The organism is Aliifodinibius sp. S!AR15-10 (assembly GCF_031569985.1).
In the GTDB taxonomy this organism is placed as follows: domain Bacteria; phylum Bacteroidota; class Rhodothermia; order Balneolales; family Balneolaceae; genus JAMQKA01.
Window position 1 is genome coordinate 1 of record NZ_JAMQKA010000047.1, and the last position, 48,043, is coordinate 48,043.

34 protein-coding genes are annotated in these 48,043 nt (G+C 48.1%); 20 read left to right on the forward strand and 14 right to left on the reverse strand.

What is annotated here, in order from left to right:
• The first annotated feature begins 318 nt into the window (after window positions 1-318).
• Window positions 319-1,401 (forward strand): MBL fold metallo-hydrolase, encoded by a 1,083-nt coding sequence (locus NC796_RS21080; RefSeq protein WP_310687494.1) that lies wholly within the window; start codon window positions 319-321, stop codon window positions 1,399-1,401.
• A 353-nt stretch (window positions 1,402-1,754) separates the two neighbouring features.
• On the opposite strand, the gene NC796_RS21085 is transcribed toward NC796_RS21080, so the two are convergent.
• Together NC796_RS21085 and NC796_RS21090 are read right to left on the reverse strand one after the other, a co-directional pair.
• Complete coding sequence (locus tag NC796_RS21085; protein ID WP_310687496.1) at window positions 1,755-3,083, reverse strand: Nramp family divalent metal transporter; 1,329 nt, start codon at window positions 3,081-3,083, stop codon at window positions 1,755-1,757.
• An 86-nt stretch (window positions 3,084-3,169) separates the two neighbouring features.
• On the reverse strand, window positions 3,170-3,934 hold the full coding sequence (locus tag NC796_RS21090; RefSeq protein ID WP_310687498.1) for a sulfite exporter TauE/SafE family protein: 765 nt from the start codon (window positions 3,932-3,934) through the stop codon (window positions 3,170-3,172).
• Window positions 3,935-4,182: 248 nt separating this feature from the next.
• On the opposite strand from NC796_RS21090, the gene secF reads away from it, so the two are divergent.
• Window positions 4,183-5,151, forward strand: coding sequence for a protein translocase subunit SecF (secF, locus tag NC796_RS21095; RefSeq protein WP_310687500.1), 969 nt, complete (start codon window positions 4,183-4,185; stop codon window positions 5,149-5,151).
• A gap of 184 nt (window positions 5,152-5,335) precedes the next feature.
• Here secF and NC796_RS21100 read toward each other — a convergent pair whose 3' ends face one another.
• A complete protein-coding gene (locus NC796_RS21100; RefSeq protein ID WP_310687502.1) occupies window positions 5,336-6,520 on the reverse strand; it encodes an RtcB family protein in 1,185 nt (394 codons plus the stop codon).
• 141 nt (window positions 6,521-6,661) lie between these two features.
• On the opposite strand from NC796_RS21100, the gene NC796_RS21105 reads away from it, so the two are divergent.
• On the forward strand, window positions 6,662-7,795 hold the full coding sequence (locus NC796_RS21105; RefSeq protein WP_310687505.1) for a hypothetical protein: 1,134 nt from the start codon (window positions 6,662-6,664) through the stop codon (window positions 7,793-7,795).
• 366 nt (window positions 7,796-8,161) lie between these two features.
• On the opposite strand, the gene NC796_RS21110 is transcribed toward NC796_RS21105, so the two are convergent.
• Entirely contained in the window at window positions 8,162-9,112 is a 951-nt protein-coding gene (locus NC796_RS21110; protein WP_310687507.1) for a sulfite exporter TauE/SafE family protein, read from the reverse strand.
• A 1,564-nt stretch (window positions 9,113-10,676) separates the two neighbouring features.
• On the opposite strand from NC796_RS21110, the gene NC796_RS21115 reads away from it, so the two are divergent.
• A complete protein-coding gene (locus tag NC796_RS21115; RefSeq protein ID WP_310687509.1) occupies window positions 10,677-13,289 on the forward strand; it encodes a M14 family zinc carboxypeptidase in 2,613 nt (870 codons plus the stop codon).
• Window positions 13,290-13,438: 149 nt separating this feature from the next.
• Here the strand turns inward: NC796_RS21115 and NC796_RS21120 are convergent, their stop codons facing one another.
• The 6 genes from NC796_RS21120 to rpmH form a co-directional block, all read right to left on the reverse strand.
• Window positions 13,439-14,260, reverse strand: coding sequence for an ATP-binding cassette domain-containing protein (locus NC796_RS21120; protein ID WP_310687511.1), 822 nt, complete (start codon window positions 14,258-14,260; stop codon window positions 13,439-13,441).
• Window positions 14,261-14,325: 65 nt separating this feature from the next.
• Window positions 14,326-15,261, reverse strand: a complete 936-nt coding sequence (locus NC796_RS21125; protein ID WP_310687513.1) for a type I restriction enzyme HsdR N-terminal domain-containing protein — start codon at window positions 15,259-15,261, stop codon at window positions 14,326-14,328.
• Between the two features lie 325 nt (window positions 15,262-15,586).
• On the reverse strand, window positions 15,587-17,416 hold the full coding sequence (gene yidC / locus NC796_RS21130) for a membrane protein insertase YidC (RefSeq protein ID WP_310687515.1): 1,830 nt from the start codon (window positions 17,414-17,416) through the stop codon (window positions 15,587-15,589).
• A gap of 2 nt (window positions 17,417-17,418) precedes the next feature.
• The gene (gene yidD / locus NC796_RS21135; protein WP_310687516.1) at window positions 17,419-17,664 is read right to left on the reverse strand and encodes a membrane protein insertion efficiency factor YidD; all 246 of its coding nucleotides are present in this window, start codon (window positions 17,662-17,664) and stop codon (window positions 17,419-17,421) included.
• Window positions 17,661-18,044, reverse strand: a complete 384-nt coding sequence (rnpA, locus tag NC796_RS21140; protein WP_310687518.1) for a ribonuclease P protein component — start codon at window positions 18,042-18,044, stop codon at window positions 17,661-17,663. The genes yidD and rnpA overlap by 4 nt, the downstream gene beginning before the upstream one ends.
• Before the next feature lie 34 nt (window positions 18,045-18,078).
• Window positions 18,079-18,234: a 50S ribosomal protein L34 gene (gene rpmH / locus NC796_RS21145; protein WP_310687520.1), complete on the reverse strand. Its 156-nt coding sequence runs from the start codon at window positions 18,232-18,234 to the stop codon at window positions 18,079-18,081.
• Window positions 18,235-18,587: 353 nt separating this feature from the next.
• On the opposite strand from rpmH, the gene secA reads away from it, so the two are divergent.
• The 13 genes from secA (at window position 18,588) to NC796_RS21210 (ending at window position 36,982) form a co-directional block, all read left to right on the forward strand.
• Window positions 18,588-21,959 carry a preprotein translocase subunit SecA gene (gene secA, locus NC796_RS21150; protein WP_409070401.1) on the forward strand — a complete coding sequence of 1,124 codons (3,372 nt, stop codon included), beginning with the start codon at window positions 18,588-18,590 and terminating at the stop codon, window positions 21,957-21,959.
• Window positions 21,960-22,031: 72 nt separating this feature from the next.
• Window positions 22,032-22,793 carry an ROK family protein gene (locus NC796_RS21155; protein ID WP_310687523.1) on the forward strand — a complete coding sequence of 254 codons (762 nt, stop codon included), beginning with the start codon at window positions 22,032-22,034 and terminating at the stop codon, window positions 22,791-22,793.
• A 296-nt stretch (window positions 22,794-23,089) separates the two neighbouring features.
• Window positions 23,090-23,746, forward strand: a complete 657-nt coding sequence (locus tag NC796_RS21160; protein ID WP_310687524.1) for a response regulator transcription factor — start codon at window positions 23,090-23,092, stop codon at window positions 23,744-23,746.
• A gap of 467 nt (window positions 23,747-24,213) precedes the next feature.
• Window positions 24,214-27,225: a PVC-type heme-binding CxxCH protein gene (locus tag NC796_RS21165; RefSeq protein ID WP_310687526.1), complete on the forward strand. Its 3,012-nt coding sequence runs from the start codon at window positions 24,214-24,216 to the stop codon at window positions 27,223-27,225.
• A 23-nt stretch (window positions 27,226-27,248) separates the two neighbouring features.
• On the forward strand, window positions 27,249-28,106 hold the full coding sequence (locus NC796_RS21170; protein WP_310687527.1) for a sugar phosphate isomerase/epimerase family protein: 858 nt from the start codon (window positions 27,249-27,251) through the stop codon (window positions 28,104-28,106).
• Window positions 28,107-28,116: 10 nt separating this feature from the next.
• Entirely contained in the window at window positions 28,117-29,253 is a 1,137-nt protein-coding gene (locus tag NC796_RS21175; RefSeq protein WP_310687529.1) for a Gfo/Idh/MocA family oxidoreductase, read from the forward strand.
• A 203-nt stretch (window positions 29,254-29,456) separates the two neighbouring features.
• Window positions 29,457-31,004 (forward strand): MFS transporter, encoded by a 1,548-nt coding sequence (locus NC796_RS21180; RefSeq protein WP_310687530.1) that lies wholly within the window; start codon window positions 29,457-29,459, stop codon window positions 31,002-31,004.
• A 380-nt stretch (window positions 31,005-31,384) separates the two neighbouring features.
• Window positions 31,385-32,002, forward strand: coding sequence for a TetR/AcrR family transcriptional regulator (locus NC796_RS21185; protein WP_310687531.1), 618 nt, complete (start codon window positions 31,385-31,387; stop codon window positions 32,000-32,002).
• On the forward strand, window positions 31,999-33,267 hold the full coding sequence (locus NC796_RS21190) for a TolC family protein (protein WP_310687533.1): 1,269 nt from the start codon (window positions 31,999-32,001) through the stop codon (window positions 33,265-33,267). The genes NC796_RS21185 and NC796_RS21190 overlap by 4 nt, the downstream gene beginning before the upstream one ends.
• Before the next feature lie 90 nt (window positions 33,268-33,357).
• Window positions 33,358-34,269, forward strand: a complete 912-nt coding sequence (locus tag NC796_RS21195) for an alpha/beta hydrolase (RefSeq protein WP_310687535.1) — start codon at window positions 33,358-33,360, stop codon at window positions 34,267-34,269.
• A gap of 44 nt (window positions 34,270-34,313) precedes the next feature.
• Window positions 34,314-35,240, forward strand: coding sequence for an HlyD family efflux transporter periplasmic adaptor subunit (locus NC796_RS21200; protein ID WP_310687537.1), 927 nt, complete (start codon window positions 34,314-34,316; stop codon window positions 35,238-35,240).
• 78 nt (window positions 35,241-35,318) lie between these two features.
• On the forward strand, window positions 35,319-36,236 hold the full coding sequence (locus NC796_RS21205; RefSeq protein WP_310687539.1) for an ABC transporter ATP-binding protein: 918 nt from the start codon (window positions 35,319-35,321) through the stop codon (window positions 36,234-36,236).
• Window positions 36,233-36,982, forward strand: coding sequence for an ABC transporter ATP-binding protein (locus tag NC796_RS21210; protein WP_310687541.1), 750 nt, complete (start codon window positions 36,233-36,235; stop codon window positions 36,980-36,982). The genes NC796_RS21205 and NC796_RS21210 overlap by 4 nt, the downstream gene beginning before the upstream one ends.
• A gap of 59 nt (window positions 36,983-37,041) precedes the next feature.
• On the opposite strand, the gene NC796_RS21215 is transcribed toward NC796_RS21210, so the two are convergent.
• Window positions 37,042-37,389 (reverse strand): four helix bundle protein, encoded by a 348-nt coding sequence (locus NC796_RS21215; protein WP_310687543.1) that lies wholly within the window; start codon window positions 37,387-37,389, stop codon window positions 37,042-37,044.
• Window positions 37,390-37,531: 142 nt separating this feature from the next.
• Here NC796_RS21215 and NC796_RS21220 point away from each other — a divergent pair, with 142 nt between their 5' ends.
• Both NC796_RS21220 and NC796_RS21225 read left to right on the forward strand, forming a co-directional pair.
• The gene (locus NC796_RS21220; protein WP_310687545.1) at window positions 37,532-38,638 is read left to right on the forward strand and encodes an ABC transporter permease; all 1,107 of its coding nucleotides are present in this window, start codon (window positions 37,532-37,534) and stop codon (window positions 38,636-38,638) included.
• 124 nt (window positions 38,639-38,762) lie between these two features.
• A complete protein-coding gene (locus NC796_RS21225; RefSeq protein ID WP_310687546.1) occupies window positions 38,763-39,890 on the forward strand; it encodes an ABC transporter permease in 1,128 nt (375 codons plus the stop codon).
• A gap of 389 nt (window positions 39,891-40,279) precedes the next feature.
• On the opposite strand, the gene NC796_RS21230 is transcribed toward NC796_RS21225, so the two are convergent.
• The 3 genes from NC796_RS21230 to NC796_RS21240 form a co-directional block, all read right to left on the reverse strand.
• The gene (locus tag NC796_RS21230; RefSeq protein WP_310687547.1) at window positions 40,280-43,489 is read right to left on the reverse strand and encodes a BTAD domain-containing putative transcriptional regulator; all 3,210 of its coding nucleotides are present in this window, start codon (window positions 43,487-43,489) and stop codon (window positions 40,280-40,282) included.
• Window positions 43,490-43,683: 194 nt separating this feature from the next.
• The gene (locus tag NC796_RS21235; protein WP_310687549.1) at window positions 43,684-44,079 is read right to left on the reverse strand and encodes a hypothetical protein; all 396 of its coding nucleotides are present in this window, start codon (window positions 44,077-44,079) and stop codon (window positions 43,684-43,686) included.
• Window positions 44,080-44,145: 66 nt separating this feature from the next.
• On the reverse strand, window positions 44,146-46,680 hold the full coding sequence (locus NC796_RS21240) for a protein kinase domain-containing protein (RefSeq protein WP_310687550.1): 2,535 nt from the start codon (window positions 46,678-46,680) through the stop codon (window positions 44,146-44,148).
• Window positions 46,681-47,280: 600 nt separating this feature from the next.
• On the opposite strand from NC796_RS21240, the gene NC796_RS21245 reads away from it, so the two are divergent.
• Window positions 47,281-47,577, forward strand: a complete 297-nt coding sequence (locus tag NC796_RS21245) for a hypothetical protein (protein ID WP_310687551.1) — start codon at window positions 47,281-47,283, stop codon at window positions 47,575-47,577.
• Window positions 47,578-48,043: the final 466 nt, after the last annotated feature.

The following is a 48,043-nucleotide window of genomic DNA, read 5'->3' on the forward strand; positions in this document are numbered from 1 at the left end:
TTGGTTTATTAAGGTTAATTGTCACTCCTACGAATAATTACGTATTTAACTACGTAGTTCTTCGTATGCTTTGTATATACTACTCATGGCAGAAAAGTTCCGACTATTTTTGATCGAGAGGCCAAATCCATATTAAATTTTTTTTATATAGTTCGAGAAGCAGGAAATTGAGTGCTCTTGTATGGGCAGGGATAAATAATGAATAGAACGAGTTGATTATTTTAGGGCAGGGATGTTTTCAAAAAAAGCTGTTATATAATCACAACTCTTCTTAGTTTCCTTTCTATTTTTTTCAGACAGATAAATTGATAAGCTTACATGACAGTTCTATTCTGGTCCTTTGCGTTCTTCGTGGGCATAACACTGGCGACGTTTGTTGTTGATTATATCATTGCCGCACCCACCGCTTCAGGTCCCCAATCCGATCACTTTAACGGCAAGAAATTTTCCAATCCCAACGGCTCAAAAGCCCGAAGCATGCTCGATGTGCTGAAGTGGTCTCTGAGTGGAGACAAGGGAGAATGGCGAGATCTCACTCTGCAGGATGTTCCCTGCGGAGACGTTCCAGATGTCTCCGGTATTGATCGGGATGAAGCAGTGTTTACTTTTGTGAATCATTCCACATTTCTTATCCAAACAAACGGGATCAATATTCTGACCGACCCGATATGGAGCGATCGTGCGAGTCCGTTCCAGTGGATTGGTCCCAAGAGAATGCGTCCCCCGGGAATTAAATTCGAGGATCTGCCCGAAATTCACCTTGTGATGCTCAGTCACAACCACTACGACCACTTGGATGTCAACACGGTTATGGAGCTGAGCGAAAAACACGACCCACTGTTTATCGTACCCCTCGGCGTTGCCAACTATCTGGAGGAAAATGGCATTTACAACACCGTGGAACTCGATTGGTGGGAGCAACATGATTACAACCAAAACGTGTCAGTCAGCAGTGTTCCTTCACAGCATTTTTCGGGTCGTGGCCTGACCGATCGTGACAAGACCCTCTGGTGTGGCTATGTTCTGCAGCTGCCCAAAGGGAATATTTATTTTGCCGGCGACACCGGGTATGACGGCTTTTTTAAAGAGATCGGCCGCCGCTTTGCACCGATCCATACCGCTTTGATCCCGATCGGGGCCTACCGCCCGCGCTGGTTTATGCAGCCGATCCACGTCGATCCCGATGAGGCGGTGCATATCCACAATGACATCGGCGCCCGCCAGAGCATCGGCATGCACTTTGGAACCTTCCCGCTGGCCGATGACGGGATGGATGAGCCGATAAAAGACCTGGCCGAAGCACTCAAGAAGTACGGGGTCGCTGAAGAGGATTTTATAACAATGGAAGAGGGAACATCCCATCGCGTTTCGTTAAGTGCTCGAAAAGCTGTTGTTGGGTGAATTTAGAACTACCTAAAAGAGGGCTTTGAAATACTATGGTGTCATTGTGGGACCGCTCCCGAAGGTTCACTGAACCCCTTGCGGATGCTGGAGTAGATGGAGTAGCAAAAAGCAGAGATGAGTATGAGGGTGCACTTAGAACCAGGATTTACGGGACTCGAGGATGAACAGGATGTAATCTTTGTATAAGAAGTGAACTTGAGAAGGAATCCCGAAAATTCTTAATCCTGCCCATCCCAAGTGTGATATGTAAAATCAGCTGATTTTACTCACAAGATAATCGGCCATCACCGAAGCCTCTTGGCGACGACAGCTACTGTTTTGAGTTAGTCTTATCTTGAACTCAGGTTAATCTAAAAACGGATAATCCAATACAGGTAGAGAAGTGCAAATCCGGCCAAGAAGATCATACCGGCCCAGCTCAGCCATCGCAGCCACGGCTTTGGTTTGGTGCCGTCCGGCATCGTCTCTCCGGTTACCAATCGGTAATTAATATATGCCAGCACCGGCGCTGTCAGGAAGGAGAGCGTAGTGGCGAGGTCAATCATCACCGTAAACTGGTTGCCGAGGAAATAGAGTACGGCGATCGAGATCACCGGAATGCTGACCAGCAGGAGACGATAGGTGCTGAGCCCATTCCCCTCTGTTACCGTGTCGGGCATTAAAACCTGCAATATGCGGTTCATCACCCGGGGATAGGCATCGATCACGGTCAGGGTTGTGCTAAACATGGTGGTAAAAGCACAGATAATAATGACCAAATAGGCCCAGCTGCCAAGGCTTGTGGTATAGAGGCTGATGAGCTGATTTGCAAAAACAGCACCGCTCGAAGCGTACTCTTCACCACTTCCATACATTACCAGGGCCCCCAGAAGCAAAAATCCCAGGGCCAGAGTGGCGGCCCCTATATAGCCGATATTGAAGTCGAGCAATGATTCCTTGAGCTTGGGGCGATACTTCGTCTGCTTCACTCGTTCCAGGGACCAAAGCGAATGCCAGGCGGCAGCATCGATCGGGATCGGCATCCAGCCCATCAGGGCGATGAGAAAAGAGATGCCTGCAAAATCCCAGATATCCGGGTAGAAGTTGGCTCCGGTATGCTGTACCCCCTGGAACAGGGCCGCACCCAGAGCCACTACGGTTGATGCGGCAAGAATGACCATAATAAACTTTACCGATCCATCAAGGGCTGAGTATTGCCCCGACATCATGATTGCTACGCAAACAGCCATTAATATGGCACTCCAGGTGAGTGGGGAAAGCGCGATTCCAGTAAGCTCTGCAGCAAGGCTGGCGGTAACGACCGTAACTGCCGCTGTAATGATAAACATGGTTCCTATAGTAAATACCAAGAATATCCAGATAGCCCAGTTGCCGAGTCGCTTGTACCCCTCAATCATACTTTCACCGGTGGCGATAGCGTAGCGCGGGCCGTACTCCAGGAAGGGATACTTAAAAATATTAGCCAGTACGAGAGCCCAAATCATGGCAAACCCGTAGGTGGCTCCCGCACGTGTTGATTGTACCAGGTGAGATACCCCAATGGCAGCGGCCGCCATTAACAGTCCCGGACCAAGACTTTTCTTAATTGATTCCCACTTGTCTGTTTCCACATCCGACTCATTAGAATTAACAGGCTTCGTCTCCATAAATACTTTGGTTGTTTCCCAGCGTTTGCGCAACGATAATGATTATAATGGTGAAATAAAAAGACCCGTCGGAGAACCACATGCTTTGTGAGTGTTACTTCTTTAGAAAGATACCCATCCTAACTGATCGCTTTGTAAAGGGTGTAGCCACTTAGCAACATAATTGTAATACCGATCAAAACACTAAATGCCCGGGCCGGAATATGTCTGGCAAAATAGGCGGAAAACGGGGCGGCTAGTGCCCCTCCGAGGGCCAGTCCCAGGATAATGCGCCAGTTTATCATGCTGATGGAAAGTACAAACGTGAGTGACGAAGTAAGGGCAATGAAAAATTCAGCAAAATTGACCGTGCCCACTGCCAGCCTGGGGATACTGCCTTTGGCCACAAGCGTAGACGCCACAATCGTGCCCCATCCTCCCCCGCCGGACGAATCAAAAAAACCGCCAAAAAAACCCAGGGGTATGGTGTGATGATAAACCTTCTTTTCGGGACTTTTGCGAATAGCTTTATACAGAATATATCCCCCCATCACGAGCAGATACATCCCAACAGCTGTTTTCATAATCTGCATCGGTAACCAAACCAATACCAGGGCCCCGATCATGGCCCCAATCATACCGGGGAGGATCAGCTTTTTTACGAGTTCAATATCAACATTTCCGAAACCATAATGGCTGATACCGGAAACGAACGTTGTGGCCACCTCTGCAATATGGATGCTGGCACTGGCCTGAACAGGTGAAATGCCAATGCTAATTAGGAATGTGTTGGTACTGATTCCGTAGGCCATCCCCAATGTGCCGTCTATAAGCTGGGCTATAAAACCGATTAAAATAAATAGCAAGACTTCTTCAGTAAAAATGGATTCCAAAGGGATGGGCATATGATATAGAAATTGTGTTCAAGGGGGCCTCTCAAGAGGGATATGCTGTATGATGGAGAATCAAATTACATAAAAATATTTGTATTGTATTATTAAAAAACTCGTAATATTGAAGATATCACCAAGCAGAATGATCATCGTCCCCCCTACTGGTGTCCAGATTTAGAGAGGAAAAGAGTCCCAAAGCCCATGGTGATAACAGATTGCATTTGGCATCTGTTTTGACCCTGACCTAATTCTCTCAAGGTATGAGATTCTTTGCCAATGCCAATTTTGATTTCATAGGAAAGCGAGTCCTGGGATATACGTTGTCCGGGATTCTTTTGACAGCATCCCTGGCTGCTATCTTCGTCCGCGGCCTGCAATACGGCATCGACTTCCGCGGCGGTTCCGAGCTAGTAGTCGCCTTTGGGGAACCAGTATCGGTGATCGATGCGAGGACCGTACTTTCACAGGCGCTGGGATCTGAGCCCCAGGCACGCCTTTTCGGCTCCTCCGGCGAACTTCAGATACGAACCACGGATACAGAAGTCAACCTGTTGACCGAACAGGTGACCCGGGCGTTGACCGCAGCCTTCCCGGGCAACTCAGTTCAGGTTGTTAAGACAGATGTTATCGGCCCCGTTTTTGCCCAAGACATGCAGGAAGCAGCAAAGATGGCTACCCTGTTCTCTCTGCTGGTTATATCGATCTACATCTTCATCCGGTTTCGGACCTTCATCTTTGCTGTCTCTGTACTGGCTACTTTGATCCACGACATGATCATCATAATCGGGCTCTTTACACTGCTGAATGGCGTGCTGCCATTTAATATGGATATTGACCAGGTACTGATTGGTGCGTTTTTGACCATCATCGGCTACTCCCTAAACGACACGATTGTGGTTTTCGACCGGATACGTGAAAACAGGCTAATCCACAAAGAGATTTCCTGGGTGGAGATCGTGAACCGGAGCATTAATCAAACCATGAGCCGAACTGTAGTAACCTCACTGACAACCTTCATGGTGGTGGCTGTGCTCTTTCTTTTTGGCGGGGCCGTGCTGAAGGGCTTTTCTTTTGCACTGATGATCGGTATAGCCCTGGGCACCTACAGTACAATATTTATTTCCTGCCCGATGCTGGTGGACATGCGAAAACAAAAACAGGCAGAGATGCCAAGGAAAAAAGCAGAGATCAGGTCAAAAAGAGTCACGGTTCGAGGGATTGAAGGTTAAACGTTACAGGTTGAAGGTTCGGAGTTTACGCATTAAGGATTACGTATTACCAACTTACTACCTTCGATAATAAATTAACTTTACCTGAACTTAAATCTTCAAACTTAACACTTAAGACTGATTAAGTCGGGAGTGCAACCTCCCTCCCAGCACTCATCAATTCTTCATTCTAAATTTTTAATTCCTAATTCTTGGGACTAAACCGTTCCGGGCCCTCCATGACTACGCCCAGCGGTTCCAGTCGGTGTTGAATTTTGATGGTACCACTGTGTTCTTCCAGTACATCGTCCAGGCGCCGGTAGACCTGCGGAGCCTCATCCAGGCCGCCGCCGCGCAGTTCCACCCCTTTTTTTTCGAGCCAGTCATAGATCATCTGTGGTTTAACGGAAGCCTTGCTCAGATCCCGCCCCCGGTAGTCGCCCTTGGCCTGGGTACGAGACATTACCCGGCCGGCCCCGTGGATGGTGGAGTAGAGCGCTTTCTGGCTTTTCTCAGAATCGACACCTTCAATGATTACTGAGGTATCGCCCATGCTGCCCCCTACAAAACCGCGTTGGCCGGGGAAAGCGGGAGTGGCTCCCTTGCGAACGACGACCAGCTCATCCCCGTCGTGTTCTTCTTTCCAGGCAAAATTGTGGTTGTTGTGTACTTCGTCCAGGATCTCCGTACCGAAAGCGTCGGCCAATGTATAGCAGACCCATTCTCTGCCAAGATAAGCGTAGCGTCCGGCCAGGTTCATGGCGGCGAAATAGGCATCGCCGAGTGGGGTGTCCATGTCCAGAAGCACCTCTTTCTGTTCAAATTTGTCGTTCCACTCTTTTCCCTGTGATAGATTCATAAATCCCTGCGCGGTCTGGTATCCAAAGCCGCGGCTGCCAAAATGGACGCCGATCCAGATATATTCTTCCTCATCCCTGAACAGGTCTACGTAGTGATTGCCGGAGCCCACGGTGCCGAGTTGCTCACGGGCCTTCTTTTTGAGGTCTGATTTGATCTTTTCGTTCGGATAGGCCTCCCACTCAGCGGCATCGTAAAACTCGTGGTCTTTGGGAGCGTCGGGATTGGTGCCGCCCAGCCCGAACACGATGCGATCTTCAACGATATCAAGTGCCTCCGAAACATCGAAATCGTCGGCCTTTTGGTCCAGCTTTACGGCCATGTTTCCGCAACCAATGTCAAAGCCCACGCCCACTGGCGAAACCTTGTTATCATAAGCTGCCACACCGCCAATTGGCATGATATACCCAAGGTGACCGTCGGCCATGAGAGCCCCTCGTTCGGCACGCATCAGCACATTTTGATACTGGTCGAGCGTCTGCTCGTCGTGACTACCGAATATTGGATTGTTGGTTTCGTTTTTTTCAGACATAATCAGAATAGAACATGAGTTACAGAGTTTATATAATAAGTAAAATGGTCACCCAAATTGAAACGAATCAATTATAAAAAAAGGGTGTTTAACCAAGTACGTACGCTGGGTTAAGTTGAACTAAATTTTGGAGGTTCTGATATGATTACACGCGACATCATCCTGGATATTATTGCAAATGCCGGCGAACAAAGTATTTCGATATATCTGCCTACTCATAAAGCAGGTGAAGAAGTTCAACAGGATCCCATACGCCTGAAGAACATGCTAAGTGAAATTGAGAATAAACTATCTGCTTCCGGAATGAAGCAGCCTGAAATTGACCAGCTGCTCGAGGAACCACGGGAGCTGCTTAACCAGCCACTATTCTGGCAACATAGTGACCAAGGTCTCGCTCTATTTATAACGCAAGACTATTTTGAACATTTCCGAGTGCCGCTTGATTTTAAACAGCGTTACCTGATCGACAGCTATTTTCTTGTGACCCCCCTGCTGCCAATGATTTCACTTGAAGGAACATATTGCCTGTTAACCGTCAGTCAAAAGAATGTCCGCCTGCTCAGAGCAACACGTGATTCAGTGAATGAGATCGCATTGAAAGATTCGCCGACCAGCATAGAAGAATTCAAGAAATTTGATGTCGTGGAGCGTAACCTGCAGCACCATTCGGGACAGGGACAAGGCGCCGCTATTTTCCATGGACAGGGTTCAGGCAATGACTACGACCGGAAAATGGTGGACGAATACCTGAAAACGATTGAGACCGAGGTGACCAGCCTCTTGCGAAAACGTAATGATCCGCTGATCCTGGCGGGAGTGGATGAAGCTACCTCGATCTATAAAAAAGCCAATCACTACAACCGGTTGCTGGATTCGACTATAAAGGGCAATCCCGACCCGAAAAGTAATGAACAGATCCGTGATGAGGGGTTTGAGATCATCAAATCCTATTTCCTGAAGGATATGTATGCCGATATCGAGCGTTTTGGTGACCTGTCCGGCACGATGAAACGGTCCGAAGATCTCTCCTACATTGTGGAAGGGGCTTACTACGGAAAAGTTGATTCCCTGTTCATCCCGATCGGGGAGCACAGCTGGGGACGTTTTGACGAGCACAACGACGTAGTTCACCTAAGCCAGGAACAGAGAAACGGGGGGCACGACCTGATCAACCTGGCCGCCATCAAAACGATTACGCAGGGCGGCGATGTCTACGCCCTGAAACGGGAAGAGATGCCCAACAGCTCCTATATAGCGGCTATCTTCCGGTATTGATAAGATAGAGGAAGTCGTGATAAGGCCTATCTGTAGCGCGGGAATTAATTCCCGCGCCAGTGATGGGCGGGTGGATTTGATTCAGCTTATACAATTAAAGTTGTTGTTTAAACAATTCGATTTATTAATTCTAATCTGAGTTCGACGTAAGAATTATTCAAAATAATCGCAGTCATTGCCAGGAGGCTTTGGTAATGACCGATTATCTTGCATGTAAGATCAGTTAATCTCACATTTCACCCATTGGAATCAGGATGTACAGGATTAAAGGATTTTCGGGACTCCCTCTCGGGTAAACATCAAACTTATCGAAAGAAGGGCTATGAGCATGTGCGACGCACTTCCAAAGTGCGTCGCACATTGTTTTTAATACCATCCAAGCTTAAAACCCCACCGCCCGATATCATAAACAAAGGCCAATCCCCAGTAAAACACGAAGTAAGCGCCGCCGCCCAGCAGTGCCATTGCCGTAAGCATGCGCGGCTGGTTGGGTTTTTCCGTTGACCAGTGCATCATCCGTTCCCCGGCAAAGTATACGAGGCTGAAGAACAGGAGCAGTAACACCGTTATTTGCCCGAGTCCGTGAATAGCCATCACAATGGCGCCATAGGTGGGGCTTTCGGCCGTTGCGGCATACGCGAGAAATTGACGGAATACCGGGAACGGGCGGCCTACGGCAAACAGGCCTACCAGGAATCCCATGAGGGCTACTTTGGTTGTCGGGGAGCTGAAGAACTGGCGCGTTAACGGGGAGAATCGTTGCGTTAGTTTCTTGAAGAAGCCGAGCTCCAGGAATCCCCAGAAGATCATGGCCACGCCGATAATTGAAAACACGGCCTGGGCTTGCGCAATGCGGACAGGGCGCTCATTAATGGCAGAGACCCCCTCCGGTCCCAGGAAACCGACGAAGATGCCGTAAGCAGCACCCACCAGCACGACTGGCGTTACAAAAGCGATGATCGCAGAAATAGCCGACTGCCGCGTGGTTGCTTTATCTGTGGAGCAGGCAAGCCCCGGAATCATGGCAAAAGCCACGCAGTTACAGGCCGTAAAAGTGGCTGCCAGTCCGGCAATGGCGGCAAAGATAAATCCAAAACCGCTGCCGTTTTCATTGTACGTTCCGGCCAGAGACTCCGTATTTCCAATGGTATTTCCGGCCACGATATTTTTCCCAAACCCATCCACCAGGTGGTAGTTCCAGAACCCGGCGATGATGATTCCAAGTGCCATGATTCCAAAGCCCCATAGCAGTCGTTTTTTTGTGGAGTACTCCCTCAGAAAGGAATCCTCGACAGTTTCTGTGTGCTTGGTTGTCATAATTGAATCCCTGCGATGTTGTTATAGGTCGATCTTTCAAGGTAAGATACGGAAAAGGTTCTGTAAAATGAGAATACGAGAGGGTTGAAACATTGAGTTGTTGATGGTTAAGTCGAAAGTCAAAAAGTCAAAGGTCAGAAGGTTTAAGGTTGAAAGCTGTTGAAGTGTTGAGACGTTGAGTTGTTGAGGTGTTTAGATGTTGAATTGTTTCTATTGCTTGGTACCGTTCGCTCTGCGGCGGTACCCCAGATTGGCGCTCTGCGTCCGACACTTCCATGTCAACGAGTTTAGTCTGACAATTTGCAGTTTGGTTGGGGCACGATGCATCGTGCCCTTACCATTTATCACTTAGAACTTTATTGCTCCCCAAATGGGGTTTACCCTCCTGCACTTTCAGTGCAGAACGTTAGTGTTTCAAAAAATTAAAGCGAGCGAGTTCCCCTGTTTTTTGAGGCGAGTATGGCTGGTCGTATTGTACTAGCACGAAATTCCCCTTCGAAGGGGGGACATGAATTCGGCCATGGCCGAAGAAAAGGGGGATGTGCTGCTCTCCCCAGGGGCTGTAAACGTCTGGCTGTGGCAGTAGCCTTTTTTATAGTTGTCGGGAAATAAGTTGCCCATCAGTTCATGGTGAAACTTACCCACTTTATCTCTACCACAGCATTTTCCCTACTATATGGCTCCAATTCATATACTAATATGGTTTGGAAGCATATAGTAATATGGAGGTGATCCATATAGGTATATGGATCCAATTCTTATAGTAAGGAAAATTCAAATTTCATTACTATGGGAATCAAAGCTTCATAGTAATGTGAGTTGGATTCTCATAGTAAGGAGAAGATAAACCACATAGTAATGTTAATCACCTTTACATAGTAAGGAGAATTTGATTAACGTAGTTAACGTCAGTTCGACATAAAAACTGTCATTGCAAAGTGGAAAGCCCTTGGTAACAAAGATCTATCCCGCTGGTCGAAATGATGACGAGGTGAAGTGGCTTGGTGATTAATGCTCCCCAAGTTCAATATCATACCCTTAATCGTCATTTCGAATGGAGTTTGCATAACGAGAAATTTTCCATGTAAAGGGCCAAATTTCGTGAAAACAGCTTCGGTCCCATCAATACCTCCATAGTAGTAAGCTTTTTACAGATAGCGTTATTTTAAATATGATTGTCCTGGTTTCAAATGTAGTCCTCATTGAGGAAGATCTCTCACTCACGTTCAAAATGACGTTTGCATGGGGGAGCTTTGGATATAGTTTGTGGCCAGCTTTGTAAAGCTATACCCTAACACGTGAACAGTCATCTCGACCAGCGGGAGAGATCTTCCCGCGAAAAGGCAAGAGTTTGGAGAAGAGCTACTAATCTCCAAAATAAAGCTTTCACCATTTCAAATCATTACCGAATAAGGCTATAATGTTGCAGGTGCAGCCCACTTGGAAGTGGACCGCACCAGTGTAAGTCCGCTTTTTAAAATATTTTTCAAGCCCTGCCTTTACTATTAGGTTTTGATTCAGGTACTTCATAAAACAGTAATGAAAATCAAGCAAACGCACTATTATGGCAATAAAAAGGGGTCTTTTACTTTTTCTGTTTCTGTTGGTCACCACCGGGCTTTCTGCTCAAAATCCGGCCGATGCGGTGGCGGAGATGGATTACTACCTTCCGCAGGATGTAACCTATGATTCATCTATACCCACCCCTGAGGAAGTGCTGCATATGGTGCCGGGTGAGTGGCATGTGCGGCACGATCAGCTGGTAAAGTATATGTACGCCGTTGCGGAAGCTTCTGATCGCGTGGCTATCCGGGAGATCGGTCGTACCTATGAAAACAGGCCCTTGCTGGTTCTTACGGTCACATCCCCATCGAACCATTCCAATATTGAGCAGATCCGACAAAACCACCTGGCGCTGTCCAAGCCTGATCGTTCCGGCAATTTCAATGTCGAGGAGATGCCGGTGGTACTCTATATGGGGTACAGTATCCACGGGGATGAATCGAGCGGTTCGAACGCGGCCCTGCTGGTGGCCTACTACCTGGCGGCGGCACAGGGACCCGGTATCGAGCAGACTCTCCGAAACAGCGTCATTTTGCTTGATCCCAGCCTGAATCCCGACGGACTAAACCGCTTTGCTCACTGGGCGAACACGCATAAAAGCGAAACGCTGGTGGATGATCCCAACAACATGGAGCAGAATCAGCCCTGGCCTTCGGCGCGTACTAACCACTACTGGTTTGATCTGAACCGCGACTGGATGCTGGTGCAGCATCCCGAAAGCCAGGCCCGTATCGACATATTTCACCAGTGGAAGCCGAATATCCTGACCGACCATCACGAGATGGGTACCAACTCCACCTTTTTCTTCCAGCCCGGCGTACCCTCACGGACGCATCCCCTGACGTCGGATCGCAATCAGCAGCTGACGGAAGCGATCAGTGAATATCACGCAGAAATCCTTGACCAAAACCAGCGGCTCTACTACAGCCAGGAAAACTACGATGATTTTTACTACGGGAAGGGCTCCACCTATCCCGATATAAACGGCAGTATCGGCATCCTGTTTGAGCAGGCCAGCTCGCGGTCGCATGCCCAGGAGAGCATCCACGGCGTGCTGAAGTTTCCATTTACGATAAAGAATCAGTTTTTGAGCACCCTGTCTACATTGGAAGCCGCCCAGAGCTTACGACCCGAAATCCTGAATCACCAGCGTACCTTTTTCCGGGAGGCACGCCAGCAGGCCCAACGCTCCAACATCACGGCCTATGTTTTTGGAACGCACCACGATAGGGCCCGAAGCTACCGAATGGCCGAGATGATGCGGCGCCACGATATCGATGTCTATACACTCGGGCAAAGCGTAAATGCCAATGGGCGCATATTCCAGGCTGGCTCATCCTATATTATTCCCACAAATCAGTACCAGCACCAGTTTATCGACGCCCTGTTTGAGCGGCGTACTTCTTTCCCAGACAGTCTTTTTTATGATGTTTCGGCCTGGACCATGCCCTACGCTTTTAACCTGCCTTTTGCAGAGCTGGACAGTCGCCAGTTTAGTAGCAGTCAGATCGGTGATATAGTGGATATTGAGCAACCGCCGGCAGGTACCCTCGTGGGAGGGCGTACGGACTATGCCTATGTGTTTGAATGGGATGAATACTATGCCCCGCGTGCCCTGTACCGAATTCAGAAAGAGGGCGTCCGGGCAAAAGTAGCTTCAAAATCCTTTACCGCTGTAACGGCCAACGGCGTACACCAGTTTGACTACGGTAGCATCGTGATTCCAGTCGGTCCGCAAGATGTAGAGGCACAGGTGATTCACCAATGGGCACAGGCGGCTGCCAAAGAGGATGGACTTACCGTGTATGCGGTAAGCACGGGCCTTACTCCATCCGGTGTTGACCTGGGAAGTGGTTCTTTTGAGGATCTGGATCTTCCCTCGGTAGCTATCATTACCGGGGATGGAGTCAACGCCTACGAAGCGGGGGAAGCCTGGCACCTGCTCGATCAGCGGTACGAAATGCCGACCACACTGCTGACTAAGCAGCGCCTGGCATCTGCAGATATCAGTCGATATAGTGCCATTGTAATGGTTGACGGAAGTTATAGTGATATCTCAAACCAAACGACCCGGAAGTTGAAGGAATGGGTGCGAAGTGGAGGCACCCTTTTAACGATCAAAGATGCGGTGGAATGGGCCGAGCGGAGCAAATTGGCCAAAGTGGAATTTGTGGAGGAAGAGAACAATGATGAACAGGCACCCGATCCCAAACCTTATGCCAACATGAGCAGAAACCGGGGAGCTCAGTATATCGGCGGTTCCATTTTTAATGCTGAACTGGATCTCACTCACCCACTGGGATACGGGTATAATGATGCTGAAATCACCGTTTTCAGGAACAGTACGCTCTTTATGGAGAAGGCTGAAAATCCCTATGCCACACCGCTGCGGTATAAAGAAAATCCCCTGGCCAGCGGGTATATTTCAAATGAGAACAGCGAGAAGTTGAGCGGCACAGCGGGAATCATAGTCAGCAGCCTTGGCAGTGGTAATGTGATTGCGATGACCGACAACCCCAACTTCCGTGCTTTCTGGTATGGCACTAATAAGTTGTTTGTGAATGCCATCTTTTTCGGAGAAACGATCAGTGGAGCATCTACGAGCAGGTATTAGAAGGGTTCACTTATAAAGGTCAAAGGCCTCTCAGCAAGGCAAACAGCCGTTGATACTTTCTCTAAATTTGATCAACGGTTTCGTTCCTCGCGAGATCTCCGACAGCTGTCGGAGGTGTGGGATGACTGAGTGCTTTTATAAGCTTATCACTATAAATCCATCTCCACACGGTAGGTTTCTCCAAATTCAGTGATGGTTACCGGGTGATCAAAGACCGAACTTACCACTTCCGAAGTAAGCACTTCCTGTTTGGGACCGGAATAAGCTGCCCGCCCATCCCTTAATAAAATTACCTTTTGGATCTCCGGAATCACCTCCGAGACATGGTGCGTAACGATAATTACGGTGGTCCCCTCTTGGGCAATATCCTGGATAAGCTTCAGGCAGTTTTGCCGGGCCACGAAATCGAGCGCCGTCGTGGGTTCATCCAGTATAAGCATGTCGGGATTGGTAACCAGTGCCCGCGCTATGAGCACCCGCCGTTTCTCTCCAGCCGACATCTGGTTCAGGATACGGTCGGCCAGGTAAGTGGATTCGATCTTTTCAAGGGCCTGTGCAGCTTTTTCACGCATTTCGTCAGTGGTATCGTAGTGCTCAAACAGCTGCATGCTGGAGAAAAAACCGGACATTACCACCTCGCGTCCGGTCAGGTAGCCTTTCTTCAGGTTGTGGACAATTTCGTATTCCAGGTCGGCGGACACGATGCCGATCCGTTTTCGCAGTTCCGAGACCTTCCAGCGATGCTCACCGAACACCCGGATCACGGGCTTTCCGTCCTTTGGTGCCAGTGGGTGTAGTTGGTGCGTCAAAAGCTGAATCAGGGTTGACTTTCCCGAACCGTTGGGTCCCACGATGGCGGTATGCTCCAACTGGTTGATAGCCAGGGAAAAATGGTCCATCACTTTGTTGTCCCCGCGGTAGACGGTGGCGTTGTTTACTTCTAAGATGGGTTGCTGGTGGGAATTATTCATGTTATAAATGCTATCGGACGATATATAATGTAATGATTATTTGTACCTTAAAATCCCCCGAGAGATTAAACTGTTATATCATCAAAAAGCTCATCCAGTGACACTGGTAACTGTATAATCTGTTCTCTTGCCGGTACCTCTTGGAGGTTCAGTGAAACATAGTCCCGAATATCAAAATTTTGAGGATCACTTTCAGAATAGATCGTGGCATTTGGTGAGGTTTCTTCTGCCAGCAGATCGAGATTTACCTCTATGAGTCCCACGTTCAGCTTGTTACGGTTGAGGACTGCCACAAGCCGGGTGCCGCCAAACGGTGTCCCGTGGAGCCCTAAAGCCACCCGGTGGTTACTTTTGACGTTAAAAATACAGAAATAGTGCGCAAGTGGCAGGTCAGTGGGACTGTTGTTGAACTCAATGAACTGCCCTTGGCCACTTTCTGCTCTCCAGATAGCGTTGAGCATGGTAGTCAACCACTGCCGCAATCCCGAATCGGTTGTATTTTTACCGGCAAACCCCCGTTCCTCCCAATAATGAAATTCCCGCTCAGGATGCCGGGATGGTATTTTCAAGATTTCGGGTGGTTCTTCCAGGCGTTCCGGTTTGTTTTGTTCTGAAGTGCGATACCAGAAATCGTTGATTCCGTTACTCATCAGCAGGTATGGCGCGTTTACCGAGCGGTTGTATCGTGCCGTTTGTTCAGCCACTTTTTCAGAGATCGGGACGCTCTCTGCCTTGCATTCAATAAGGATCCTGGGCTCAAAATTCTGGTCATAGCAGATAATATCGGTGCGCCTTTGTGTCTGGTCTTTTGGTCGCAGTGCTTCTTCAGTTGATATCCTGTGCTTCGACCACCCGGCGTCAATGAGTGCCTCTATAATACGGAGACGAACCCGCTCTTCCGGTCTATTTTTGAGCGCTTTTTTGTGGATGGGATTCCAAAGCCGTTTTTCGTTTTCCCTCCATACTACCTGGGGAAAGTGATGTTGGGCTAAACCGGGCATACGGTTATGAATTTGATTCAATATTCAGCTCTTATTGTAGAGATTTTTTTTAAACGAGCAAACTATTTAGCGAATTAGGAATAAGATGGGGTTCACCTCCAAGGTGGGCTCCACATCTTGGATTGAATCCAAGATTTAAACTAACTGAGGGATTGCTTACTTCCGGCCTCGGTAAAGCTTCCTGGGATGGCTTATAAATCACAAGGTCGAGCAGATTAAGAATTGTTCGAGACAGTTGGCAAGTGTTGAGCGAAGCTGAGTTCTTTCAATAAATAAAAAGAAAACCCTCCAAGGGTTAAGCACCTTGAAGGGCTGTAAAGAAGAATTAGTTAGCCTCAACCTTTTCGCCGTTCTCCTTGTCAATCTGGCGGTTAATCATAAGCTGCTGGATGATGGAGACAACGTTGTAGATCAGGTAGTAGAGGCTGAGTCCCGCTGCAAAGTTGTTGAAGATAAACAGCAGCATCACGGGCAGCAGGTACTGGAACATCTTCATCTGGCCGGCGCCCATGCCTCCACCGCCACCGCCCATGCCACCACCCATTCCTCCGGTGATTTTACTTTGCGCTACCATGGCAGCAGACATCAGCAGCACGAAACCAGCAAGTTGATCGCCCAGAAACGGGATGCTGAACGGCAAACCCAGGATATAGTCGGGTGCAGAAAGGTCGGCTGCCCAGAGGAATTCCTCTTGCCGGATCATGATAGAGTTCTGGAAAAATCGCCACAGGGTAATCAAAATGGGGAACTGCAGGAGATTGGGCAGACAGCCGCCAAGCGGATTGACTCCTGCTTCTTTGTAGAGTTTAAGCGTTTCCTTCTGCTGTTTTTCCGGTTTATCCGAATATTTCTCCTGTATCTCTTTCATTTTCGGCTGCAGCTCTTTCATCGCCGCCATACTCTTATAGCTCTTCTTGGTCAGCGGATAGAGTACAACTTTTATCAAGATGGCAAACAGGATGATGCCCATCCCTATACTCATGTAGTCGCTTACGAATCCAAAGAATGGAATCACGATGAAGCGTACCAGTGGATCAGAGAACCACCGGATCCAGCTCCAGCCGACATCCACCATATCATAGGCTGCGGAATCAAACTTTTTCAGTGAATTATAGGCCAGCGGTCCTACATACATGCGATATTCGACCAGCCCGTTTTCAGGGATGTCACTTTTGATATAAGACTCGTAATGGTGGCGCGTATTGGGGTTATCCACAGCCCCGCTGACCTCCCCGATCAGCAGTGCCCCCTCGGTGGGCGTTTCGGGTTCAATGACCTGTGCGAAGAATTTCGTTCTCGTGGAGACCCAGTCGATATCGCCGTTGAAATTTCGTTCCTCGCGCCCGGCTTCGCTGATCAGCAGCTGTTCCATCTCGCCGCCCAGGTAGGCATAGGCAGAAGCCTGCGGCCCTTCAATCGTATGATCTTTTTCCGTAAAATTGATTCTTGGCTCCCATCCGAAGTCCACTGTACCGCCAATAATATTGCGATCCAGTCCAGAGAATTCGATGGAAAGATCCATTTCGTAAGAATCGCCCCTCAGGGTATAGGTGTAGAGGATCTGGCCACCGTTTTCCAGGTTTAGCGCGTACTGCAGTTCCCTGGTTTCCCCCTCCTCAAGTTGCAGTGTACTACCTTGCGTTACCTGCTCAAAGAGGATATCGCTCGTCTCGACATTATAATTCTCATTCGAAAGGAAGCCCAGTGTGTAGGCAGACTGCGTAGTGTCGGCAATCATCTGCACCGGCTGGTGGTTCCAGGTTTCGTATCTTTTGAGCGTAAATTTAGCGGGTCCCGCCCCCACGTTGGTGAACTCTACCGTGTAAAGCGGGGTTTCTACCGTCACTTTCGCAGTGTCTGATACCCCGGACTGCCCGAACATGCCCATTTCACTGGGCTCCTCCTCGTCTCCACGGAGGGTCTGTTGTCGGGGTTGCTGCTGTTGCTGTCCGGTATCGGGATCTGTTTCAGTAACTTGTTGTCCCTGCTGCCGGGCTATGGAGTCGGCACTGGCCTGGGCGGCAGCTATGCTATCCTGCCTTGCCTGTTCAGCCTGCCTGCGTTGCATCTCCTCTTGCGTGGGCATGGTAAAATAAAACCACGCCAACATTATGAGAAAGATTAGAATGAGTCCGGTTGCTGTATTACGATCCAAAGTTATCCTTTTTCAGGTTTTGTAAATTCTTGTTTTGATTTGGGAACGGGATCAATGCCACCTTTGCTCCAGGGATGACAGCGGGCAATACGCTTGATGGTAAGCCAGCTTCCCTTGAGGGCGCCGTGCTCTCGCAGTGCTTCTATACCGTATTGACTACAGGTGGGATGATACCTGCAACTGCTGGGCAGATAAGGAGAGATAATCAATTGATACAGACGTACAAGTCCGATTAGCAGGTACTTCATGAACCCGGTTCGATCAATGGGAGAAGGTGTTGTTGGGTTCGCTGGAGCAGGTCAATCACCTGGTCCTGAACCGCGTGAAATTCCATTTCAATGGTTTTGGCCATCAAAACGCCGTGAAAACTATATGATGTTCGTTCAAAAAGGGGTGTCAAAATATGTTGATTAAGCCGATAGGCTTCCCGAAGCAAACGTTTCACTCTGTTTCTTTTTGTTGCCTTGCCGAGGGTTTTTTTAACAATAAATCCCATCAGGCAACCATCATTGAGATCAGAATAGATGCGAAAACGCAGGTCTACTAACTCGTTTCGAAATGTCGTGGCCCCGGGTTGAAAGAGGCGCTGAAAATTTTTTCGCCCCCTCAGGATTTTAGCTCTAGGCAAGCTAAAATCCCTGTTGGTGGACGATGATAATTCGTTACTTCGGTCCTTTTTCATCACTAACGGTTGCGCTGTGTCGTCCCTTCTTTCGCCGACGTTTCAGCACTTTTTTACCGTTTTTGCTACTGTTGCGCTTGCGGAATCCATGCTTATTTTTCCGCTTGCGACTGCTTGGTTGATACGTGCGTTTCATGGTGAAACAATTCTTTTATGAAAACTCCAGTTTAAAGAGACCCATAACATAAGGATTTAATAGGACAATAAGAACCCCTAGTTATCGGTTTTATTGATCTGTGTTACCATAATGAATACGAACCGAATTTATTCTGTTAAATTCTCGATCGGTTGCAAATTGAATGTTAAAGGTTAAATGTTGTACGATGAGTTAATCTTCAACCTGCAACCTTGAACATCCAACCCTGAGTCAACAAAGCTCTAATCAATAATTTTCTTTATTATACATTAATTTGAACAGGGAATCGTTAAACTGTACCTTACAGAACTGTGATTTTGAATACCCCCAATTGATGCAATATGCTCGATAAAATTACTGATATTCTCACCAAAGTTTTTGGCTCTAAAAGTGAGCGCGATCTTAAGAAGATCTGGCCCATTGTGGATGAGATCAACGCTCATACCGAAAAGATGAAAGAGCTCTCGGATGAAGAGCTAAAGCAAAAGACAGAAGAATTTAAAGCCCAAATTCGCGAAGCCACAGCTGAAGTTGACGAAGAGCTGGAGGAGTCCAAGCGGAAGCTAAACAGCAATGAAGAGGACCTGACGGTTGGCGAGCACCGAGAGCTCACCGAGCTGGTTGATACGCTGGAAGCGGAACGCAATGATATTGTGGAGGAGGTTTTGGACGAAATTCTTCCCGAAGCCTTTGCCGTGCTGAAAGACACCTGTCGCCGCTTCTTGGGCAAGAAATGGATGGTCGGCGGAAGCGAAAACGAATGGGGAATGGTTCCCTATGACGTGCAGCTCGTTGGTGCTATTGTGCTTCACCAGGGACGCATCGCCGAGATGAAAACCGGTGAAGGTAAAACGCTGGCAGCTATCTTTCCCGCCTACCTGAATGCGCTGGCGGGCCGTGGCGTACATATCGTTACAGTAAATGATTACCTGGCCAAACGTGACGCCGAGTGGAATGAACCTATTTTTAATTTCCACGGGCTGGAAGTGGACTGTGTAGACCTTTACAAGCCCAACTCAGAGCAGCGTCGCAAAGCCTACCGCGCCGACATCACCTACGGAACGAATAATGAATTTGGATTCGACTACCTGCGCGACAATATGGTGGTCAGCTCCGAACAGATGGTACAGCGCGAGCACCACTACTGCATTATCGATGAGGTCGACTCTATCCTGATCGACGAGGCACGTACTCCATTGATTATCTCCGGTCCCGTGCCGCAGGATACGCAGTCGCATAAGTACGAAGAGCTGAAACCCCGGGTGGAATCGTTGGTTCGAGCCCAGAAAAAGCTGGTGGCAAGCTTGGTAAAAGAGGCACAGGAGCACCTCGAAGAGGACAATGAAGAGGCCGCTGGACTGGCACTGTACCGGGCACAACGCGGATTCCCAAAAAACCGCCAGTTCCGCAAGATGATGCAGATTCCTGCAAACGAACGGCTGGTGCAGCAGACGGAGGCATTTTACCTGCAGGATAATGCCCGCCGCCTGCCGGAGGTTGACAAGGAGCTCTACTATGCGGTGGATATGAAGCAGAATGCCATCGAGATGACCGAAAAAGGCCAGGACTTTATCACCAAGTCGGATGAGGACAAGGATTTCTTCGTGATCCCCGATATCGGAACGGAAACAACCGATATTGATGAAGAAATTGAGGAGCTGGAGAAGGAGAAGATCGAAGAGATCAAAGCCAACGATGAGTTCAGCGAGGAGTACAAAGAGAAGAAAATTAAGGAAGCAAAGGAAGAGGTAGAGCAGGAGCGTGAGCGAAGGTTTAATGAGCTGCGTCGCACTTTTTCCGAGCGAAGTGACCGCATCCACACCGTCAATCAGCTGTTGAAAGCTTATACTCTTTTTGAGCGCGAAGAGGAATACATCGTGCAGGAGGGTAAAGTTCAGATTGTTGACGAACATACAGGTCGTGTTCTCTCCGGACGACGTTATTCCGATGGACTCCACCAGGCGATTGAGGCCAAGGAGGATGTAAAAGTAGAAGCCACAACGCAGACCTACGCCACCATTACTCTGCAGAACTATTTCCGGATGTACCACAAACTGTCCGGTATGACTGGTACGGCGGCCACCGAGGAGGGCGAGTTTACCGAAATTTATGATCTGGATGTCGTCGTTATTCCAACCAACGAGCCGGTGATCCGTGATGACAAGGAGGATCTGGTATTCCGCACGAAACGGGAGAAATACAATGCGGTGATTGAAAAAATCCAGGAGTATCACGACAAGGGGCAACCGGTGCTTGTGGGTACCACCAGCGTGGATGTTTCGGAGACAATCAGCCGGATGTTAAAGCGGCAGAATATTCCGCATAATGTGTTAAACGCCAAGCAGCACGCCCGCGAAAGTGAGATCGTAGCCCAGGCCGGTAATCCCGGCGCGGTGACGGTGGCAACCAACATGGCGGGTCGCGGTACCGATATTAAATTGGCGCCCGGTGTGCGCGAGAAGGGTGGCCTGGCAATTATTGGTACCGAGCGGCACGAATCCCGGCGCATTGACCTGCAGCTGCGCGGACGTTCGGGTCGACAGGGAGATCCCGGCGAATCTCAGTTCTATGTTTCGCTTGAAGACGACCTGATGCAGCTCTTTGCCTCCGACCGCGTGGCCAAAGTGATGGATCGGCTCAACTTTGAAGAGGGCGAAGTCATTACACACTCCTGGATCACCAAGTCGCTGGAGCGAGCCCAGAAAAAAGTAGAGCAGAACAATTTCAGTATTCGTAAAAAGCAGCTGGAATATGATGACGTGCTGAACAATCAGCGTGAAGTAATCTATGCCCGCAGAAAGCACGCGCTTGAGGGCGATCAGCTCCGCAGCGATATCTACGAAATGGTGGAAGATCTCGTGGAGCGCGTGGTAGACGAGCATTTTCCTGAAGGAGAATTTGAAAAGCTCAGGGAGGAGATTCTTCGGTTCCTGGCTGTGGATATTGAACTCGAGCCGGATGAAATGAAACAGATGCGTGAAGACGGTCTGATCGATCACATCATTGACAAGGCGTTCGAGGCGTATCGCAAGAAAGAGGAGATGATTGCCCAGCCGTTGTACGAGGTGATTAAGAATATCCAGGAGTCGGATGCCGAAAACAAACCGACCAAGGTGCAGGTTGTCTTTACTGACGGAATCCGCCGCATGCGTGTGGTCGTGGATGTAGATCGCGCCATGGAAAATGAGGGGCACGAGGTAGCCCGTGCGCTTGAACGAACGGCTATCCTCTCCACCATTGATGACAAATGGATGGAGCACCTGCGTGAGCTGGATGCCGTGAAGGAGGGTATCGGTCTGCGCGCGTTTGGACAGAAAGACCCTTTACTTGAATACAAGCGCGAGGCGTTCGAGATGTTCAAGCAGCTTGTAGACCAGATCAACCAGGAAGCGATATCTCTGATCTGGAAAGCGATACCCGAAATGCAGGCCGACCAGCAACCGATGAAACAGGCCAAGAAGCAGAAAGCCAAAGTTGATGTAAACCGAGCCAAAACCCAGCATGCCGATTCCACAAACATGGGGTTCAAAACGGGGCAACAAAATGGCGGTCAGCAGCAACAGCAGGGTGACAAAAAGCCTGAGCCGGTTACTGTTGAAGAAGAGCCCGGCCGAAACGATTACGTGAAAGTGCAGAATATGAACACCGGAAAGGTGATCGATATCAAGTGGAAGAAGGCTAAGCGAATGATTGAAGATGAGGGATGGATCCTCATTGAAAAATAGTTATTGGTTATCGGTTATTTGTGGAGTGATTAATTCAAATAACCCATAACTAATCAATCAATAACCAATCGGATGGACGTACTGGGCATAGACATAAGCAGTTCGGGTATCAAGGGGCGGATCGTGGATACAGAAAAGGGAGAACTGCTTTCCGACCAATTTAGTACTCCTCCTCTCGATGAGACTGCACCCCACAAGGTGCTGGCACGGTTCCATGATGTAGTAAACAAGCATTTCAGGTGGGACGGGCCAGTGGGATGTGCATTCCCCGCCGCAGTAAATCGTGGAGTTGTACTCTCTACAAAACGAATTGAAAATGCCTGGGTTGACGCTGATGCCTCTCAGCTTTTCTCCGAAATCATCGATAATCCGGTCTCGGTGATCAATGACTCTGACGCTACCGGCATCGCAGAAATGCGGTTTGGATCAGGGAAAAATCACCATGAGGGTACCATTATTGTGCTTACAGTAGGTATTGGGATCGGCTCTGCACTTTTTCGTGATGGTTTGCTGGTGCCAAACACGGAACTTGGATTAATTGAGATGAAGGGCGTTACCCTGGAGCAATATGCCTCCAATAAAACTCGTAAAGAGGAGGGTATTCGTAAAAAAACCTGGGGTAAACGCTTGCAGGCTATATTGGAGAAGCTGGAAACTGTTTTTCACCCCGACCTTTTTATTCTCGGCGGAGAGTTAAGTAAAAAAGCCGAAAAGACGTTTCCCTACATTAGAGTGAACACCGGTTTCAAGGCGGCGAGTTTTCTCAACGACGCCAGTATTGTGGGTGCCGCCATCGTTGCCTCTACTGAAACCGAGGAGGTTACTTCCTCGTAATTTTTCTCTTCCAGACTCTCAAAAAATTTGAAGACCAATCCACCTCTTTTGATTATTATTTTTTGTAGTTGCTTCATTGCTGCCAATCAACAGAAAATAAAGCATTAAAATTTTCTATAAGTAGAATTAAATCACTTATTTATTACTAAATTTGTTTTTACTTTTGTAAAAGAGAGTCTCCCGCTCGTACAGAAAGTTGAGATCAGGGAGTAAAATTTAGACATCCTCGCTTGTCTTATTTCGGCCACAATGGCCAGGTAATTAAAATATTTATGTTAGAGAGGTAGGTTTAGAGGATGATTAAGATTATTGTCAGCGCTGAAGATATACTGCTAAATGAGAAGATACGAAGGTTGATGACAGAGGGGCCGCTTCAAACAAGGGTAATAGGGAGCGTACGCCACACACACGAGCTCATTGATATGTTGGAGCAGGAGCTGCCAGACATAATTATTCAACATGTTGGCTCCGGTGGAACCCCTAAATTAGATGCCATTTTTCAAGTTACCCATTCATACCTGGGGTTGCCCATACTTGCGGTGGGATCGGGCTTCGATGACGAAATAATTGCTGAAATTATCAAGGCGGGTGCCATGGGCTTCCTGGAGGTTAGTCAGCTCGATACAGTCCTGGCCGCTGCGGTAGATATGCTGGTGAGTCAAAAACACACCTATGTTAGCAAAGCGGTGGCTCAGAAACTTTCAGAAGAAATTCAAATGCTCAATCTTATGGCCCGCCAGCAACGGCTATCGGAACGGGAATTCCAGGTGATGAAGATGATAGCAAGGGGGCTAAGTATGAAAGAGATTGCTGAAGAACTTTCCGTGAGTGTGCGAACAATTTACACCTATCGTGCCAGGTTAATGGAAAAAATGGGACTTAAATCCAATGTTGCCATTCGGCATTATGCGCTGGGCCGATTTCTAATTGAAAAAGATGAGGTGAAGGATTAAAGCAATTCTATTTTCATCTCACTAGCTCTCTTGAAGTAGTATCTTATCGCAGAATCCCATTCTGTCTTTCAGGTTGACGGAGGGATATCCAATTTTGGCATCTTGCTTTGGATATATAGTGTTCATTGGTGAAAAGTTGTAAATAAATCTGTGTGATTTACGCCAATGAGTTTCCTCTTTTATTTTAGTTTTTCAAGGACTAAAATTTCTGGAGAGGGTGAAAGAGTCGGTATACTACAAATTTTCGCCTATTTCTATTGTTAGCTGAGGATAGTTTCGGTATTATTTTAAGCAGAAGAGATCCAGATATTGGAGGGATCCAGGCTGTTAGTTTTTGTCTTTTCTATATAGAATAAATTATATATGTTCTTTATACACTTATTAGCTGGGATCGTTTTGGGGAAAACGGGATGCGTTTATATCCAGCCTCAGTTTTTTTAACCTTCTACAACCAAATTAAATCTGATATGAAAACTTTAAAAGGATGGATATTACTGTCCATTACAGCACTGATATTTGCAGGTTGCCAATCAGCTGAAAAACAAATAGTCGATGATGGTCCTGGTCCGATACAGGTTTTGTTTTTAGGCCATGATAGTGAGCATCATAACTCCGAGGCCTACGCGCCGCTGTTGGCCTCTGGCCTGGCCGATGATGGCATTCATTTCACATATACGGAAGATCCGGCAGACTTAAATGAAGAGAATCTGGCCAAGTATGATGCCCTCATGCTTTACGCCAACCATGATTCCATCACCACCTCACAGGAACAAGCGCTTCTCGATTTTGTAGCAAGTGGTCGCGGTTTCCTACCTATTCATTCCGCCAGTTATTGTTTTAGAAATTCAGAAGCTTTTGTAGAACTGGTTGGTGCGCAATTTATGGAGCACGGCACCGGCACTTTTACCGCCGAAATAGTAAATAGCGATCATCCCGTCACCGACGGTCTTTCCGAATTTGAAACTTGGGATGAAACCTATGTTCACGACAAGCACAATCAAGACCGCACCGTGCTGATGGAGCGGGAAGATGAACCGTGGACCTGGATCCGCACTCATGGCAACGGACGAGTATTTTATACTGCCTACGGTCATGACGAGCGAACATGGTCAAATGAAGGATTTCATGAACTGGTAAAAGCCGGAATTGTTTGGTCCGTAGGCGACCAGGTGCGCCAAAATTGGGAACAGTTTGAGGAAACAATTCCGCAACTGACCTATGAAGACCGGGAGACGATCCCCAACTATCGCCAGGTGGATCCGGCCCCAAAATATCAGCTGCCGCTTTCCCCCGAAGAGTCCAAGAAATTGACGCAGGTCCCAGTGGGATATGAGCTGGAACTGTTTGCCTCCGAGCCAGACATCATCAATCCCATTGATATGACCTGGGATGCGCAGGGTCGCCTTTGGGTGATCGAGACCGTGGACTATCCGAATACGGTTCGTGAAGAAGATGGAACCGGGGATGACAAAATTAAGATACTTGAGGATACCGATGGTGACGGGAAAGCCGATAAAACCACGGTATTTGCCGAGAATCTGAATATCCCCACCAGCCTGGCACTGGTTAATGGCGGTGTGGTTGTTTCACAGGCTCCCCACTTCCTGTTTTTGAAGGATACCGACGGGGATGATAAGGCGGATGTCCGTGAAAAAATTATTACCGGCTGGGGAACTTTTGACACGCACGCCGGCCCCTCGCACCTGCAGTACGGTTATGACAATCAGATCTGGGGGACGCTTGGATACTCCGGTTTTGAAGGAACCATTGGGGGCGAAGAGTTTGAGTTTCGCCAAGGCTTTTATCGCTTTACCACCGATTTCGACAACATCGATTTCGAATACCTGACAGCTACCTCCAACAACACATGGGGGCTTGGCTTTAATGAAACTTTTGATGTGTTCGGTTCCACAGCCAATAACGAGCACCTGGTGTACATGGGCATTCCGCAGCGGTACTATGCTGATTATGAGTGGCCGGAAGGGACCGATCGCCAGCGCTGGAGTGCCGGACGCAAGAAAATTGACGGGCACTATGCCATGCACCCCATCACCCGAAACTACCGCCAGGTTGATGTCTTTGGTGGATTTACAGCCGCTTCCGGGTTTAAATTCTATACCGCGCGCCAGTTTCCGGAAAAATACTGGAACCGAATTGCTTTTGTGAGTGAGCCCACGGGCAACCTGACCCACCAGGCAATTATTGAAGAAAACGGTGCGGGATATACGGAAAAAGATGGATGGAATATCCTGGCCAGCCACGACGAGTGGGTATCACCGGTACAAGCGAAAGTCGGTCCGGACGGTTCCCTTTGGATTCTTGACTGGTACAACTTCATGATCCAACACAACCCGACGCCGACTGTAGAACGAGCAGGCTGGGATGCTGAAAACGGGGCTGGAAATGCGCACGTCAACCCGCTGCGTGACCGCGAGCACGGCCGCATATGGCGTCTCACCTATACAGGATCTGAGCCCAGCGAGCCAATGAGCCTGAGCAAAGATGATCCAGATGCCCTTGTTGAAGCGCTTGGTAACGACAACATGTTCTGGCGACTCACCGCACAGCGTCTGCTGGTAGAGCGTGGCGAAACCGATGTGCTGTCCGATCTGTACGAACTAGTTGAAAATTCAGAAGTAGATGATATGGGGCTTAACACAGCGGCCCAGCATGCGCTCTGGACCATTCACGGTCTCGGTGCGCTAGACGGAAGTAACGAAGAAGCGATTAACGTGGCCACGGAAGCACTTCAGCATCCAGCCGCAGGAGTTCGAAAAGCAGCTATCAAAACGCTCCCTCGTACGGCTGAAACCAACAGTGCCATCCTGGAGTCAGGAGTACTTGAGGATGATGACGGTCACACACAGCTCGCGGCTATTCTCTCGACCATTGAAATGCCGGAAAGCGAGGAAGTGGGTGAAAAATTGTTCAGCCTGAGCCAGGATGAGAAGGTCGTTGAAGATGAGTGGCTTGCAGAAGCGCTCAAGTTGGCTGGCAATAAGCATGCTGAGGGATACAAAGCTGCTACTAGTAGTCAGCCCCAGTCAACTACTGAAGCTGAGGCATCTCAACCAGCTGCAGGAGATGTAAAGACTGTTCGGATTACTACAGTAGTAAACGAGTTGAAATTTGACATCGAAGACTTTACCGTAGAAGCTGGCCAGCAGGTAGAGATTGTATTTGAAAATCCCGATTTCATGCAGCACAACTTGCTGATTGTGGAACCCGGCGCCCTGCAAAAAGTAGGTGAGGCTGCAGATGAACTGGCGGCAAGCCCTGAAGGCAGCGATCAGCAATATGTACCTGATGTTCCTGAAGTGCTCCACGCCACCGACCTCGTCAATCCGAACCAGTCGGTTACGCTTTCATTCACTGCACCGGAAGATCCGGGAGACTATCCTTACGTTTGTACCTTCCCGGGCCACTGGAGAACGATGCAGGGTACGATGAATGTGGTTGCAAGTGGATCTGTACGATAATCTGAATAAATAAATTTAGTATAGTGGCTTTATCATTTGGCGTAAGTACGTGGGTTTGGACCTCACCCTTTAACAGCGAAACGGTCCAGTTATTTCCGAAAATCAAGAAGATGGGATTTGATGTGGTGGAAATACCCGTCGAGGATCCCGATCTGGTCGACGGCCCGAGGGTCAAGGAGTCCCTTCGGGAGCATGGCTTGGAGGCGGTGATCTGTGGGGCGTTTGGTCCCGGGCGGGATTTCACCAGTGATGACCCGTCAATCCACCAGGACTGCTTCGATTACATGGATGCACTGATGGATTTAGCCGATCAATTGGATACCGGTTTTGTAGCCGGACCGATGTACTCAGCAGTCGGAAAAGCCCGAATGGTTTCGCCTGAGCAGCGAAAAACCGAGTGGAAGCGGGCCGTTACAAACCTGCGTGAAGTGGCAAAGAAAGCCGACGATCGCGGACTGGAATTGGCCATTGAGCCGCTCAATCGTTTTGAATCTGACCTAATCAATACGACCGAAGATGCTCTGCGCCTGGTGAATGATATCGATCATGATGCGGCAAAAATTATGGTGGATGGATTTCATATGAGCATTGAAGAGCATAATCTTGAAGAGGCTATTAAGGTTGCCGGTGACAAACTTATCCACGTACAAGTATCGGAAAACTACCGCGGTACACCCGGTACCGGCCAGACGGACTGGGACAGCTTCCGCCGGGGGCTGGAAGCAATTGATTACAGCGGTTACGTGAATATCGAAAGTTTTACTTCAGACAACCAGGAATTGGCTGATGCTGTCTGTATCTGGAAGCCTTTTGCAGAGGATCAGGATCAGCTTGCGGAAGAAGGCCTGGCTTTTATCAAAGAAACCTTTAAAATAAATTAGGGACATCATTATGTCAGACAACCAAGTAAACATAGCAATCATCGGACTGGGATTTGGTGCGGAGTTCATCCCGATTTATCAAAAACATCCGCAGGCCAATATGTATGCCATTTGCCAGCGGACGGAAGCCGACCTCAATGAGGTGGGGGATGCCTTTGATATTCCGGATGCCCAGCGCTATACATCCTACGAGGAGCTGCTGGCCGATCCGGACGTTGACGGGGTTCACATCAACACCCCGATTCAGCTGCACGCCGAGCACACGCTGATGGCCCTGCGGGCTGGCAAGCATGTGGCCTGCACCGTGCCCATGGCCACCTCGGTGCAAGACTGCAAAGAGATTGTGGAAACCGTCGAAGAGACCGGCCTGAAATACACCATGGCCGAGACGGTGGTCTACAGCCGAGAGTACCTGTTTGTGAAGGAGCTTTACGAAAAAGGCGAACTGGGCAGGATCCAGTACCTGCAGGCTTCCCACCCGCAGGATATGGAGGGCTGGCCCGAATACTGGCAGTACATGAAGCCGATGCACTACGCTACCCACGTGGTAAGCCCGGTGCTGGGTCTCACCGATGCCGATGCGGAGTACGTTTCCTGTTTTGGCTCCGGGAAGATCAGCGACGATCTGATCGAGAAGTCCGGCTCCCCGTTTGCCGTGGAGACTTGCCACATCAAGTTGGCCGACTCCGACATCTCGGCCCACATCTACCGCTCCCTGTTTGACACAGCGCGGCAGTACCGGGAAAGCTTTGACGCCTACGGCTCGAAAAAATCATTCGAATGGCCGCTGATTGAGGGGGAAGACCCGGTCATCCACACCGCCAAGAAGCCCGAGCCGGAGATCCCCGAGCGCGTGGAAGTGCCCGACTACGGCCACCTGCTGCCTGAAGAAATCCAGGAGTTCACCCAGGAAGGTGTATATGATGCCGACCAGCACGCGCACCTGTCGTTTATCCAAGGCGGTGGCCACGGCGGGTCGCATCCGCACCTGGCGCATGAGTTTGTGGACTCGATTGCCAATGACCGTGAGCCCTACCCGAACGCGCGTCAATCCGCCAACTGGACCTGCGTTGGACTGCTGGCACACGAGTCGGCGATGGACGGAGGCGAAATCAAACGCCTGCCGGAGTTTACCCTCTCAAAGTAGGTAGTTCGCAATAATTTTTATAATTATTATAAATGCATATAAAACAGTAAGTTATATCGACTTTGATGTATCATAGATAGCAATGATGTGTTTGTGGTGGGGGGCAAAATTGTCCCCCATCAACTTCACTTCGCCTACAACTCAATTCTTGGTTAGATAAGTGTTCGCAGCGTCAATTATTTCTAACCTATAATATTAGGACGATGAGTGACTCGAATGCGATTAATCGGCAACGATTGTTTTGGGGTATTTGTATTGCCCTCTTACCTACAGCGTTTTCGTTTGTACTTGTCAGTAATATTCTCAACCAACTGAAAACGGGATTCATCCTGACCAACGCACAGGTGGGATACATCGGGGGTGCTGCTCTCTGGGGTATGGCCGTCTCATTGCTAACAATTGGCCCATTCCTTGAAAAAATCGGGTTTCGAAAGTCAGCTATTGGTGCCTTCTTATGCCACTTGTCGGGGGTGACACTCTTTTTGGCAGCCGCCCCTTTTGAGGGAGAGCCCTTTGCTTTCTGGATCCTGTTCATGGGAGCCATCGGGTTTGGTGCCGGGAACGGACTGATCGAGGTGACAGGAAATCCGATGGTCGCAGCCCTGTTCCCCAACAACAAAACAACCAAGCTTAACCACTTTCATGCCTTTTTCCCGGGTGGAATGGTATTCGGTGGCCTGCTGGGTTGGGTAATGACCCAGACCGGAATGATCGGTGGGGTTAATATCGGACACTGGACACTTCAGATAGCCATTATCTATATTCCCATTTTTATTTACGGAGCCATGATTCTGCCAGAAAAGTTTCCAAAAACGGAGACAGCCGAGGCAGGTATTCCTACTGGAGAGATGGTTCGCTATACCTTAACCCATCCCCTCGTCTGGGGTCTTATTGTGTTGAAGATGATTACCCTTTCCATGGAGATGGGACCGAGCCGCTGGATTCCTGAAGTATTGCAGGCAGCGGGGGTGCATGGTATCCTGGTATTTGCGTGGATAAGTGGTTTAATGATGGTACTCAGAATTTTTGCCGCCCCGTTTGTGGAGAAATTTTCTCCCCCGGGCATGCTGTTTGGTGCATCTGTACTTACAGGTGCTGGATTACTGATGTTTGCCCTGTTTGAAACGGAAGTGGTTCAGATGATGATTGCCGCGACGGTTTTCGGTTGTGGCGTTGCTTTCTATTTCCCTACCATGGTGGGACTGATGAGTGAACGGTTCCCCAAAGCCGGTTCGCTCGGGATCGTCCTGCTGATAGGGATCGGTTTTGTTGCGGCCGGTGGTTCCAACGCGATTATGGGAGAGATTGCCGATGGTTATCTTCCGGACGGCCTCAATGAAGAACGAACTGTTTCTGTCTTCGAGCGTGTTGAGGAACGATTCCCCGAATATGTTGAAACGGCAGAAGCGGCGAGCATAGAAGAGCTGGCCGAGCTGGGCTATCGGGAAGTTGATGTTGAAAATGCATTGAATAGAACCCAGGCAGCGCTTGAGTATTATCGTACAAATAATGAGTTTGATGGAACGCTTACAGGCAATGCGCTGAGAGCCATTGTGGAGAGCGGTGTAAATCAGGAACAAGAGCTGATTACCGACGCCTCCCAGGTCTTGCGTCCTGCCGATAATTACGGCGGACGGATGGCTTTTCTTTGGATTGGTCCACTGGGCTTTGTGGTAGCTGTCGTCTTTTTAGTTATCTATCTAAATGACAGAAAAAAAGGTGGTTATAAAGCAGAACAATTAAAGAAATAAACAGGGGACTACTCGGCCCTGCAGCTAAATTTATATCAATTTATTTGCGATCTCGGTTCTACCGGGATCGCATTTTTTTGTCCTTCCTATAACTTTGTAGCTTGAAAATACTATGAGATAAATAGTTGCTTTGTGGGTGCTGTGACTACTTTAGGACATTTAGTACCAGTCAAATGAAATTTTTAACTAAATGGTTGAAACATTCATTTGGATCATTTAGTTTACGGGTGGAGTTGAGATAAAGGAAGCTAAACACGAAGATATCGAAAGGAGAAGAAATTCGATCCGAAATCTTAATCCAGCTCCAAAAAAAAATTTGAACTGAATCAACCAAATAGTTGAATCATATAGTTAGTATTTAAACTTAGAATTGATCACGAATGACTGCACAAGAAAAAGATACTGAAGAACTAATATTTGAGGCCGCATGTCGTGTCTTCCATCGCAAGGGATATGATGGTGCACGGATGCAGGAGATTGCAGATGAGGCGGATATCAATAAATCGATGTTGCATTACTATTACCGAAGCAAGGATAAACTTTTTACGATGGTTTATCAGCGGGAGATGAGCCGCTTCTTTCCCATCATTTTTAAAGTCTTGGATTCTGACATTCCCTTCGATGAAAAAGTAGAACGACTGATTACGGCATACTACTCTTTTTTGAGCAAAAACCCCCGGATTTCCCAATTCATCATCCATGAGATGAATCAAAACCCGGAGCGGCTGCGGAATTTTATCCGGGAACGAGGTATCCATCCTCCAAAGAAATTTTTGAAGCAGATCCAGGAGGAAGTTGACCGCGGTAATATGGACCCGATTGAACCGAAACAGCTTATGGCCAGCATCGTTGGGTTGATTCTCTTCCCTTTCCTGGCAGAGACGATGGTAAAAGGAATTTTTGAGCTGGATGAAGCGGGCTACCGTGATTTCCTGGAAAACCGAAAGGATTTTTTACTTGACTTCATTTTGAACGCAATTAACTATAAAAAACAATGAAGGTACTCACGCTAATTTTACTTTTTGCCTCTGCAGTTCAGGCAAACGCACCGGCTGACTCACTCAGCCTTCAGTATTGCTATACCCAGGCCAGCCAGAATTATCCTGTGGCAGAAAATATTGAACTGCAGCAGAAGATCACCGAGCTCAATCTCAAAGTTGCTGATACCGGTTATTATCCAAATGTTGAAGTCAATGGAAAGGCCAGTTACCAGTCCGAAGTTACCGAGTTTTCTATTCCTGGCGGCGGGGGTCCCCCGGCAGTCAGTAAAGATCAGTATGAGGCCTCTATGAAGGTGACGCAAAATATTTTTAAAGGCGGTGCTGTAGGCATTCGGAAAGAGCTGGAGCGGGCCAAGGGAGAGCAGCAGATCCATTCTTCAGAAATCGAGCTGCACCAGGTACGTAAACAGGTTGACCAGGTATATTTCGGCATTCTGTTGTCACAGCAGCAGCAAAAAGTAAACGCGTTGCTGATTGAAGATTTGAAAGAGCGAATCAAAACGGTTCGTTCACAGGTCGAAAATGGCGTTCTTTTGCCGAGCCAGCAACATATTCTGCAGGCAGAGCTTATAAAAGCGCACCAGGATTCAGCCACGATAGCCTCAAATGTTGATGCCGGTTACCAAGTATTGAGTGAGCTGATCGGGGAGGAAATATCGCCGGACATGGACCTGAGCTTGCCATCCCCCCGGGCGAACTACCAATCGCTGCAGCCTCGGCGCCCGGAATATGAACTCTTCCAGAGCACAGAGAAGACCCTCGAGAAGCAGATTGATCTTGCGTATACGAAAAAACTACCTAGTATTTCAGCCTTTGGTACGGGAGCATTTGGTCGGCCAGGGCTCAATTTCCTGAATGACGATTTCCACGAGTATTACATCGTTGGTCTACAGCTTCGCTGGAACCTCACCGACCTTTGGATCTCGGATACCGAATTGCAGGCACTGAAAGTACAGCAACAAAAAGTGGATCAAAATCGAAAAGCATTTACCCGGCAGTTGCAGGCTTCCCTGGATCGCATCGGGCAGCGTATCTCCTCGATCCGGGAAAACATAGAGCGGGATCGGGAAATCATTGCCCTGCGCGGGCAGATTGTAAAGGAAAGTGCGAGTCAGCTTGAAAACGGTATAATAACAGCAACGGAATATGTCACCGAATTAACACAGGCAAACCGCGCCCGGCTCTCGCTGTTTATCAACAGGGTGCAGCTGGCTGAGGCGCAGATTGAGTATGCCACAACACTCGGAGTACCAATTGAATAACGAATCGTTGACCCAGACGACATCGGTGGGATATGCAGTATATCCCTATTCTACACCTCGACAATCACCCAATAAAGCCAGCTTGATGGGATGGAAATTCTCATCAAGCTCTACCGAAAATCAGAACATAACCTACACGCCATGTACCTGATAAGCTCCAGGAAAGATATGAATGATGGCAGAATATTTGCGGAAAAAGACCGTATTGTGCAGTTCGGTGGGCTAGGCCAAGGACGGCCGATCACAAAAGACTGGTTCCTATCACAGCTGTCTTCCGAGAAAGTATTGGTGTTGGTGCATGGTTTTAACAACCCATTCCTGTACGCCGTGCGGGAATTCATGCTGGCCCGTGTGCGGATTCAACGATCTTTTGGGGACGAGTATGAGCATATTCTTGGATACACCTGGCCGTCCGGTTCCTCAGAATTTGATTATTTCCATGCCAAAAGAAATACCGGGGAGGCGGGCAACCGGTTTCGTACCTGGTTGAGATGGCTGACCAAGGCCGGTTGTACCATCGATATCATGGGACACAGTATGGCGGCACTGGTGGGATACAAAGCATTGCGTGAAGAAGCCGATATCAGAATTCGGAACCTGTTCTCCCTCGGGGCTGCAATCCCCACGGATATCTTGTTGAAGGATCAAAAAATGGGGCCTTTGCTGGAAAAAGTTCATTGTTTCTACGCGTTCCACAACCGGAATGACAGTATCCTTAAATATGGCTTTCGCCTGGTTGAATGGAAAAAGGCGCTGGGCTATGCCGGTCCCTCTCACCAGCAGGATCTGCTCAAAAGGCATGCTAAGATCAATGTTATCGACTGCAGCGGAGTGGTTCAAAATCACACCGACTACCTCCACTCTCCCTCTGTGCTCCAACTGATTTCCCAGCTTTTGAAAGGCTATAAGATTGGGCAGCATACCCGCCTTTCCGACTATGTCTCGATGCCGAGCAGTGCCGAGCAGATTGAGAGCAGATATGCCATGGCATCACAAATTTAGGTAAAGAATCATCTAAGAAACTCAATAACTCAAAATACAGAAACATGAAAGTGCAGAAAGAAAAAGACAACAGTAGAAACGGGAGGAGAATCCCTTCCATATTCACAATCTTGTCCCTTTTGATGCTTGTTGCATCGGGGTGCGCTACAAATGATATTTCTGATGCCTACGGCCAGTTCGAGGCAACAGAAACGACAATCTCGTCTGAGATGAGCGGTAAGCTGCTGCAATTTACACCAACAGAAGGTGACAATATCCAGGCCGACCGCCAAGTAGGCTATGTGGACTCCACGCGGTTGTCACTTCAGAAGAAAGAGCTGGAGGCACAGCTGGAATCGATCCGTGCGCGTATCACCAATATAAATGCTGAAGTTGAAGTTCAACAGGCAGAGTTATCGTTGGCAGAAACGAATTTGAATCGGCTGCAGGCACTCCAGAAAGATGGCGCCACGACCCAGCAAAAGCTGGATGATGCGGAGGCACGGGTTCGAACTATCCAGAAGCGGATTAATGCCCTTCAGACGCAGAAACAGTCGGTACGGGCGGAGATCAACGCCACACAGGCCCGCATTGAACAGGTCAACGATCAGATTGCGGATGCACTGATTATTAACCCAGTGAACGGCACTGTTCTGACAACGTTTGTAGAACCTTATGAACTGGTGCAGCGAGGACAGCCGCTCTACCGAATTGCCAATCTCGATACCCTGATCCTACGTGTGTATGTGGATGGAGCCCAACTTCCAAGTGTTAAACTTGGGCAGCAGGTAGAAGTCTTGGTGGACAAAAATGCCGAGGAAAACCAGTCGATGAGGGGACGGGTTAGCTGGATCGCTTCGGAGGCGGAATTTACCCCGGAGCAGATTCAAACCAAGGAAGAGCGTGTGACACAGGTGTACGCAGTGAAGGTCCGTGTGCCCAATCACGATAGTACACTGAAAATTGGAATGCCGGGTGAGGTGAACTTTTAGCCACAGATATGCACAGGTTATAATTGATTTAATTAATGTTATCTGTGAAAATCTGTGGCCATTAAGCATGAAGAAATTATGAGCATTGTAAGCATTCAAAATTTGACAAAGACCTACGGCAAGGTTACTGCCCTGGACGAGATTTCGGTTGAGATCCGGGAAGGTGAGCTGTTCGGCTTCATCGGTCCGGATGGTGCCGGGAAGACGTCGCTCTTCCGGATATTGACAACGCTGCTGAAACCGGATTCGGGAAAAGCTAGTGTGTTGGGATACGATGTGGTGGATGACTATCGCCAGATACGTCCCCTACTCGGTTATATGCCCGGCCGTTTTTCGCTGTACCAAGACTTGAGTGTAAGAGAAAATATGGACTTCTTTGCCTCGGTCTTTGGCACTACGCTGGAGGAGAATTATGACCTCGTAGCGCCGATATATAGCCAGCTAGAAAAGTTTGAGTCGCGACTGGCCGGGGCACTTTCGGGCGGGATGAAGCAGAAGCTGGCGCTGAGTTGCGCCCTGATCCACAAACCGGAGCTGCTAATCCTGGATGAGCCCACCACCGGTGTAGATGCGGTATCGCGACAGGAGTTTTGGGAGATGCTTCAGCACCTTAAATCGCAGAATATCACGATTATCGCGTCTACCCCCTATATGGATGAAGCCGAGCAGTGCGATCGTGTGGCCCTGATAGATGAAGGCCATATCCTGAAGATTGATACCACTGACAAAGTTGTGGCGGCCTTTAAAAAACCACTGCTGGCCGTGAAGGCCGACAATCGATACCGACTGCTGAAAAAGCTCCGGGATTACCCGCATGCCCATTCGGTGCAGCCTTTTGGAGAATACGTGCACTACACCGACCAGCGGGAGCAGCCACAGCCGGAAGCGTTGCGACAATATCTCTCGGAGACTGGATTTACAAACATCGAAGTCAAACCGGTACAGCCGGACATCGAGGACAGTTTTATGGCATTAATGCAGGAGGAGATGGTATGAGTCAGAATGAATTGGCCATACAGGCAACCAATTTAACCCGAATATTTGGGGATTTTACCGCGGTCGACCAGATCACCTTTGAGGTCGGCCAGGGAGAGATCTTCGGCTTCCTGGGGGCAAACGGTGCCGGCAAAACCACGGCGATACGGATGCTCATCGGGCTACTGGCTCCCACCTCTGGTGAAGCGAAAGTAGCTGGTTTCGATGTGTACACGCAGGCGGAATCGATCAAGAAACGGATCGGCTATATGAGCCAGAAGTTCTCGCTCTATGAGGATTTGACCGTGTGGGAAAACATCCGGCTCTATGGCGGCATTTACGGGCTCCCCTTCAAGCAGATTAAACAGAAGGCCGACGATTTGTTGCAGACACTGAGCCTGAGTGAGGCCCGGGACAAGCGGATCGGATCCCTGCCGCTGGGATGGAAACAGAAGCTGGCGTTCTCAGTTGCGGTCATGCACAACCCGGATATTGTATTCCTTGATGAGCCCACCGGCGGGGTCGACCCGATCACACGCCGCCAGTTTTGGGAGCAGATCTACAAGGCCGCCGAAGAGGGCACAACGGTGTTTGTGACGACCCACTACATGGATGAGGCCGAATACTGCGATCGCGTTTCCATTATGGTAGACGGTCGGATTGAAGCGCTGAATTCTCCCGCCGGTCTGAAAAAGGAGTTTGAGGCTGAGGATATCGAGGAGGTTTTCATCCAGCTGGCACGTGGTGCGAAGCGCGGTGAACAGTGACCGGTTTTACAGTGTGTCAATATACAGTTACCAGTTATGAATAATCTTAAGCTTAATTCTTATTTCATGCGGCTTTTCTTGAGTATGGTGTATAGGATCTTAGCCAGTTCGTCGGCATCCTCGTGCATGCTTTCAAAGGTTTTGTCATCAATGAATCCGGTGTCATTCAAAAGGGATAACCAGTATTTGGTTTCAAGACATTCTTTGTACGAAATAAAAAGTTTGGCAGAAAAGTCTGCTTTTGAGATTGCACCATTAGCTTCTGCTATATTGGCACAAATACTGGTGCCTGATTTAAGAAGCTGTTTAGATAAAACAAACTCCTTCTTTTCATCGCTTAGGAACTGATAGGCTTTAACGATCCTAATTGAAAAAGCATATGATTTCTTATACAAATTATTATCCATCACTAACCTCATTGTTATTTAAAGGGAGACTAGGTGATATAGATCACTTTCAAAGTGATTCCTTACAAAATAAATTAGAAAAATTGTTCAACTGTACATTGACACACTGTTCCCTGATAATTGACACACTGTAAACTGACACATGCATTCATTCAAAGGTTTTGTTATAAAAGAATTTCGTCACATCCTTCGGGACACCCGTACCCTGTTGATCCTGTTTGGGCTGCCGATTGTACTGCTACTGATGTTTGGTTACGCCGTGCGCAATGAAGTGAATGATGCCCAGGTCGCGATCCTGGATCATTCCAAAGACGAGATTACGCGACAGCTGATCCAAAAGCTGCAAGCCTCCGACGAGCTAAATATTACTACATATCTTGAGTCAAATGACCAGATCGATCCCGCCTTCCAGGCTGGCAGCATCAAGCAGGTGATTGTCTTTGAGAAGGATTTCAAACAAAAAATGCAGCGTGTGGGACAGGCCGACCTGCAGATCATCACGGATGCAAGCGAGCCCAATATTGCGGGACTGGTGCAGCAGTATACCCGCGCAATCGTGCAGAGCTGGCGGCCTGAAAATGCGATGGTGTCGGGGGCAAATATCGGCATACAGCCAACGGTACGGATGCTGTTTAATCCGCAGCTGAAAAGCGTTTACTATTTTGTGCCCGGCCTTATCGCTGTAATCCTGATGATGGTTTCGGCGCTGATGACCTCGGTTTCTATCGCACGTGAAAAGGAGACCGGTACGATGGAAATTTTACTGGTTTCGCCACTAAAGCCTCATCACATTATTGTAGGGAAAGTGATCCCCTACCTGGTGCTTTCGGTGGTGAATGTGATAACCGTGCTGGTGGTGGCGGATGTGGTGTTTGGCGTGCCGTTCCGAGGATCTGTGCTGTTTTTCCTGTTTGTCTCCCTGTTGCTGATCTTTTCAGCCCTTGCGCTCGGGGTCCTGATTTCAACAAAAGCGGAAGACCAGCGGACCGCGATGATGGGCTCCCTGATGGGTACGTTGTTGCCCACGTTCCTTCTTTCGGGATTCATCTTCCCGGTGCAAAGTATGCCACAGGTTTTGCAGTGGTTCAGCCACGCGGTGCCCGCCAAGTGGTACCTGATTACCGCCCGCGGCTCCATGCTGATGGGGACCGGTTTTGAATACCTCTGGTTCCCGATAACTATCCTGGCGGCCATGACCGTGGTGCTGGTATTTGCTGGCATCCGGAATTTCCACGACAGGCTTGAATAAGTTAACGGCTCTGAGCCATCAGCTATCAGTTTATTAAAAGGCTATCATTAAACTGTCTGCTCAAGGCTGACAGCTGATAGTCCTAAGCTAAACACGTATTAATAGATGACATAAAGAAAAAACAATGAGAACCATATTCTACCTCGTACAGAAAGAGTTTTTACAGATACTGCGGGATAAAGCGATGCTTTTTATCCTGTTTGCGGTGCCGATTATTCAGCTGGTGGTGCTGGCCTATGCGGCTACCTTTGAGTTAAAGGATGCGGAGTTTCACTTGGTAGATCACGATCAGAGTACCATGTCCACGCGGCTGGCGAATACATTTGAGTCGACCGGCTATTTTACAAAAGTGGGGCAAAGCTTCAGCGACGATCAGGGTATTGATGACATTTTGAAGAACCAGGCCAAGATGGTGATGGTGATTCCCAATGATTTTGAGAAGGATCTGCGCTCCGGCCAGGTACCCAGCGTGCAGTTTATCATCAGCGCGGTGGATGGCAGTACAGCCGGGCTCATCCAAAGCTACAGCCAGGCCATATTACGCGGTTTTGGGCAGGATATCTCCCCGGAAATTCAAACAGTATCGAGCGGTGGAATTGTCAAACGAGCTGGATTTAATATTACAACCTCCAACTGGTACAACAGCACGCTCGACTACATTATGTATATGGTGCCGGGAATCATCACGATTCTGGTGACGCTGATCTGCCTGCTGCTTTCGGTGCTGAATATCGTGCGGGAGCGGGAGATTGGCACTATCGAACAGATCAATGTGACACCGATCAAAAAGTACCAGTTTATAGCTGGCAAGCTGGTTCCTACCTGGATCCTGGCTATGCTGGTGCTGACCGTGGGTTTGCTGGTTTCCTACCTCTGGTTTGAGATCCCGTTCCGCGGAAATGTGCTGCTGATTTACGGCACGGCTGCCATCTACCTGCTGGCGATCCAGGGACTGGGACTGTTGATCTCCTCCGCCTCCAACACCCAGCAACAGGCGATGTTTATCAATTTTTTCTGCGTGATGGTATTTATGCTTATGGGGGGCATTTTTACTCCCATCGAAAGCATGCCCCAGTGGGCACAGCAGCTGACGGTGGTCAACCCGATCGCATACTTTGGCAAGATCATGCGGATGGTGCTGCTGAAGGGTTCCGGCTGGGCGGATATTCAGCACATAGTGGCTGCCATCACGCTGATGGCGGTTATCCTGCTGCCGGTTGCGGTAGCCAGCTATAGGAAGCGGACTTCTTAAAAGGATGCCAGTCTTCCGCAAGTGTTCTTGCTCCCTGAAGCAGACACTTTCACTATAGTAAAGTAGATAACTTCACTACCCTGAAGTGGTCTACTTTACTATCCTGAACTATCTAATTTAACCTTGATATCATAAAAATGTTATTTCGAGGAATCAGCGAATATCAAAAGCAATCTACTGATAGCTGAACAAATAACCGCATGTGGATCGACAAGTCGGCGGTTGAACTTATCGCATAAATACTCTGCACGGATTAGGGAATTATATACTCAATTCTGTTTGATAACCATCAGTGTAATATCGTCTCTGATATGTCATCCTGGCTCTGCATGGTCCGAAAAAAAAATTGGTTGAAACCTTTGTCAGCATTTCATTTAACAGAGGCTTATTCAGTTTAACGAATACTCCTTTTGAGCAAGAGATGCATGACGCTCGAAGAGCCGTGAGCCTTGGGTTTGAGCAGTCTCAATAGCTTTACTGAAGGCAGTACGGGCGGCATCCAGATCTGGTGAATCCTGGGCCAAATATAGTTTGCCCTCTACACGTGAAATTTCGGCTTCACCAAAACCAGCCCCGGTGCTTTCCACGATCTCCCTCGCCCTTTTGATAGCTTTTCGTGCTTCGGAATATTCTTCTGCGATAATCAAGCTCTCTGCGAGAAGTACATAATAGAAAGGAATGTCCAACAAATAGTCACGTTCTTCCAGCTCATCGATTCCATTTTGGATACGCTCAGTCCCACGTACCGGGGATCCCTGCGCAGCCATCGCCCAGCCCAGCAGAATATTCATTTGCCTGCTCCAGTGCATCGGTTCACTTTCGATTCCAAGCTCCAGGAACCGTTCGGCCGCTTCCCGAACCTTCTTTTCATTGCCACAAAGGGTTTCAAACCAAGCCCTGGCATAGAAAATATAGGCATCCCCAAAAGCCCGACCCGATGCCCGAAAATTCCCCATTGTTCTTTCCATCAGCTCCCGGGCCTCTTCCTCAGAGCCTGTCAACAGAATACTCACGGCCGCCTCCATTCGCAGGATAATGCTGCCATCCACATCGTAAATCTGCATGCAGGTAAGAAGATGGTTCTCTTCGTACTTTTCCAGGCCCTCCCGATACCACTGGGCAGATTCCGATATATTTCCGGCAACACGGTTCGAGAGTCCCCGAAGGTAGCACGCCTCTACTTCCGCAGCGGTGTTATCAGTCTGTTTGGCCAGAGTGTACATTACAATGCCCAATTCAACCGCTGCCGCGGGATCTCCCGAGATAAGTTTGGCAATGCCAAGGGTGAACAAAACCTCAATGGGGGGCGGTTCTCCCAATTCACTGCCCAGCCGGTATACCTTCTCGCAAAGCCGGAACAGTTCCTCGGCATCGAATCTCCGTCGCTGCAGGTACGAGATTGCAAGCGACGTTTTGAGTTCAAACTCGCGATAGTCTCGTTTTGGACTCTCCGGAAGGTTAGCTAACAATTCAAGCGCGCGACGCAGCATACCCACATCCTGCAGAGATGTTACCTCGCGGGCATGAAGTGCAGCCTGCAGGTAGTGATCAAGTGCAGCTTCAATTTCTCCGGCACGCTCGTAATGAAAAGCCAACCTCTTGTGCCAGGGAGCCAGATTGTCCTCATGGATTTCTTTAATCGCCCCGGCAATGCCAAGATGAAGTCGACGACGACGGGTATTGCTAAGCTCTTTGTATGCCACTTCCCGAAGCTTGTCGTGGGTGAAATCGTACAAATTAGCCCGTACTTCTTTGAATATATACTGTCGAATAAGCTCTTCAAGGGCCTCAATAAGCTCGTCCTCAGTTAAGTCACATGAGTGGGAAATCAGATTAAAAGAAAATTCGCGTCCGGCGACCGCTGCAATACCCAATACTTCGCGACTTTCAGGCGAGAGATACCGGAAACGCCGGGATATCACTTCGCTGACAAGGGAGGGTAATTCACGAATCTGCGAAGGCGTTTGATCCGGAGGTACAAAGGTATCGTCACTACTATTTTTTAGTTGGTCCAGAAGGTTCAACTCACGGACCATTTCTACAATAAACAGTGGATTACCTTCGGTTTCATAATACAGGAGGCTGTTCATTGACTCGCTAATCTCCCGGCCAAGGATGTGAGAAGCCAATTCCAGGGTCTGAGAACGATCCAGGGGATTTGGCTCAATAACCCGCAGACAATGCTTTTGTCGCAATTCAAAAAGGAGCCCCTCCAGCGCCTCGTTGTCATAGGGATTTCCAGCTGTGGTTCGTAGGGTTGCAACCACTAAAAATGGCGTCGGTTGGTTTTGATTCAGGAGAAAATCGAGCCAACCCAGGGTTTGGGAATCGCACCACTGAACCTCGTTGAGCAGTAGCAGGGCCGGCTTTTCGTTTGCCAAAAAGGCGTGGGCCAGGGCCTCCTCGAAACGACGCTGCTGCCAGGGTTGCGAATCGGGAGCGTTTTGTAACCGTCCTGAAAATTCCGGTAGCAATCGGGAAAGCTCATTCAGCCAGGATTCATTTAACATGCTTAGCCCTGAGCTAAACGATGGCGACCGGAGCCAGTCTGCCACCGGTCCGTATCCGGGAGTACCGGGAGCCTCATAGCAACGGGCACGGGCACCGGGATATCCCTGTTTAGAGAGGTATGCCAGCAACTCGCTGCCAAGTCGCGATTTTCCAATTCCTGTTTCTCCCCGTATCAAAACCCATTGCATGGAACCGGAACGGACTTCATCCCAGGTCTGTAGCAAGGTCTTCCATTCTTCTTTGCGCCCGACCATCGGCCAGTCTGTACCTGCACCATTACCTGTAGGTGAAACAGGGGGGAGCGCGGGATCACCGGATTCCTGCCGGAAACTTTCACAAAGCCTCTGATACAACTCCCGGATCTTGGGACCGGGTTCTATATCCAGCTCTTGCCGTATCTTTTTTTCAAAAGTTTTATAGGTTCGGATCACGGCAGCCCGGTCATCATTAAGGGCATGAAGTTGCAAAAGGCGTCGATATGCAGCCTCGCTACAGGGATCATGTTCCATCAATTTGCTGGCATAAGTGATAGCCTCTTCGTAGTTTCGATCTTCTTCCAATACGTCAGCCAGCTGCTTTAAGGTATCCACATAGGCCTCCTTCAGCCGATTTCGATCGCCAATAACCCATTCATTATAGCAGTTAGATAGCAGTGGTCCGCTGTAAAGAGAAATTGCCTTCTTCATCGCTTCCAATTCTTCATTGGTTGCTTTTGATTGCTGAGCCTTTTTTAACAACCCCTCGAACTCTTCGACATCAAGATAATATGATGCCTCGGGTTTCCACTGAATGGTTTTGGTGTCAGTCCAAATATAGTTGTCAGCATCCGGCAGGGCGTTGCGAAGTTGGTAAAGCAATTGCCTGAGATTGGCAAGTGTTTGTTTATCAGGACTATCGTGCCAAAAATCGTAAGCAATTTGCTGCCTCGGTTGTGGGGATTCTTTATGCAGCAAGAGATATGCCAGCAGCTCCTGGAGCCGCGGCGAGTTCATAGCCGGCACCGTTTTTCCCTCGTAGTGAAGGCGAAACGTTCCCAGCAGATCAATTTGGAGCGATTCATCCATCCGCGTCCTTACTGATTCCTTCAATTTATTGTTGCTTATAACTTACTAATAAATATAAATTTAGGCATGGGAATATCCGTGGTGATACAAACGAATATTTACTAACCTATCAACCTTCATCGTAAACTTAGAAAAGTACTTCTGTTCAGCTACTGTTCAAGTTGAATTAGGGTTACAGATACTCAACTATTTCGGTTCCGGGGCCTTCAAAAGAGTTATTAGCGCTCCTTAAAAATGATACTGGGCTCCGATCCCCCCTCTGCCAGAACACAATCTTGTTTAACCAGGACGGCATATGATAACCTGCCAAAGGGAGCATCATTCTTAACTTTTAGAGTAAAGGTTTCACCGGCAGGAAGAGTTTCTTCACCCTCTGCTATCAATGTAAAATCCTGATCATCAATTATCGGGGTAACGAATGTGGTATAGTTCGAAGGGAACTGAAAAATAAGATTAGATTGGGATGTCCAGCTAATTTTTTCCCCTCTTTTGGCCACCACAGCATGGCAGTTGAATTCTTGTTCAACAACTCTCCAAGTCTGCTTTTCATCTTCAATCTTTATTACTTCCAATACATGTTCAGTCGGATTAGATGTGCCTGCACTTTTTTCCATAACGATCTCCTGTTTTATGAAGTTAGTTAACATTTTTAATGTTGATGAACATACTTGTGGTGAAGCCTACTCTATCATTTTTTTAAACTCTTCACTTTCAGTCAGTTCTTTTAAATAGGTTGAGCCTTGTATTCTGGCCAATGGGTACCCATTTTCCAGCGCTTTCCCGACCCAGTGAAGCGCCTTTTCACGGTCTCCAACCCGTTCATAAATGGTGGCAGACCGGTATTGAATATCTATATTTTCAGGGTTAAGCTGCAGGGCTCGATCAGAATATTGAACTGCCTTGGCAGTATCGCCGATATCAAGCGAAAAGGATCCAAGGTCAGAAATGAGTTTAGCGTCATTGGGATTTACATTCAGTTGTATTTCGCCATATGCAATAGCTTTCCGATAATATTGCTGAGCTTCTTTGTTCTGACCCGAAGCTTCACAGGCACTGGCAAGATTTGCCCACAAAGTGTAATTATTGGGATTTAAACGAAGAGCCGCCCTATACCAGTTGATTGCAGCCTGGTAATCTTCAACAACAACTTGTTTTATATATCCCAAATTTGAAGCTGCGTAATAAGTTGTATCCAGTGCAAGGGAATGCTCGAACATATCTTCTGCCTTTTCAGTCTCCCCGAGTCTTAAATGTACTCCCCCTTTGTTTGAATAGCCGATGGGATTATCGGGGGTAAGGTCAATCACTCGCTGGAACTGGTTCAACGCATTTTCATACCGATCCTGCCTTTCATAAAATGTTCCCAGCTGATTATATCCCAACCATAAATCAGGTTTCAGGGTAATTGCTTCCTTGAACGTTTGTTCTGCCTGTTTAATCATTCTATTATCTTCGTATGTTCCGGCCAGCTCTCGGTAGGCACCGGCATTCTCAGGATCAATTTCCAAAGCTTCTTTAAAGCTTGATACAGCTTGGTCATATTCCCCAATTCCCCTGTGAATGATACCCTTGGCAATTCTTACCTCTGCCAGGCCGCTGTTGAGCTCCTGGGCTTTCTCCAGGTACTTTTGTGCAGTTTTAACATCATCCGTAACCTGTAGTTCATCATATCTGCGCCAATAGCTTTCACCGAGTGCGGCATAAGCCAAGGCATATGAGGAATCTTCCTCGATTGCTCTGTTGAAAAGCCGGATTGCAGTATTGATGTTTTCACCAGTGGAGGGTCGTTGCAGATACGCTCTACCCATCACGTAATATTGCATCGCCTCCGGCTGAGCAGGATCCAACTCCCTGATGGCCATGTCGATTTCGGAACTAGACTCAACTTTCAGCATCTCAAGCAGGGCACTCACAGCTTTATTTTGCAGGGAAACCAGGTTATGGGAGGCAACATCTATGATTTCTGCATCAATTGTCCTTGTGTTATCAGTATCAACCAGACTAATTATAAACCGGGTGGAATCGGCAAGTTGCTGCAGGCTTGCCTCCACGACCAGGTTTACACCATACATTTCCTTTGCCTCCCCCGCGGACCGTATATTCCGGGTTCTGAGCTCACTGGATGGAACAACAGAAAATGAATTGCGATATCGTTCTATCTGCGATAGCTTGCCGGATAGCGTCTCAACCAGTCCCTCACAGATAGCTTGGGTGTCCGAATCTCCTCCGATATTTTCAATGGGCATCACTGCCAGGCTTAATTTTGATGGGACTGCATTGACTTGAATCACATTCGAGAACTGAAAAAGAAGAATGAGCATCACCAGAAACAGGGGAAGAATCGTCCAGAAATAGATCGGTTTAATACCAGAAAATTTCCAAACAGCCCTATTCGTGGAGACAGTGCCGGCACTTCTGGCCTGAAAATCATCAATAACGGCAGATATCGTCTGGTAGCGATCTTCTTTACGCTTCTGCAAACATTTATGAATAATGTTCGCAATGTAATCCGGGAGATCTTGGTCGATTTCAGAAACGCTTTTGGGTTCTTCATGAATGATTTTATACAGAATGGCAGGCTCGTAAAAATCCTGAAATGGCAGTTCTCCTGTAAATAGCTCGTATAGGACTACGCCATAGGACCAGATATCCGATTGCTCATCGATGTCCCGCCCTTGAACCTGTTCCGGCGACATATAGGCTGTCGTCCCGATAGCAGACCCGGTTTTTGTGATATGTTCAGATCCCTGGATTCGTGCCAGCCCAAAATCGAGAATTTTAACTTTTCCATCCTTATCGACCATTATGTTGTTCGACTTGATATCGCGATGGAGAATTCCCTTTTCATGGGCAGTTGACAAGGCTTCGGCTACCTGTAGCGCAATTTGTATCTTTTCCTCTCGGTTGAGTGCATCCTTAGTAATGAGTTCTTTTAGCTCCTTACCCTCAACATATTCCATTACAATAAATAGTGAATCATCCCCGGATGCCTCGATTGCATGTACCTGGGCAATATGGGGATGGTTTAAAGCGGCGGCAGCCCGCGCTTCAGTTTGAAACCGTTGACGTTTTGAAGCATCAGAGGAGATTTGATCAGGTAAAAACTTTAAGGCTACGTCTCTTTTGAGTTTGGTATCCGTTGCCAGGAAAACGCTGCCCATTCCACCCTCTCCCAGTTTCCTTTGTATATCGTAATGTAGAACAGACCGAAGCATAATCACCCTCTCTTATTTTTGCATAAACAGCGGCGTTCCTAAGGATGAAGAAATCAACTTATCAATTACATGATCTATACTATTAGTTTAAAATCAAAAAAAATAAATACTTAGATATATAGTATTAAAAAATATGATCTTATCTGTCTGTTACGCAATAATACACCGTTTGTTAAGCTACTTGCTTAACCTGACTGATTTTCTTTTGGGATAAAACATGCATTTAAGTCCCCTTATCAGTTATGCCTGAAAATATTTCAAAAAAAATTCTGCTTTGACGTTTGAATGACGCTTGTGTAACGCCCCCCTCCGTATTCCTCAATTGAAACCAAGATGGGAAGTGACAGCAATCTTGGAGTGACATAAAAAAATTCAAGTCGTTCCCTTCCCTGATGGACATAAATAATGTTTTCAATAACCAAAATGGAGAATACCATGAGAGCTTCAACATTTAAATTATCGACCCCACAGCAAGTTATATTCGCAATTGTTGTATCTTTGGCAATATTATTCGCTGGTTGTGACAGTACTAATTATGTGCCAACTGACTTCAATCAATCTCGCATTTCCCCAACCACTTCCCAACATGATCTGATTGGAATGTGGTTTCAGGTACCCTTAAACGGAGATGAAGAAAAGGAGCGCACACTGGACTTTTCCGATGGATACGGAACGCTGATCTATCCGGATAACACGGGAAAGTGTAATGGGAAGCCGGTACTGCTTAAACGGTTCAGCTGGGAAGAAGTGACCCAGGGAGCTAACATCCTGAACTTGAATGTATTCCGGCACACTGAGTGTGGCGTTGAAAAGGGACCGTACGAGGAGGTTGTTTATTACAGTAACCACAACAACACTCTGAAGATATTTACTCACAGTTGGGTTCGTGAACCATGATGGGCAAATTAATATGTAATACAGAATCACAACCTACATTGTTAATAATAATATAAAGCGCCGGTAGGAATAATTCCTCCGGCGTTTATTTTAATTAAACGTGAGTTCAATATAAGGATCACAAAATTATAGCTGTCATCGCGAGGAGGCGTCTGTGGCAGTAGCCGGCTCCATCTTAAGGTCGACGTGGCGATCTCCCCCTCCATTTTCTGTTCACCCGCCGGGAGATTGCCTCCCAAAAGGTTTCGGGATCCCCGATGATCACTTAATCCCTCTTCGCAATGACAGGCTCTGTCTCGAACCGACGCTAAATATTTTTGCATTTCAGAAGATGTGCTCAATTAATTGAGACGGTCGTCTCACAGGCACTGAGATAGTCGTCTCAAGATCTACGAGACGATGGTCTCGGTAAGTATGAGACGTTGGTCTCACTATGTATGAGATAGTCGTCTTGGTAAGTGCGTTA

Coding starts and splice junctions, on each gene's coding strand:
- NC796_RS21190 (WP_310687533.1), top strand. CDS start 31,999: ATGAAGGTACTCACGCTAATTTTACTTTTTGCCTCTGCAGTTCAGGCA.
- NC796_RS21195 (WP_310687535.1), top strand. CDS start 33,358: ATGGAAATTCTCATCAAGCTCTACCGAAAATCAGAACATAACCTACAC.
- rpmH (WP_310687520.1), bottom strand. CDS start 18,234: ATGAAACGCACGTATCAACCAAGCAGTCGCAAGCGGAAAAATAAGCAT.
- NC796_RS21215 (WP_310687543.1), bottom strand. CDS start 37,389: ATGGATAATAATTTGTATAAGAAATCATATGCTTTTTCAATTAGGATC.
- NC796_RS21090 (WP_310687498.1), bottom strand. CDS start 3,934: ATGCCCATCCCTTTGGAATCCATTTTTACTGAAGAAGTCTTGCTATTT.
- NC796_RS21210 (WP_310687541.1), top strand. CDS start 36,233: ATGAGTCAGAATGAATTGGCCATACAGGCAACCAATTTAACCCGAATA.
- NC796_RS21180 (WP_310687530.1), top strand. CDS start 29,457: ATGAGTGACTCGAATGCGATTAATCGGCAACGATTGTTTTGGGGTATT.
- secF (WP_310687500.1), top strand. CDS start 4,183: ATGAGATTCTTTGCCAATGCCAATTTTGATTTCATAGGAAAGCGAGTC.
- yidD (WP_310687516.1), bottom strand. CDS start 17,664: ATGAAGTACCTGCTAATCGGACTTGTACGTCTGTATCAATTGATTATC.
- NC796_RS21120 (WP_310687511.1), bottom strand. CDS start 14,260: ATGAATAATTCCCACCAGCAACCCATCTTAGAAGTAAACAACGCCACC.
- NC796_RS21225 (WP_310687546.1), top strand. CDS start 38,763: ATGAGAACCATATTCTACCTCGTACAGAAAGAGTTTTTACAGATACTG.
- NC796_RS21175 (WP_310687529.1), top strand. CDS start 28,117: ATGTCAGACAACCAAGTAAACATAGCAATCATCGGACTGGGATTTGGT.
- NC796_RS21125 (WP_310687513.1), bottom strand. CDS start 15,261: ATGCCCGGTTTAGCCCAACATCACTTTCCCCAGGTAGTATGGAGGGAA.
- NC796_RS21105 (WP_310687505.1), top strand. CDS start 6,662: ATGATTACACGCGACATCATCCTGGATATTATTGCAAATGCCGGCGAA.
- NC796_RS21245 (WP_310687551.1), top strand. CDS start 47,281: ATGTGGTTTCAGGTACCCTTAAACGGAGATGAAGAAAAGGAGCGCACA.
- NC796_RS21155 (WP_310687523.1), top strand. CDS start 22,032: ATGGACGTACTGGGCATAGACATAAGCAGTTCGGGTATCAAGGGGCGG.
- NC796_RS21110 (WP_310687507.1), bottom strand. CDS start 9,112: ATGACAACCAAGCACACAGAAACTGTCGAGGATTCCTTTCTGAGGGAG.
- NC796_RS21200 (WP_310687537.1), top strand. CDS start 34,314: ATGAAAGTGCAGAAAGAAAAAGACAACAGTAGAAACGGGAGGAGAATC.
- NC796_RS21160 (WP_310687524.1), top strand. CDS start 23,090: ATGATTAAGATTATTGTCAGCGCTGAAGATATACTGCTAAATGAGAAG.
- NC796_RS21165 (WP_310687526.1), top strand. CDS start 24,214: ATGAAAACTTTAAAAGGATGGATATTACTGTCCATTACAGCACTGATA.
- NC796_RS21100 (WP_310687502.1), bottom strand. CDS start 6,520: ATGTCTGAAAAAAACGAAACCAACAATCCAATATTCGGTAGTCACGAC.
- NC796_RS21185 (WP_310687531.1), top strand. CDS start 31,385: ATGACTGCACAAGAAAAAGATACTGAAGAACTAATATTTGAGGCCGCA.
- NC796_RS21080 (WP_310687494.1), top strand. CDS start 319: ATGACAGTTCTATTCTGGTCCTTTGCGTTCTTCGTGGGCATAACACTG.
- NC796_RS21205 (WP_310687539.1), top strand. CDS start 35,319: ATGAGCATTGTAAGCATTCAAAATTTGACAAAGACCTACGGCAAGGTT.
- NC796_RS21240 (WP_310687550.1), bottom strand. CDS start 46,680: ATGCTTCGGTCTGTTCTACATTACGATATACAAAGGAAACTGGGAGAG.
- NC796_RS21235 (WP_310687549.1), bottom strand. CDS start 44,079: ATGGAAAAAAGTGCAGGCACATCTAATCCGACTGAACATGTATTGGAA.
- NC796_RS21115 (WP_310687509.1), top strand. CDS start 10,677: ATGGCAATAAAAAGGGGTCTTTTACTTTTTCTGTTTCTGTTGGTCACC.
- NC796_RS21220 (WP_310687545.1), top strand. CDS start 37,532: ATGCATTCATTCAAAGGTTTTGTTATAAAAGAATTTCGTCACATCCTT.